Source organism: Embleya hyalina (genome assembly GCF_003967355.1).
GTDB classification, from domain to species: Bacteria; Actinomycetota; Actinomycetes; order Streptomycetales; family Streptomycetaceae; genus Embleya; species Embleya hyalina.
On record NZ_BIFH01000029.1, the window covers coordinates 111827 to 168696 of the forward strand.

At 72.8% G+C, this 56870-nt stretch carries 51 protein-coding genes (2 of these 51 running past the window's edge); 19 read left to right on the plus strand and 32 right to left on the minus strand.

Annotated elements, in window-relative coordinates:
* A protein-coding gene (locus EMA17_RS31785) for a nucleotidyltransferase family protein (RefSeq protein WP_078978742.1) crosses the window boundary here: on the plus strand, positions 1–300 show its end. The gene continues 447 nt to the left of window position 1, outside the view; the window shows 300 of its 747 coding nt (coding positions 448–747); its start codon lies beyond the left edge, outside the window; it ends in the stop codon at positions 298–300.
* Positions 301–494: 194 nt separating this feature from the next.
* Here the strand turns inward: EMA17_RS31785 and EMA17_RS31790 are convergent, their stop codons facing one another.
* Entirely contained in the window at positions 495–929 is a 435-nt protein-coding gene (locus tag EMA17_RS31790) for a MarR family winged helix-turn-helix transcriptional regulator (protein ID WP_126640615.1), read from the minus strand.
* 179 nt (positions 930–1108) lie between these two features.
* Between EMA17_RS31790 and EMA17_RS31795 the strand changes: the two genes are divergently transcribed.
* Positions 1109–1687, plus strand: a complete 579-nt coding sequence (locus EMA17_RS31795; protein WP_126640616.1) for a YceI family protein — start codon at positions 1109–1111, stop codon at positions 1685–1687.
* Between the two features lie 103 nt (positions 1688–1790).
* On the opposite strand, the gene EMA17_RS31800 is transcribed toward EMA17_RS31795, so the two are convergent.
* A complete protein-coding gene (locus tag EMA17_RS31800) occupies positions 1791–2990 on the minus strand; it encodes a DegT/DnrJ/EryC1/StrS family aminotransferase (RefSeq protein WP_126640617.1) in 1200 nt (399 codons plus the stop codon).
* 118 nt (positions 2991–3108) lie between these two features.
* On the opposite strand from EMA17_RS31800, the gene EMA17_RS31805 reads away from it, so the two are divergent.
* Together EMA17_RS31805 and EMA17_RS31810 are read left to right on the plus strand one after the other, a co-directional pair.
* Entirely contained in the window at positions 3109–4044 is a 936-nt protein-coding gene (locus EMA17_RS31805; RefSeq protein ID WP_246127026.1) for an aldo/keto reductase, read from the plus strand.
* Positions 4041–4817, plus strand: a complete 777-nt coding sequence (locus EMA17_RS31810; RefSeq protein ID WP_126640618.1) for a FadR/GntR family transcriptional regulator — start codon at positions 4041–4043, stop codon at positions 4815–4817. Before EMA17_RS31805 ends, EMA17_RS31810 begins: the two co-directional genes overlap by 4 nt.
* A gap of 50 nt (positions 4818–4867) precedes the next feature.
* Here EMA17_RS31810 and EMA17_RS31815 read toward each other — a convergent pair whose 3' ends face one another.
* Positions 4868–5683 carry an SAM-dependent methyltransferase gene (locus EMA17_RS31815; protein WP_170222279.1) on the minus strand — a complete coding sequence of 272 codons (816 nt, stop codon included), beginning with the start codon at positions 5681–5683 and terminating at the stop codon, positions 4868–4870.
* Between the two features lie 177 nt (positions 5684–5860).
* Between EMA17_RS31815 and EMA17_RS31820 the strand changes: the two genes are divergently transcribed.
* Positions 5861–6283 (plus strand): STAS domain-containing protein, encoded by a 423-nt coding sequence (locus tag EMA17_RS31820; RefSeq protein ID WP_126640620.1) that lies wholly within the window; start codon positions 5861–5863, stop codon positions 6281–6283.
* On the opposite strand, the gene EMA17_RS31825 is transcribed toward EMA17_RS31820, so the two are convergent.
* Both EMA17_RS31825 and EMA17_RS31830 read right to left on the minus strand, forming a co-directional pair.
* Positions 6194–7183 (minus strand): sigma-70 family RNA polymerase sigma factor, encoded by a 990-nt coding sequence (locus EMA17_RS31825; protein WP_126640621.1) that lies wholly within the window; start codon positions 7181–7183, stop codon positions 6194–6196. The genes EMA17_RS31820 and EMA17_RS31825 overlap by 90 nt on opposite strands.
* Before the next feature lie 108 nt (positions 7184–7291).
* A complete protein-coding gene (locus EMA17_RS31830; protein ID WP_126640622.1) occupies positions 7292–7615 on the minus strand; it encodes a ubiquitin carboxyl-terminal hydrolase 14 in 324 nt (107 codons plus the stop codon).
* Between the two features lie 339 nt (positions 7616–7954).
* Here EMA17_RS31830 and EMA17_RS31835 point away from each other — a divergent pair, with 339 nt between their 5' ends.
* Both EMA17_RS31835 and EMA17_RS31840 read left to right on the plus strand, forming a co-directional pair.
* Positions 7955–8884 (plus strand): SDR family NAD(P)-dependent oxidoreductase, encoded by a 930-nt coding sequence (locus EMA17_RS31835; RefSeq protein WP_246127027.1) that lies wholly within the window; start codon positions 7955–7957, stop codon positions 8882–8884.
* Between the two features lie 35 nt (positions 8885–8919).
* On the plus strand, positions 8920–9903 hold the full coding sequence (locus EMA17_RS31840) for an alpha/beta fold hydrolase (RefSeq protein WP_126640623.1): 984 nt from the start codon (positions 8920–8922) through the stop codon (positions 9901–9903).
* Positions 9904–9947: 44 nt separating this feature from the next.
* Here EMA17_RS31840 and EMA17_RS31845 read toward each other — a convergent pair whose 3' ends face one another.
* The 7 genes from EMA17_RS31845 to EMA17_RS31870 form a co-directional block, all read right to left on the minus strand.
* Positions 9948–12176 (minus strand): HelD family protein, encoded by a 2229-nt coding sequence (locus tag EMA17_RS31845; RefSeq protein WP_126640624.1) that lies wholly within the window; start codon positions 12174–12176, stop codon positions 9948–9950.
* A 503-nt stretch (positions 12177–12679) separates the two neighbouring features.
* Entirely contained in the window at positions 12680–14248 is a 1569-nt protein-coding gene (locus EMA17_RS31850; protein WP_126640625.1) for a fibronectin type III domain-containing protein, read from the minus strand.
* Between the two features lie 293 nt (positions 14249–14541).
* Positions 14542–14670: a hypothetical protein gene (locus EMA17_RS55485; RefSeq protein ID WP_281290552.1), complete on the minus strand. Its 129-nt coding sequence runs from the start codon at positions 14668–14670 to the stop codon at positions 14542–14544.
* Positions 14671–15025: 355 nt separating this feature from the next.
* The gene (locus tag EMA17_RS31855; RefSeq protein WP_126640626.1) at positions 15026–16048 is read right to left on the minus strand and encodes a TIGR03617 family F420-dependent LLM class oxidoreductase; all 1023 of its coding nucleotides are present in this window, start codon (positions 16046–16048) and stop codon (positions 15026–15028) included.
* Complete coding sequence (locus EMA17_RS31860; protein WP_126640627.1) at positions 16045–16950, minus strand: SDR family NAD(P)-dependent oxidoreductase; 906 nt, start codon at positions 16948–16950, stop codon at positions 16045–16047. Before EMA17_RS31860 ends, EMA17_RS31855 begins: the two co-directional genes overlap by 4 nt.
* Positions 16951–17045: 95 nt before the next feature.
* Positions 17046–17678, minus strand: a complete 633-nt coding sequence (locus tag EMA17_RS31865; protein WP_126640628.1) for a response regulator — start codon at positions 17676–17678, stop codon at positions 17046–17048.
* On the minus strand, positions 17675–18886 hold the full coding sequence (locus tag EMA17_RS31870) for a sensor histidine kinase (protein WP_126640629.1): 1212 nt from the start codon (positions 18884–18886) through the stop codon (positions 17675–17677). Before EMA17_RS31870 ends, EMA17_RS31865 begins: the two co-directional genes overlap by 4 nt.
* 267 nt (positions 18887–19153) lie before the next feature.
* On the opposite strand from EMA17_RS31870, the gene EMA17_RS31875 reads away from it, so the two are divergent.
* Entirely contained in the window at positions 19154–19711 is a 558-nt protein-coding gene (locus EMA17_RS31875) for a GlcG/HbpS family heme-binding protein (protein ID WP_078978721.1), read from the plus strand.
* Positions 19712–19925: 214 nt separating this feature from the next.
* Here EMA17_RS31875 and EMA17_RS31880 read toward each other — a convergent pair whose 3' ends face one another.
* Positions 19926–20129 carry a hypothetical protein gene (locus EMA17_RS31880; RefSeq protein ID WP_126640630.1) on the minus strand — a complete coding sequence of 68 codons (204 nt, stop codon included), beginning with the start codon at positions 20127–20129 and terminating at the stop codon, positions 19926–19928.
* Between the two features lie 264 nt (positions 20130–20393).
* On the minus strand, positions 20394–21734 hold the full coding sequence (locus EMA17_RS31885) for a GH1 family beta-glucosidase (RefSeq protein WP_126640631.1): 1341 nt from the start codon (positions 21732–21734) through the stop codon (positions 20394–20396).
* Positions 21735–21877: 143 nt separating this feature from the next.
* Here EMA17_RS31885 and EMA17_RS31890 point away from each other — a divergent pair, with 143 nt between their 5' ends.
* A complete protein-coding gene (locus EMA17_RS31890) occupies positions 21878–25708 on the plus strand; it encodes an ABC transporter ATP-binding protein (RefSeq protein WP_126640632.1) in 3831 nt (1276 codons plus the stop codon).
* 450 nt (positions 25709–26158) lie between these two features.
* On the opposite strand, the gene EMA17_RS31895 is transcribed toward EMA17_RS31890, so the two are convergent.
* The 3 genes from EMA17_RS31895 to EMA17_RS31905 are packed head-to-tail and all read right to left on the minus strand — an operon-like array spanning position 26159 to position 30171.
* Positions 26159–28699 carry an FtsX-like permease family protein gene (locus EMA17_RS31895; protein WP_126640633.1) on the minus strand — a complete coding sequence of 847 codons (2541 nt, stop codon included), beginning with the start codon at positions 28697–28699 and terminating at the stop codon, positions 26159–26161.
* Positions 28700–28705: 6 nt separating this feature from the next.
* On the minus strand, positions 28706–29485 hold the full coding sequence (locus tag EMA17_RS31900) for an ABC transporter ATP-binding protein (RefSeq protein ID WP_126640634.1): 780 nt from the start codon (positions 29483–29485) through the stop codon (positions 28706–28708).
* 59 nt (positions 29486–29544) lie between these two features.
* Entirely contained in the window at positions 29545–30171 is a 627-nt protein-coding gene (locus EMA17_RS31905) for a DUF2269 family protein (protein ID WP_126640635.1), read from the minus strand.
* 317 nt (positions 30172–30488) lie between these two features.
* On the opposite strand from EMA17_RS31905, the gene EMA17_RS31910 reads away from it, so the two are divergent.
* Positions 30489–31874: a sensor histidine kinase gene (locus tag EMA17_RS31910; RefSeq protein WP_126640636.1), complete on the plus strand. Its 1386-nt coding sequence runs from the start codon at positions 30489–30491 to the stop codon at positions 31872–31874.
* Positions 31871–32545: a response regulator gene (locus tag EMA17_RS31915; protein ID WP_126640637.1), complete on the plus strand. Its 675-nt coding sequence runs from the start codon at positions 31871–31873 to the stop codon at positions 32543–32545. Before EMA17_RS31910 ends, EMA17_RS31915 begins: the two co-directional genes overlap by 4 nt.
* 176 nt (positions 32546–32721) lie before the next feature.
* On the opposite strand, the gene EMA17_RS31920 is transcribed toward EMA17_RS31915, so the two are convergent.
* The 3 genes from EMA17_RS31920 to EMA17_RS31930 all read right to left on the minus strand — a co-directional run bounded on the left by EMA17_RS31920 (position 32722) and on the right by EMA17_RS31930 (position 37782).
* Positions 32722–35268 (minus strand): ABC transporter permease, encoded by a 2547-nt coding sequence (locus EMA17_RS31920; RefSeq protein ID WP_246127028.1) that lies wholly within the window; start codon positions 35266–35268, stop codon positions 32722–32724.
* 2 nt (positions 35269–35270) lie between these two features.
* Positions 35271–36146, minus strand: a complete 876-nt coding sequence (locus EMA17_RS31925; protein ID WP_126640638.1) for an ABC transporter ATP-binding protein — start codon at positions 36144–36146, stop codon at positions 35271–35273.
* A 154-nt stretch (positions 36147–36300) separates the two neighbouring features.
* Positions 36301–37782, minus strand: a complete 1482-nt coding sequence (locus EMA17_RS31930) for an MFS transporter (protein ID WP_246127029.1) — start codon at positions 37780–37782, stop codon at positions 36301–36303.
* Positions 37783–38039: 257 nt separating this feature from the next.
* On the opposite strand from EMA17_RS31930, the gene EMA17_RS31935 reads away from it, so the two are divergent.
* Positions 38040–38534 carry a hypothetical protein gene (locus tag EMA17_RS31935; protein WP_126640639.1) on the plus strand — a complete coding sequence of 165 codons (495 nt, stop codon included), beginning with the start codon at positions 38040–38042 and terminating at the stop codon, positions 38532–38534.
* Positions 38535–38730: 196 nt separating this feature from the next.
* The gene (locus EMA17_RS31940) at positions 38731–39786 is read left to right on the plus strand and encodes an aminotransferase class V-fold PLP-dependent enzyme (protein ID WP_126640640.1); all 1056 of its coding nucleotides are present in this window, start codon (positions 38731–38733) and stop codon (positions 39784–39786) included.
* Positions 39787–39843: 57 nt separating this feature from the next.
* On the opposite strand, the gene EMA17_RS31945 is transcribed toward EMA17_RS31940, so the two are convergent.
* Positions 39844–40776, minus strand: coding sequence for a TIGR03620 family F420-dependent LLM class oxidoreductase (locus tag EMA17_RS31945; RefSeq protein ID WP_246127030.1), 933 nt, complete (start codon positions 40774–40776; stop codon positions 39844–39846).
* A gap of 241 nt (positions 40777–41017) precedes the next feature.
* Here EMA17_RS31945 and EMA17_RS31950 point away from each other — a divergent pair, with 241 nt between their 5' ends.
* Complete coding sequence (locus EMA17_RS31950; protein WP_170222280.1) at positions 41018–41896, plus strand: AIM24 family protein; 879 nt, start codon at positions 41018–41020, stop codon at positions 41894–41896.
* Positions 41897–41920: 24 nt separating this feature from the next.
* Here the strand turns inward: EMA17_RS31950 and EMA17_RS31955 are convergent, their stop codons facing one another.
* The 3 genes from EMA17_RS31955 to EMA17_RS31965 form a co-directional block, all read right to left on the minus strand.
* Positions 41921–42781: a thioesterase family protein gene (locus EMA17_RS31955; RefSeq protein WP_126640641.1), complete on the minus strand. Its 861-nt coding sequence runs from the start codon at positions 42779–42781 to the stop codon at positions 41921–41923.
* Between the two features lie 81 nt (positions 42782–42862).
* The gene (locus EMA17_RS31960; protein ID WP_126640642.1) at positions 42863–43294 is read right to left on the minus strand and encodes a proteasome activator; all 432 of its coding nucleotides are present in this window, start codon (positions 43292–43294) and stop codon (positions 42863–42865) included.
* Positions 43295–43337: 43 nt separating this feature from the next.
* Positions 43338–43676 carry a hypothetical protein gene (locus EMA17_RS31965; protein WP_126640643.1) on the minus strand — a complete coding sequence of 113 codons (339 nt, stop codon included), beginning with the start codon at positions 43674–43676 and terminating at the stop codon, positions 43338–43340.
* A gap of 333 nt (positions 43677–44009) precedes the next feature.
* On the opposite strand from EMA17_RS31965, the gene EMA17_RS31970 reads away from it, so the two are divergent.
* Complete coding sequence (locus tag EMA17_RS31970; protein ID WP_126640644.1) at positions 44010–44618, plus strand: PadR family transcriptional regulator; 609 nt, start codon at positions 44010–44012, stop codon at positions 44616–44618.
* A gap of 150 nt (positions 44619–44768) precedes the next feature.
* On the opposite strand, the gene EMA17_RS31975 is transcribed toward EMA17_RS31970, so the two are convergent.
* The 3 genes from EMA17_RS31975 to EMA17_RS31985 all read right to left on the minus strand — a co-directional run bounded on the left by EMA17_RS31975 (position 44769) and on the right by EMA17_RS31985 (position 48065).
* A complete protein-coding gene (locus tag EMA17_RS31975) occupies positions 44769–46118 on the minus strand; it encodes an SDR family NAD(P)-dependent oxidoreductase (RefSeq protein WP_126640645.1) in 1350 nt (449 codons plus the stop codon).
* Positions 46119–46435: 317 nt separating this feature from the next.
* Entirely contained in the window at positions 46436–47437 is a 1002-nt protein-coding gene (locus tag EMA17_RS31980) for a ketopantoate reductase family protein (RefSeq protein WP_126640646.1), read from the minus strand.
* A 103-nt stretch (positions 47438–47540) separates the two neighbouring features.
* Positions 47541–48065, minus strand: coding sequence for a GNAT family N-acetyltransferase (locus EMA17_RS31985; protein ID WP_126640647.1), 525 nt, complete (start codon positions 48063–48065; stop codon positions 47541–47543).
* Between the two features lie 342 nt (positions 48066–48407).
* Between EMA17_RS31985 and EMA17_RS31990 the strand changes: the two genes are divergently transcribed.
* The gene (locus tag EMA17_RS31990) at positions 48408–49622 is read left to right on the plus strand and encodes a pyridoxal phosphate-dependent aminotransferase (RefSeq protein ID WP_126640648.1); all 1215 of its coding nucleotides are present in this window, start codon (positions 48408–48410) and stop codon (positions 49620–49622) included.
* Positions 49623–49709: 87 nt separating this feature from the next.
* On the opposite strand, the gene EMA17_RS31995 is transcribed toward EMA17_RS31990, so the two are convergent.
* Together EMA17_RS31995 and EMA17_RS32000 are read right to left on the minus strand one after the other, a co-directional pair.
* Positions 49710–50627 (minus strand): LLM class F420-dependent oxidoreductase, encoded by a 918-nt coding sequence (locus tag EMA17_RS31995; RefSeq protein ID WP_078978699.1) that lies wholly within the window; start codon positions 50625–50627, stop codon positions 49710–49712.
* 108 nt (positions 50628–50735) lie between these two features.
* On the minus strand, positions 50736–51686 hold the full coding sequence (locus tag EMA17_RS32000; protein ID WP_160161636.1) for a transporter substrate-binding domain-containing protein: 951 nt from the start codon (positions 51684–51686) through the stop codon (positions 50736–50738).
* Positions 51687–51879: 193 nt separating this feature from the next.
* Between EMA17_RS32000 and gdhA the strand changes: the two genes are divergently transcribed.
* Positions 51880–53241 carry an NADP-specific glutamate dehydrogenase gene (gene gdhA / locus EMA17_RS32005; protein ID WP_126640650.1) on the plus strand — a complete coding sequence of 454 codons (1362 nt, stop codon included), beginning with the start codon at positions 51880–51882 and terminating at the stop codon, positions 53239–53241.
* A 42-nt stretch (positions 53242–53283) separates the two neighbouring features.
* On the opposite strand, the gene EMA17_RS32010 is transcribed toward gdhA, so the two are convergent.
* Positions 53284–53772, minus strand: coding sequence for a GNAT family N-acetyltransferase (locus EMA17_RS32010; RefSeq protein WP_126640651.1), 489 nt, complete (start codon positions 53770–53772; stop codon positions 53284–53286).
* A gap of 408 nt (positions 53773–54180) precedes the next feature.
* On the opposite strand from EMA17_RS32010, the gene EMA17_RS32015 reads away from it, so the two are divergent.
* Both EMA17_RS32015 and EMA17_RS32020 read left to right on the plus strand, forming a co-directional pair.
* On the plus strand, positions 54181–54564 hold the full coding sequence (locus tag EMA17_RS32015; RefSeq protein ID WP_126640652.1) for an RNHCP domain-containing protein: 384 nt from the start codon (positions 54181–54183) through the stop codon (positions 54562–54564).
* Positions 54565–54566: 2 nt separating this feature from the next.
* Entirely contained in the window at positions 54567–54974 is a 408-nt protein-coding gene (locus EMA17_RS32020) for an RNHCP domain-containing protein (RefSeq protein WP_126640653.1), read from the plus strand.
* Between the two features lie 79 nt (positions 54975–55053).
* Here EMA17_RS32020 and EMA17_RS32025 read toward each other — a convergent pair whose 3' ends face one another.
* Complete coding sequence (locus tag EMA17_RS32025) at positions 55054–55824, minus strand: siderophore-interacting protein (RefSeq protein ID WP_126640654.1); 771 nt, start codon at positions 55822–55824, stop codon at positions 55054–55056.
* A protein-coding gene (locus tag EMA17_RS32030) for an MFS transporter (RefSeq protein WP_126640655.1) crosses the window boundary here: on the minus strand, positions 55821–56870 show its 3' portion. It continues 453 nt past the right edge of the window; 1050 of the gene's 1503 nt are visible here — the last part of the coding sequence; its start codon lies beyond the right edge, outside the window; its stop codon occupies positions 55821–55823. Before EMA17_RS32030 ends, EMA17_RS32025 begins: the two co-directional genes overlap by 4 nt.

Below are 56870 nucleotides of genomic sequence, written 5' to 3' on the forward strand. Positions count from 1 at the left end.
GCGCTGGCCCGGCCCAGGATTCCGTGGGGGGTGGTGGAGACCGACAAGTACGGGCACGTCCTGGACTTCATCGAGGCGCCGCCCTCGCCCTACCTGATCAACGCCGGCGTATACGTGTTCGCGCCCGAGTTCACCGCGCTGCTGCCCGACGTGGGCGACCACGAGCGCACCACGTTCCCGGGCCTGGCGCGGGCGCAGAAGCTGGCCGGCTTCCCGATCCCGCAGGGCGCGTACTGGCGGGCGATCGACACCGCCAAGGATCTGTCGGAGGCGGCCCGGGAGTTGCGCGCCGAGGGCTGAGCCGGCTCGCGAGTACCCCGTCGGAACAGGTCCGGCCCCGGTCGCGGTCGCGACCGGGGCCGGAATCTTCTCCCCGGGAATGTCGGCGGATTCCTCCGGTGGTGAGTGTGTCGTTCGGGATCTCGTCCCGCTTCCCGTGACCCCCGCGGCCACGGGTTTGGGCGGTTTCGAGTTACCGCTTCAAGGCCGCGGAATCAGGACGTGATGCCCGCTCGCGCGCCCGGGTTGGCGGTGTCGCGCACCACCCGGAGGCCGTCGAGGAGGCCGTCGAGCTGACCGTCGGCCAGCGGATCCAGCAGCCAGGTCTGGATCAGTTCGACGTGGCCGGGCAGAACCCCGCCTATTCGGTCCGCGCCGTCGCGGGTGAGCACCGCGAACAGGGCCCGGCGGTCGGTGGGACAGTTCTCGCGGGTGACCAGTCCTTCCTTTTCCAGGCGGTCCACCACTCGGGTCACCCCCGAGGTGGACAGCGACGTCTGTGCGGCGAGATCGCTCATCCGCAGGCGCTGCTCCGAGGAGCGGGCCAGGCGGACCAATACGTTGAAGTCCACCGTGGACAGACCGTGCTCGCCCAGCTGCGGGCTGAGGCGATCCATCAGGCCGGTGTAGACCTCCACGAGCAAACCCATCGCGGTGATGCGAGGGTCGTCGAAGGGCGTGGCCGTCGAAGGGGTGGGGGATGCGGCTCTCGGGGGAGTGTGCATCCGTCCATCATAGCAAGTAGTTGACAAGTGGAATATGTCAGTTCAATATGTTGTTGAGGTCGATATCCGCAGGACAACAACTCCGTCCACGAGGAGATAACGACATGACGGCCACCACCCCCCGCCGCGACTGGCAGGGGCTCACGATCCCCACGCCCGGCACCTACGTGCTCGACGCGAACCACACCCGGGTCGGGTTCACCGCGCGACACCTGATGGTGAGCAAGGTGCGGGGACAGTTCGGCGAATTCTCCGGCGAGATCACCATCGCCGAGAACCCGCTGGAGTCCGGGGTCGAGGCGAGCATCGCGACGGCGAGCATGACCACCGGCCAGAAGGACCGCGACGCGCACCTGGCGAGCGCGGACTTCCTGGAGGTGGAGAAGTACCCGACGATGAAGTTCCGGACACTGCGGCTGACCGGCCACAAGGGCGGCGCCTTCACCCTGGTCGGCGAGCTGACCGTCAAGGACGTCACTCGCGAGGTGGAACTCGCCCTCGAACTGGAGGGCCTGGCGACCAGCCCGTGGGGCCAGGAGGTGCTCGCCTTCTCGGCGACCACCACGATCGACCGCGAGGACTTCGGGATCACCTGGAACCAGGCGCTGGAGAGCGGCGGCGTGCTGGTGTCCAAGCGGATCGCGATCGAGATCGAGGGCGAGGCGATCCGTCAGGAGGACTGAGGCCCGGGTTCCGTTCGGCCTCCATCCGGGTTCCGTCGCACGCGAGGGCGGGGCCGGGCGCGACACGCGCCCGGCCCCGCCCTTCGCCGCGTGCGGCGCTCCGTCAGCGGCTCGCCAGGAACGCGTCGACCTGCTCGTGGATGTAGGCCACGTCGCCGGCGTCCATCCGGTGGTTCATCGGCACGATCAGCGCGCGCTCCATCACCCGGTCCGCGTGGGGATAGCCGGCCGGGTCGGCGCGGTGCACGATGTCCTTGAAGCCGGGCTGGCGCAGGATGTTGCCCGACCACACGGTGCGCGTGGACACCCCGCGCCGCTCCAGCCAGGACTGCATCTCGCCCCGGCTGAACGGGACGTCGTCGTTCAGCAGGATCGGGAAGTTGAGCCAGCCCGTCTCCAGGCCCTCGGTCTGCCTCGGCGCGGTGAACTCCGGCCGGGCGTCGAAGTAGGCGTGGTGGGCCGCGAAATGCTCCCGGCGGGTGGCCAGGAAGCGGGGCAGCTTGGCGAGTTGGGCCAGGCCGAACGCGGCACCGAGCTCGGACGGCTCGAAGTTCCAGCCGATCTCGTCGAAGATGAACAGGTTGTCGTACAGGACGCCGTCGATCTCCTCGAAGAAGTCGCGGTTGCCGCGCTTGGAGCCGAACAGCTGCACCTCGCTGCGCCGACCCCAGCGGCGCAGCAGCAGGCCGCGGTCGCGCAGCTCCTCGTCGTCGGTGAGCACCATGCCGCCGTTGCCGGCGCAGGTGATGATGTGCGACATCGCGAAACTGGTCACCGAGATGTCCGAGCGGGTGCCGGTGGGCGTGCCGCGCAGGGTGGCGCCGAGCGCGTCGCAGGAGTCCTCGACCACCTTCAGGCCGTGCCGGTCGGCGATCGCGCGGATCGTGTCCCAGTCGGGGGCGTTGCCCGCGAGGTTGGGGGTCAGGATGGCCCGGGTGCGCGGGCCGATCAGCGCCTCGATCCGGGCCGGGTCGATCTGGTAGGTGTCCGGCTCGACGTCGACGAGCACGGGCACCAGGCCCGCCTTGACCATCGGCGCGATGTCCGTGGAGAAGGTCAGCGTGGAGGTGATGATCTCGTCGCCGGGCGACAGGCGGAGCAGTTCGATCGCCAGATACAGCGCGGAGGAACCCGAGTTGCACATCAGGCCGTTGTGCTTGCCGAACAACTCCGCGACGCGCGACTCCATGGCCGCGACGTTGGCTCCGATGCCCATCGCCGAGGGGGGTCCGTTCAGGACCGCCAGCATGGCGTCGATCTCGGCCTGGTCGTGCACGCTGCCGGCGTACGGGATCTTGCGCATGAGTGTGCCTACCCTCGTGGTGGTGCCGCGATCGCGGGCGTGGCTGACGGTGTGTCAGTTGGCGATGTGTCATAGCTATCATGGCTATGATGGGCGGACAAGACGACGGGAGCAGAGCGTGCGATACACCACGGTGGGCAGGTCGGGCCTGAAGGTCTCCGCGATCGGCCTGGGCTGCAACAACTTCGGCATGCGGATCGACCAGGGCGGCGCCGACAAGGTGGTCGGCGCGGCGATCGACGCGGGCGTGACCCTGTTCGACACCGCCGACGTCTACGGCGGGGGGCAGTCGGAGGTGCTGCTCGGCAAGGCGCTGGGCGGCCGTCGCGAGGACGTGGTGGTGGCCACCAAGTTCGGCGCCAAGGTGGCCGAGGGGCCGTACGGCCGGGGCTCCTCGCGCCGGCACGTGGTACGCCGGTGCGAGGAGAGCCTGCGGCGCCTGGGCACCGACCACATCGACCTGTACTACCAGCACTACGCCGACCCCGACACCCCGATCGAGGAGACGCTGGGCGCGCTCGACGACCTGGTCCGGGCGGGCAAGGTGCGCTACGCGGGTACGTCCAACCTGGCCGCGTGGCAACTCGCCGACGCCGCGCACGTGGCCGGCGGTACCCGGTTCGTCGCCGCGCAGCTGGAGTGGAGCCTGCTCGACCGCACCATCGAGCGGGAACTGGTGCCCGCCGCGCGGCACTTCGGCGTCGGTGTGATCCCCTACTTCCCGCTCGCGTCCGGTCTGCTGACCGGCAAGTACCGGCGCGGCGAGGCGTTCGCCGAGGACACCCGGTTCGGCGCCATCCCGCGCTTCGCTCAGGCGGTGGCCACGGACGAGAACTTCGCCATCGTGGAACGGCTCACCGACTACGCCGAGGGGCAGGGGCTGACCCTGCTCGAACTCGCCCTGTCCTGGCTCGCCGCGCAGCCCGAGGTGGCCTCGGTCCTGGTCGGCGCGACCCGCCCCGAACAGATCGCGGCCAACGCGGCGGCGGTCCGCGAGCTGACCGCGACCCAGGTCGCGGAGACGGCCGAACTGGCCGCGGCGGTACCGGCGTGAACGCCGCGGCGCGGCCGGTCCGCGCCGGCACCGAGCGACCTCTGCACAATTCCGGCATCGCGGACGAGCTGGCCCGCCGGCTGCGCCGCCGGATCCTGGACGGGCCGCTCCGGGACGGCGACATGCTGCCCAAACAGGACGACCTGATCGCCGAGTTCGGCGTCGGGCGCACCACGCTGCGTCAGGCGTTCCGGATCCTGGAGACCGAGGGCCTGATCACCGTCAAGCGCGGCAACACCGGCGGCGCGGTGGTGCACGTCCCGCAACCGGCCGACGCGGCGCACATGTTCGGCATGGTCATGCACGCGCGCCAGGTCCGGCTGGACGACCTGGCGCAGGCCCTGCGGCGGCTGGAGCCGGTGTGCGCGGCGCTGTGCGCGGCACGGCCGGATCGGGCCACCGAGGTGGTGCCGTGGCTGCGCGAGGTGCACACGCGGATGGAGCGGGCCGTGGCGGACGGGCCCGCGTTCATCCGGGCGGCGCGCGACTTCCACGAGGCGCTGGTGCTGCTGTGCGGGAACGAGACGATGAAGATCCTGCTGGGCGCGGTCGAGGTGTTGTGGGCGCAGCAGGAGCAGGAGTGGGCCCGGGACGCGTTGGCCGACACCGGTGAGCGGGTGCGACGCGCGGGACTTCGCGAACACGAGCACCTGATCGCGCTGATCGAGGCCGGCGACGAAACCGAGGTCTACCGCGAATCCGTCCGCCACCTGGAAGCCGCCCAGGACTACCCCCTCAAGTCCCACTCCGCGACCCCGATCACGTCCCCGTGACCGGCCGGCGCGAAGTGGTGCCCCGCGAGCCGGGTCGGCGTGTTCGGCGGTCAGTTCCTGCGGCCGACCGCGGTGTAGATCCAGGACTGGGACAGACGCTCGGGTGAGAGGTCGGCGCCTTCCTCCGGGCGCCACAACGGAGCCTGGACCAGGCCGGGTTCGACCAGATCGACGCCGGTCAGGTAGCCGGCGATCGTGGCGTGCGGGCGCGGCAGCATGAACTCGGCGTCGTCGTTGATCTCCAGCACCCGTTCCGCCGAGATCGGCGGCAGGAAGTCCGACGTGGTGTGCGAGGCGATCAGCAGGCTGCCCGAAGGCACCGCGTCGAGCAGTCGGTTCACGATGCCCGCCGGGTCCTCGGCGTCCGCCACGTAGTGCAGGATCGCCACAAGGAGCAGCCCCACCGGGCGGTCGAAGTCGATCACCTCGCGCACCTCGGGGGCGGCCAGAATCTTCTCCGGCTCGCGCACGTCGCCCATGGTGAACGTGGTCCGACCCCGATCGGTGGCGGGCATCAGCGCGCGGGCGTGCGCGAGCACGATCGGGTCGTTGTCCACGTAGGCCACCCGGGCCGAGGGCACGATCTCCTGGGCCACCTCGTGCGTGTTGCCCGGCGCGGGGATCCCGGTGCCGATGTCGAGGAACTGGTCGATGCCCTGCTCGGTCGCGTAGCGGACCGCGCGCCCGAGGAAGGCCCGGTTGTCGAGGGCGGTCACCGAGGTCTGCGGGGCGACCGCGATGAACCGTTCCGCGAGCTCACGATCGACCGGGTAGTTGGTCTTGCCGCCGATGTGGTAGTCGTACACACGGGCGGGATGGGGACGACTGATGTCGATCCCGGTCGGCGCCCAGTCCTGCTCGGACAACGTGTCATCCCCTCGAAGTCGGTACCGCGTCAGCCTACGACACCCAAACCGACCGCTTCACAAGGGATTTGACCGAACCGTCGCACTCGCCGTGCGGCCCCGGGCCGACGGCCCGTGATGAGTTTTGCCCGGCGGAACGGTCATCACCGGGTACAGCGTCGTCACAGGAGGTCGTCGATGGTCGAACCACCCGAACCACCCCCCGAATCGGTCCTCCCCCGGTCCCCCGCCCTGATCGTGTACGCCCCGCTCACCCGCGCGGATGTGCCCGGTCTGTGTGCGCGCCTGGTCGAACTGCTCCGCCACGAGCGGGCCGACCCCCTGCCGTGCGACGTGAGCGCCCTGGTCTGTCCGGACCTGGCCGTGATCGAGGCGCTGGCCCGCCTTCAGTTGACCGCGCGCGGACTCGGCCGACGCATCCGTCTGCGCGGCGCTTCGGGCGAGTTGCGCGACCTGCTCACGCTGACCGGCCTGGACACGATCGTCCCGGCCGGCCCGAGGGAGGCGGGGTTACGCGTCGAGTGTCGCCGGGAGGCCGAACAGCGGGAACAGGTGCGGCACGTCCAGGAACGAGTTGAGGCCGATGATCCGCCCCTCTGAGATCTCGATGACCTGCAGCGCCCACGGCTCGAAGCCGCCGCCGGGACCGCCGGCGCGGTACTGGCCGAAGCCGGGCGTGCCGTTGGCCACGATCGGGACCAGGCGCGAGCCCCGGCAACCTATGCCGGTGCCCAGGAACCACTCGCGGATGTCGGCGTGCCCGCGCAGCCACAGCTCGTACGGCGGCATCGACAGGGTCGCGTCCTCGCGCAGCAGGGCGGTGAGCGAGTCGAGGTCGTAGCGCTCGAAGGCGTCCACGTAGCGGGCCAGGAGCGACTGCTGCTCCTCGTCCATCGGCCGCACCGGATCGGTCGCGGTGACCTCGCTCTCGGCGAGCGCGGCCCGGGCGCGCTGCAGCGCGCTGTTGACCGAGGCGACCGAGCTGCCGAGCAGTTCGGCCACCTCGCTCGCCTTCCAGGCCAGCACCTCGCGCAGGATCAGCACCGCGCGCTGGCGCGGGGGCAGGTGTTGGAGCGCGGCGACGAAGGCCAGTCGTACGCTCTCGCGCGCGACCGCCAACTCGGCCGGGTCGGCCACGCTCGGCACGACCCGGCCGTCGGGGATCGGCTCGATCCAGGTGGCCTCGGGTCGCGCCGGGGTCAGCGCGGAGGAGGCGGGCACCGGCGAGGACAGGTCCATCGGGCGGGCCCGGCGCTCGCGCCCGTTGAGGCTGTCCAGGCACACGTTGGTGGCGATCCGGTACAACCACGAGCGCACCGACGAGCGGCCCTCGAAGCGGTCGAAGCTCTTCCAGGCGCGGACCATGGTGTCCTGGACCGCGTCCTCCGCCTCGAAGACCGAGCCCAGCATCCGATAGCAGTAGCCGGTGAGCTCGACCCGAAACGGCTCGAACTGCTCCTCGACCACGTCGACGCCGTCCGTCGCGACCAGGTCACTCATCGGAATCTCCCGCGAATTGGGGCTTCATCGACCACGCGGCAGAGTCTAGGCAGCCGCACCGACAATCGCCCGGGCACGGCGCGGCGCGGCGCGCCGGGCGACGGCGGGTCAGTCCACGGGCAGCGCGACCAGTTCGTCGGCGTAGCACCACGCCCACTCCTCGCCGGGCTCGAAGGAGCGCACCAGCGGATGGTCGGCCGCGTGCCAGTGCGCGGTCGCGTGCCGGTTCGGCGAGCTGTCGCAACAGCCGATGTGCCCACACGTCAGGCACTCCCGCAGGTGCACCCACCGCGTGCCGTCGCGCAGGCAGTCCTCGCAGCCCTCGGTCGACCCCGGCCGCACGTTCTCGGGCAGTGTGTCGAGGTGCGCACAGGGCGTGTCCGTGGGCCGCCCGGCACCGTCCTGGACCACCTGGTACTGCGTCCCGGCCATCGTCGTACTCCTCGTCCGGCGCGGCGGGCGACACCCCTTGCGTGCGCCCGATCGTCCCCTGCCTACCACGCGGACCTTCCCCGGCGCGCGGACCGCCGCGCGCGCCGCGATCGTGCGCCTCGATCACGCGCTTCGGTCACGCGCTTCGGTCACGTGCCCCGGATCCGCGCCTCGGTCACGGCGCGCTTACCGCCCGTCCGCTCGTCGGCCGCGCCGTACCCGGTCTTCCGTGCCGCTCGCGGCTCTCAGTAGCCTCCGGATGGCGGCGCCGGTCCTCGCGGACGGCGTCTCGACGGGATGCACAGGCCCGTTATCGGATTATCCGATTATCCCCAGGGAGTGCGTGTGATACGGGACTTCAGCGGCCGGGTGTGCGTCGTCACCGGCGCGGGATCGGGCATCGGTCGGGCGCTGGCGACGGAGCTGGCCGCGCACGACGCGCGCCTCGCGCTGGCCGACGTGGACGCGGAGGGACTGGCCGAGACCGCCGCACGGGCGGCCCGGCTCGGCGCGCGCGAGGTGCACACCGAGGTCCTCGACGTGTCCGATCGGGCCGCCGTACTCGCCTGGGCGGACGCCACCGCCGCGCGCTTCGGCGGGGTGGACCTGGTGGTCAACAACGCGGGCGTGGCGCTGACCGCGGGCGTCGAGGAGATGTCCTGGGACGACTTCGAGTGGCTGATGGGCGTCAACTTCTGGGGCGTGGCGTACGGCACCAAGGCCTTCCTCCCCCACCTGCGCCGCTCGCCCGACGGGCACCTGGTCAACATCTCCTCGGTGTTCGGCCTGTTCGGCGTGCCCTCGCAGAGCGCCTACTGCGCGGCCAAGTACGCGGTGCGCGGGTTCACCGAGTCGGTGCGCCAGGAGCAGCGGGTCTCCGGCTCCGGGGTCGGGGTGACCACCGTGCATCCGGGCGGGATCCGGACCGACATCGTGCGCAACTCGCGCGCCGCCGCCGGGCACGACAAGGACCGGGTGGTGGCCCTGCACGACTCCGTCTCGCGCACCTCGGCGCAGCGCGCGGCGCGGATCATCCTGAGCGGGGTGCGGCGCGGCCGGTCCCGGGTCTTCGTCGGCGCGGACGCCACCGCGATCGACGTCGGCTCGCGGCTGCTCGGCTCGGTCTTCGAACCGCTGGTGCGGATGGTGTCCCGGCGGCCGGGGGCGAACACTTCGGCCCCGACCGGGCCCGCGCTCCCGCCGGACGGGGCGGGCTCGGCGCCGGCTTTGTCGGCGAAGGGGTATTCGGACCCCGTTACCGGTGGGTAGAAAGTAGCGGAGGGGCGCGGGCGCGGGAGGCGGACATGGCGACGGACACCGGGGGCACCGGGACTCTCCTTCGGCACGACACCACGATCCACACCGGCGACGGCGCGGCGCTCGTCGCGCGGGTGGCCGGGCCGCCGGACGCGGCCGTCACGGTGGTCTTCGCGCACGGCTGGACGCTGCACGGCGAGGTGTGGCGGCCCCAGGTCGAGGCGCTGGTGGCGGCGGGTGTCCGGGCGGTCGCCTACGACCACCGCGGACACGGGCGATCCACCGCCGGGCGGGCCTCGCCGTGGACCATCGACCTGCTCGGCGACGATCTCGCCGACGTGATCGACGCGGTGGCGCCCGGCGGCCCGGTCGTGCTGTGCGGGCACTCGATGGGCGGTATGACGATCATGGCCCTGGCCGCCGCCCGGCCGGAGCTGTTCGGGTCGCGGATCACCGGGGTGGTCCTGGTCGGCACGTCGGCGGGCGACCTGGTGCCGACCGGCCGCGGGTTTCCCGCGTCGGTGCGGCTCAGGTCGGTCGCGCAGAGCCGGTTCTTCGCGTTCGGACAGCGGTATCCGCGTGTGTTCACCCGGGGCCGCACGCTCCTCCCCGGCCCGGACCGGCCGGGTCATTTGCGGGTCGTGCGCCGGAGCCTGTTCGGTCCCGACGCCGATCCGATCCTGGTGCGCGAGTGCGCGCGGATGTTGTTCGCGACGCCGATGACCACCGTGTGCGGCTTCTTCCCGGCACTGGCGCGGCACGACAAGGCGGGCGCGCTGGCGGCGCTGGGAACCGTACCCGTGCACATCGTGGTGGGCGCCCACGACCGCCTCACCCCGCTCGCCCACAGCCGAGCGCTGGCGACCGAGTTGCCCGACGCCACCCTGCACATAGCCCCCGACTGCGGTCACATGGTCTTCACCGAACGCCCGGACAGCGTGATCGACCCGCTGCGCGAGATGTGCGTGGGCGGCGTGTCCCGCACCCGAACGCCGGACGGACCGATGCGATCCGGCCCGTCCGGCGTTTGACGACAGCCGGCCGCGGGCCCGGCTTCCGGGCCTGCCCGGGAACCTCAGCTCGGCTCGATGCCCAGCAGCTCCGCGGTCCAATCCGGATCCCCCGTGACCACGGCGAGCAGCCGGGTGGCCCGGGTCAGCGCGACGTAGAGGGTGCGCATGCCGTTGGGGGACTGTTCGACGATCCCGCGCGGGTCGACGATGACCGCGACGTCGAACTCCAGGCCCTTGGCGTCGAGCGCGTCCATCAGCTGCACGCGCGCGTCCAGGCCGGCCAGGTCGGCCGCCAGGTCCTCGGTCGCGCCGACCGGGGTGACCACGCCGATGGTGCCCTCGCCCGCGTCGAGCAGTTCGCGCACCAGCTTGCGCACCACCGGACCGGTCCGCTCCCCCGCCGTGGCGTGCACGGTCGGCGGCTCGCCGCCGCTGCGCACGGCCCGCGAAGGCCGGGCCCCGGGCACCGCGCGCACCAGCACGCGGGCGGCGACGTCGGCCACCTCGACCGGATTGCGGTAGTTGGTGGTCAGCTCGAACTCGTACCGGCGGCGTTCGCGCAGCGCCTCGGCCATCGCCGCGGCCGACGCGCTCGGGTCCTCCCAGGCACTCTGGGCGGGGTCCTCGACGATGGTCCAGGTCGCGTGCCGGCCGCGGCGGCCGAGCATCCGCCACTGCATCGGGGTCAGGTCCTGCGCCTCGTCGACGACGATGTGCGCGTACTCGACCGGCTCGTCCTCGTCCTCGTCGCGGGCGCGGCGCGCGCCGCGCCCGCCGGACATGCGGTCGGCGTAGGTGGTCACCTCGGTGATCTCGTCGGGCACGTCCCGGCCGACCGTCTCGCCGCTGAAGATGTCCCGGCCGTCCACCACGTACGGGTTGTCCTCGTCGGGGCTGCCGTGCACCGGCGTGCGCTTGCGCGGCAGCGGCCCGAGCAGCCCGGTCAGCTCGTCCATCAGCGCCACGTCGTGGAAGGAGACCTCACCGGTGCGCGCGGTCCGTGCCCAGGAGCCGGCCAGCACGGCCACCTGCTCGGGCGTCAGGTTCCGCTCGAAGCGGCGCAGCCGCTCGGGGTCGGCCAGGCCCGCCAGCACGTCCACCGGCCGCTGCAGCGGCCACCACGCGCGCAGGAACGCGGCGAACTCGTCCCGCGCGGCCACGTCCTCGTGGAAGGCGTCCTTCTCGCCGCGGCCGGCGCCGCGCGAGAGCAGCCGGCCCCACAGCTCGGTGAGCAGTTGCCGGGCCACCTGGAGGCGGGCGGTGTTCGGACCGCCGCGGTTCTTGGCCAGCACCTCGCGGCGGATCCGGCGCAGCGCCTTGTGGTCGAGCACGATCCGGGTGCCGCGGTGCGAGACCACGAACTCGGTCGGCGCGCCCGCCGGCACGTCGGCCACGGCGCGGCGGAGCAGCCCGCTCATCACCGCGGCGCCCTTGAGCCGGGCCGCCGCGGCGTCGTCGTGGTAGGCCGCCTCGACCCCGTCGACGAGGTCGCCCAGCGAGCGCAGCACCGCGCCGCCCTCGCCGAGGGACGGCAGGACCCGTTCGATGTAGGCGGTGAAGCGGGGGTTGGGGCCGACCACGAGCACGCCGCGCGAGCCGAACCGGCGGCGGTACTGGAAGAGCAGGTACGCGACGCGGTGCAGCGCGACGGCGGTCTTGCCGGTGCCCGGGCCGCCGCGGACCAGCACCGAGCCGTCGATGGGCGCCCGGATCGCCTCGTCCTGCTCGCGCTGGATGGTGGCCACGATGTCGTGCATCGAGCCGTCGCGGGTGCGGGAGAGCGCGGCCAGGAAGGCGCCGTCGCCGATGATCACCATGTCGCCGGCGGCGTCCGGGTCGAGCAGGTCGTCCTCGATGTCGACGACCGAACGGCCCCGGCAGTGCAGGACCCGGCGGCGGATCACGCCGCGCGGGTCGTCGGGGGTGGCGCGGTAGAAGGCCTCGGCGGCGGGGGCGCGCCAGTCGACGACCAGCACCTCGCTGTCCTCGTCGCGGATGCCGATCCGGCCGATGTGCCGGGTCTCGCCGTCGAGCTGGTCGAGCCGGCCGAAGACGAGTCCGTCGTCGGCGGCGTCGAGTGAGCGGGCCCACAGTTCGGCGCGGTAGACCATGACGTCGCGCTCGACCAGGGCCGCGCGGGTGCCGACCTGCGCCTGCCGGTAGCCCTGCCGCAGCAGTGCCTGGGCTTCGTCGCGCATGTGTTCCAGGCGCGCGTAGGAGCGGTCGACGTGGCCCTGTTCCGCGGCGAGCTCGTGTTCCTTGGCCTGGGGGTCGCCTGCCGGCGCGGGCATAGAGAAGCTCCTTGTGACGTGACACAGGTCGGCGCCCACGGTGGACGAGGCGTCGACGATCGTATGTGTCGCCGGCGCCGTCTTCCCGCGGGCCGATCCGCCCACGGGGGTTGCGGCTGGGGTCGGGGGTGCTCCCCCGGAGGACAGAGGACACAGTATTCGGGACCCGCGCCGCCATCCGCGACGCCCGGGCGGGTCACCCCGAGCCGGCGACCGCCCGGGCACCGGGACCCGTCGACGGGAAGGCCCCGGGCGGGAATCCCCTCAGGCGCGGCCGGCCCGGACGGGAGACCTCGCAAAGGGCGTGCCTCTCGGGACGGGAAGCCCCTCGGGCGTGGCCGACACGGGCCGGAGACCGCTCCGACACGCCCGACCGGGACGGGCAACCCCTCGAAGGCGTCCCCTCGGACGAGCGACCGCTCGGGGGGCCGCCGGACGGGAGGGCTCGCTCGGGGCGTTCCCCGCCGGACGGGTTCGCGCGTCCGGCGTGGGGTGGGGGACGGTCAGGTGCGGCGGGCTCGGAGGAGGCGTATCGCGATCACCACGCCGATCAGGCCGACGCCGCCGAGTGTCGCCCACAGCCACGTCGAGGTCCCCGCGCTGCCGCCACCGCCGCCGTCGCCCGGCGCGAGGGCGGCGCGCGCGGGCCCGGCGGCCTCGACCGCGGCGGTCACGGTGATCCCGAAGCGGGCCTTGGCCTCGTGCTTGGTCGGCGCGTTGTCGGAGACGGTGACGCCGAATCCGGTCTCGCCGGCCGCGATCGGTATGCCGGCGATCACTCCGCTGTCCGGGTCCAGGGTCAGGCCCGGCGGCAGCGGATCGTCGGCGATCCAGTGGTAGGGGGCGGTGCCGCCCTGGGCGGCCAACTTGGCGGTGTAGGCCCGGCCGACGGTCGCGGGCGGCAGCGCGGCGGCCGGCAGCACCAGTGCGGCCGAGGGCACGCCGTCGACGGCGGCGGAGGGGTCGGATTCGCCGACCGCGTTGACCGCGCTCACCGTGTACGAGTAGGTCGTGCCGTTGTCCAGGCCCTGGTCGGTGTAGGTCAGGGTGTCCGCGCCGAGGGTGGCGAGCGGCGCGCCGGCGGCGGCCTCGCCGTTGGTGGAGCGGTGGATCAGGTAGTTGGTGAGCGGGCTGTCGCCGGTGTCGGCGGGCGGCATCCAGGAGAGCACGGCCTGCCCCTGCCCGGCGGTCACCGACAACCCGCCGGGGGCGCCCGGCTTCCCGCTGCCCACCCCGGCCAGGGTCACCGTGCGACTGCCGCCCGGGATGTTGCCGGTCAGGGTGAGTTTGCCGGCGGCGGTGCCGCGCTTGGTCGGGGTGAACACGACGGCGAACGAACACGAGGATCCGCCGGGCACGTTGGTGTCCGGGCCGAAGGCGCAGGTGGTGCCGCCGGGGTCGATGGCGAACGGGCCGTCCGCGGTCGCGGCGGAGATCATGAACGGCACGTCGCCGCTCGTGGTGATCGGCAGGTTGCGGGTGGCCTTCTGCCCGACGGGCGAGGCGCCGAAGTCGATGGCGGGCAGCACGTCGCCCACCTGCGCGGCGGGCACGGTGAAGGACAGCAGCGCGTGCCCGTCGCCGACGCCGCCGGTCGCGGACGTCTGCGCGCCGGGGAAGACGAGCGGATCGGCGTAGGGCACACCGACGGCCGCGGCGGGGGCGTGCAGCCAGGGCAGCGGGGTCGAGGCCGAGAACAGCGTCGTGGCGTCGTCGGCGATCCGTACCACCAGCGTCGCGCCGGCCTGGAGCGGACCGCCCGCCGTCACCGCGGCGGAGCCGGCCACCGACGTGCCCTGGGCGCCGCCGACCGCCCGGCCGTACACGGTGGCGGTCATCGCGGTCGCGCCGGCCGGGACGGTGACCCGATGCTCGCCCGCCCCGGTGACCGGGGTCTGCACCTGCGTGCTGCCGCCCGGCGCGGTCGGGGCGGCGGGTCGGGAGCGGATGCCGGCCGGCGTCGCGGCCGCGGCGACCGCCGGGGCGAGTGCGGCGAGCCCGATCGCCGCCGCGAGCAGTCCCGCGCCGAGGGAACGAGGGCGCGGGCGACGACGGCGAATGACGCTGTGCATGGAGATGGACCCCCGGGTGGGCTGCGGCTCTCGATACCGGACGGCACCGGACGGCCCACCCCGACCCCCGCTTTCCCGGGTTCGGCGAATTCCGCGCGCTCGGCTTTCCGGCAGCTCCTCAGCGCGGATGCTAGCGGTCGCCGCGAAGGACCGGGAGTGCCCCCCGGCGGAAGATCACCCGATGGAATTCGGCGCAGCGGGCCGCCTGTACGGGCGCGGCCCGGCAAATCTGACCATCCGTCAGATATCCCGTCCGCGACGAGCGACCCCACTCGCCCCCACCCGGGCGGCACTCATCCCCGGCGGCGCCCTCCGGGCGGGGACCAGTCGGCGCCGTCGCGCGAATCGACGCCGTATCGGGGTCCGAGCAGGGCGATCGCCGCCGAGAACAGGACGAGGAACCAGGCGACGTACACATTCACGAGACACTCCCGACGACACGATGGAATCGGCTCGCGGAACGACGAGCCACTTTCCATTCTGTGTACGATCGGACCGCCCCGAAAGGTCCAATCATCGTCAGGTGGACTGTGTTTGCCCGGTGCTGCGGACCGGAAATGGCGATCCTCCGGCGCGAAGGGCCGTCGACCGGGCATCGTGGCCTCAAGCTCCCGCCGGGCCCGGGACGGTACCGGCGGGGTGGCCGGCGGCGTGCACCTCCCCCCAGTGCGCCGCCGAGGAAGGCGGGCCCGCGGGCATTCCCCCCGCTCGCGGGTCCGTCGCCCCCGTTCCGGCCGCCCGGGCGGCTCGGCGAACCGCCGCGCCCGGACCGCCGTTTCACGCCCGGCGCAGCGCGAGCACCACGTCCCGGATCCGCCCGTCGTGCGCCGGATCACCCGGCAGCGGCACGGTGACCGCGTCCGCCAGACCGGCCCAGCGCGCCGTGATCAGGTCCGGCAACTCCTCGTAGGTCGCCATCGGGACGAGCGTGTCCAGCACCTCGTCGGTGATCAGCCGGCCCGACTCCGCCCACGCGTCGCGGCGGATCATCGCCCCCAGCCGGTCCTGGAGTTCGCCCCAGCCGTACAGGTCGAGCGTGCCGCGATACGCGGGCGTGGAGTACAGGAACGCGAACAGCCGCCGCTGCCGCTCGCGTTCCGCGTCGAGCGCGGCCCGGTCCGGACCGGCGATCAGCTGCGTGCCCGCGACCAGTTCGAACCGGCGCGGGGCCGACGCGCGGGCGCGGCCCTCGGCCACCGCCGGGCGGGCCAGCGTCTCCAGATAGCGCGGATTCGAGTTGGTGGGGTGGGTGACCAGCCCGTCGGCGAGCTCGCCGGCGAGCGCGCACATCCCCCGGCCGACCCCGCCGAGCAGGATCCTCGGCGGCGTGGTCTCCGGGTCCGGGCCGGGGTTGAAGTAGGGCTGCATCCGGGTGAGTCGGTGGTGCGGGCCGTGGTGGGCGGGCGGCTCGCCGGTCCGAAACGCCTCGAACGCGGCCCGGACCGCGCCCAGGTAGTCCCGCATCCGCTCCACCGGCGCCGACCACGGCATCCCGTACCGGTCCTCGATGTTCTGCCGGACCTGACTGCCCAGGCCGAGTTCGAACCGCCCGCCGGAGAACCGGGCCAGGTCCCACGCGCCGTACGCGCTCAGCAGCGGCGAGCGCACGAATGCCAGGGCCACCGAGGTGCGCACCACGATCCGCTCGGTGTGCTCCAGCGCGAGCAGCGCGACGGCGAACGCGTCGTGCACGGTCTCGGCGACGCCCAGTCCGTCGAACCCGGCCGCCTCGACGCGCCGCGCGTGGGCCGGCACCTCGCGCAGCGGCATCCGGGGGTCCATCCCGGTGTAGACCCTCACCCGGGGAAGTCCTGGCCGACCAGCGCCTCGGACAGCGTCCACAACCGCGCCGCCGCGGCGACGTCGAGCGCCCACGGCGCGTGCTCGGCGCTGATCGCGCAGTCGGCGAGGTACACCCCGCCGACGTCGACCAGTTCGGGCGCGGTCGCCGCCCACACCTGGGTCGCGGCGCCGCTCTCCACCCGCTTGAGCGGCGGCATCTTCGCGGCGGTGACCTTCTTCTGCAGCGCGCGCCCGGCGGTGGGGGTCAGGTATCGGCCGAGGTTGGTCGCGACCATGCCCGGGTGCACCGCGTAGCAGCGCACGCCGCGCTCGCGCAGCCGGCGGTCCAGTTCGACGGTGAACAGGATGTTCGCCGTCTTGGACGCGCCGTACGCCGTCCAGGGGTGGTACTCCTCCGGCGCGCTCTCGTAGTTCGGGTCGGCCCAGCGCACGTCCGACGCGACGTGTCCGGCGGAGCTGAGGTTGACCACGCGCGCGCCCGCGCCCAGGGTCGGCACGAGCAGGTTGGTCCACAGGAAGTGGCCCAGGTGATTGGTGCCGAACTGGAGCTCGAAGCCGTCGGCGGTGCGCTCGAACGGGGTGGCCATCACACCCGCGTTGTTGATCAGCACGTCCACCCGGGGAAACCGCTCGCGCACCTGCGCGGCGCCCGCGCGGACCGAGGCCAGCGAGGTCAGGTCGAGCACCGCGTACTCGACGCCGTCGGGCAGTTCGGCGAGCGCCGCCCGGCCCTTGTCCGCGTCGCGCGCGGTCACCACCACGCGGGCTCCGGCCGCCGCGAGCACCCGCGCGCTCTCCCGGCCCAGACCGGAGGTGCCGCCGGTGATCAGCACGGTGCGACCACTCGGATCGAGGCCGGCCAGGACCTCGTCGGTGGTGGTGTCGGGTCCGAAAGGCATGGCACACTCCGCACACTGGATGCTTGACTGTGTTTAGCACTATGGAGTGTGGAGGTTGCCTTGGCAAGGCCGTCGAGGTTTCGGGTGACGGGCCGTCAGGTCAGCCGGATCAGGCGCCGCTCGGTGGCGACGCTGACCGCGGCGGTACGGGTGTCCACGCCGAGCTTCGCGTAGATGTGGCCCAGGTGGGTCTTCACCGTGGCCTGGGAGATGAACAGCCGGCGGGCGATCTCCGCGTTGCCGACGCCGCGCGCGAGCAGTTGCAGGATCTCCACCTCGCGGGCGGTGAGCGTGCCGTCCGGCTTGCGCATCCGGCTGAACAGGCGGGCGGCCACCTCCGGGGCCAGTACGGTGCGGCCCGCGGCGGCGTCGCGCACGGCCCGGAACAGGTCCTCCGGGCTGCCCGCCTTGAGCAGGTAACCGGCCGCGCCCGCCTCGATCGCGCGCGAGACGTCCGCGTCGGTGTCGTACATGGTCAACACCAGGACGTGTGGCGGCTCGGGCAGCGCGAGCAGTCGCCCGGTGGCCTCGACGCCGTCGATCCCGCCGACCAGTTGCAGGTCCATCAGCACCACGTCGGGGCGCAGCGCGGCGGCGAGCCGGACCGCCTCCTCGCCGCCGGCCGCCTCCCCGATCACCTCGATCCCGTCCTCACCGGCGAACAGGGCGAGCAGCCCGGCCCGCACCACGGCGTGGTCGTCGCAGACGACGAGACGGATCGGCGTCACGGGGCGGCTCCGGGGTCGGGATCGGCGGGTGGGGGTGGCGTGGGGGTCGGGGGGCTCGCGGCGTCGGGGACGGTGGCGGCCAGGGCGGTGCCCTCGTCGGGGGCGCTTTCGACGGTGAGTTCGCCGCCGACCTCGGCCAGGCGGCGGCGCAGCGACGGGAGTCCGTAACCGCGCAGGTCGCCGCTCCGGGGCAGGGTCGGGTCGAAGCCGACGCCGTCGTCGCGGATGTCCAGGGCGACCCGGTCCGGCAGGTAGGTGAGGGTCACGTGCACCGTCCGGGCGCGGGCGTGCTCGCGCACGTTGGCCAGCGCGCCCTGGGCGGTCCGGGTGAGCGCGGCCTCGACCGGCGCGGGCAGCGGGCGGGAACGTCCGTCCACGGCGAGCGCGACGTCGGGCCCGTCGTCGGCGCGGAAGCGGTCGACGACCCGGGCCAGGCCGCCCGCGAGGCCGGGCGCGTCGGCCAGTTCGACGGGGGCCAGGTCCCGGACGAAGCGGCGGGTCTCCTCCACGCCGAGCGCCGCCACCTGCTCGGCCCGGCGTACGTGCGCGCGGGCCGCCGTCGGGTCGGTCTCCCAGGCGCGGTCGGCGGCCTGGAGCAACATCCGCAAGCTGGAGGTGCCCTGGGCGATGGTGTCGTGGATCTCCCGGGACAACCGCTCGCGCTCGGCCAGCATGCCCGCCCGGCGCTCGCTGACCGCCAGTTCGGCGGCGGTGGCGCGCAGCCGTTCCTGGTCGCTGCGCATGCGGGTGAAGACGGCGGTGGCGATCGCGGCGACCGCGGGCGGGCCGAGGAACAGGCTGGGGTCGATCGTGTCGGCGAGCCGATACTGCGCGATCACCACGGCCGTGGTCAGCAGGACCACGGTGCCGATCGCCGCCCGGGTCGGCAGCACCCGCAGGCCGGTGTACAGCAGTGGCACCGCGCACCACGCGAAGCTGGGCGCGGCGGTGACCAGCGCCAGCCACGCGGCGAGCACCGCGGCCAGCCAGGCCAGCCGGGCGGGCGAGCGCTCCGGCGGCAGCGCCAGACCGGCCAGGTAGAGCGCGGCGAGCAGCGCGGCCAGCGCGAAGACCCACGGGGCCCGGCCGTCGGTGCCGTGCCGAACCGTGTAGCGGCCCAGCGACGCGGCGAGCAGCAGCAGGAATCCCGCGTGGATCACCAGCCCGGCGTGCCGGACCGGCCACGGTTCCGTTCGCTGTGGGGGCACGACGTACCTGTTCCCTGTCCCGGTCGGCTCGATCACGCGCGACGCGCGCGGATCGACGGTCGACTCCACCGTGGACCGGCTCGCCCAGGCGCGGATCGGCCGATCGGTTGATCTTCGCACCGCCCGACCGGCGTGCCGGGACCGGCGGCTTTGCCGATGGCGGGCGGGCGCGCGGCCGGGAGGGTGGAGGCATCGGGAAAACCACCCGACGACAACCGCCAGGAGACGACGCGGGACTGTCGCGCAAGACGCGAAAGAGGTAGGACGATGAGCAACTTTTCCACGCGTGGTCGGGTACTGACCGGGGTCTTCTCGCTGGCGGCGGTCGGCGCGGTCACCGCCGGCGTCGCGGCCGCCCAGGTGCCGAGCGCGACCGAGGCCCGGCACGACGCGCGTCCGGCGCCGGCCGTGGTGCAGGTCAAGACGCTGGGTGTGGACGCCGCGAGCAAGGCCGCGCAGGCCGCGCTCGACGCCGCCGAGAAGGACGGTCAGAAGGTCACCGTGGTCGTGGTGGCCCGCGACGGCTCGACGCGCGTGGTGCTCAAGGGCGACGGCGCGGGCCCGCAGTCGGAGGAGTCGGCCCGGCGCAAGGCGTACACCGCCGTGTCCTGGAACGCGCCGACCTCGGCCCTGGCCCAGCGGGTGACCGCGCCGGGCGCCTCGCTCCGGGACATCCCCGGGACGCTGTTCCTGGCCGGCGCGGTGCCGGTGGCGGTGGACGGCGCCCCGATCGTGGGCATCGGGGTGGCCGGTGCCCCCGCCGGCGACCTGGACGAGAAGTACGCCGCCGAGGGCCTGGCCGCCATCGCCGGTCAGCTGAAGTAGCCGACCGCCGCGGGGCGATCCCGGGGTGGAGGGGGAGGTCGCGGCCCGCACCGCCACGACCTCCCCGGCTCCGGGATCGCCCGCCGGGCGTGGATGGCCCGACCGGCGGGGGTCCGTACACCGCCGGCGTCGATCCGTACACCGCCCGTACCGGTCCGTGCATGTCCGGCGTCGGCCCGTACACCGGATCGTGGTCCCCCGCCACCCGGGGCGGTCAGCCGAAGAGCGCCGTCCCCCGGGTGTTGAAGACCGCGCTCTGCAAGGGCAACAGCAGTTGGGCGGGCAGGAAGCTGTCCGGCGTCAGCGGCTCTCGGGGCGTCTGCGCGGCGCGTGCCGCGGGAATGTAGAGCGAGGCCATCGAGCCGAAGATGACCGCGGTCGCGATCACTGCCGCCTTGCGAAATCCGTGCTTGACCATGGAATTGCCCTTCACCGGGGACGTCGGGTAAGCGAATCGGCGTCCCGTCGCACCGGGAATTCCGGGCACGGCTCCGCCGCGCCGCCCGGGGATTTCATGGCGGCGCGGCAACTCTAAGGTTTTGTCGGCAAAGAAAAAGACGCCGTTCGCCCTCCCGGGTGACGTCATCGGTTGGCCCAGGGGCCAGGACACGCAATTTCACTCGGAAGGGTGAGGATTGTGCGCCTGCGCGCTCCCACACGTGTCCATGTCCCGTGCCGGGCGTTATCCCGGCCGCCCGACGCCGATGCGCTCGCGCAGCCAGTGATACGACGCCCTCGGCGTGCGGGTCCCGGTCGCGAAGTCGACATGGATCAGGCCGAAGCGCTGGTGATAGCCCTCGGCCCATTCGAAGTTGTCGAGCAGGGACCACACGTAATAGCCGCGCACGTCGATTCCCGCTTTGCCCGCCGCGGCCACCGCTGCGATATGGCCGTCGAGGAACGCGATGCGTTCCGGATCGTCCCGGCCCTCGGCGGTCGAGCAGCCGTTCTCGGTGATCCAGATCGGCGGCAGCGCGTCCCCGTAGCGCGCGCCGAGTCCGGTCAACAGGGTGGTCAGCCCCTCCGGCACCACGGGCCAGTCGAACGCGGTGCGCGGCACACCGGTGATCTCCACCGTGGTGAAGGGCAGCGCGGCGTCCGGCTCGGCCGCGGCGATCACCGTCGGGTTGTAGTAGTTGACGCCCAGGCCGGTCAGCGAGCCGCCGATCAGGTCGAGGTCGCCGGATTCGACGAACGGCAGCGCGTCGCGGTCGTGGCCGTAGGCGGCCAGGTCCGGGTAGCGGCCGAGCAGCAGCGGATCGGTGAACAGTCGGTTGTGCAGGGTGTCGTAGGCGGCCGCGGCGGCGCGATCGGCCTCGCTCTCGCTCGCGGCCGTCACCGGGGTCAGGTTGTTGGACACCAGGACGCGCTCGGCGCCGGCGCCGCCCAGCACGCGTGCGGCCAGCCCGTGGCCGAGCAGTTGGTGGTGCGCGGCGGGCAGCGCGTCCAGGAGCAGCGCGTGACCGGGTGCGTGCACGCCGAGCGCGTAGCCCCAGGCCATGTGGATGAAGGGCTCGTTGAGGGTGATCCAGGTGCGCACCCGGTCGCCGAGGCGGTCCGCCACGTGCCCGGCGTAGTCGGCGAATCGGGCGGCGGTGTCCCGGGCGAGCCAGCCGCCGTCGTCCTCCAGGGCCTGTGGCAGGTCCCAGTGGAACAGCGTGGGGGTGGGTGTGATGCCGCGGGCGATCAGCGCGTCGACGAGGCGGTCGTAGAAGTCCAGGCCGGCCGGGTTGGGCCGGCCCCGGCCGTCGGGTTGTACGCGGGGCCAGGCGATGGAGAAGCGGTAGGCGTCCACGCCGAGGCCGGCCATCAGGTCGACGTCCTCGGCCCAGCGGTGGTAGTGGTCGCAGGCCACCGCGCCGGTGTGGCCGTCGCGGATCCGGCCGGGTTGGGCGCAGAAGGTGTCCCAGACCGAGGGGCCTCGGCCGTCCTCGTCGACCGCGCCCTCGATCTGGTAGGCGGCGGTGGCGGTACCCCAGGAGAACCCGGCGGGCAGGTCCCAGGGGGTGGCGGGGGACGTCATGGCGGCTCCGTGGGTCGGCGGTGGGCGGGCGCGCCGGCGGCGCCGGGGCGCGGCCCATGATGGCCCGGTGGGTGTACGGGGTCCAGGGCTCGGTGTGCTTGTCCGAACATCGTTTCCTGGGTTAACAATTAGAATGGTTGACTATGACAACCGGACCCGCGCCAGGCCGCCCCGAACACGGCTGGCTTCGCCGACTCATGGCGGCCTCGTGGCGGTATCGGAGCAGCGTGCTGATCGCGTTCGGCGCCTCCCTCGTGGGGATGGCCGTCACCGCGCTCGTACCGCTCGTCCAGCGCCGGGTGGTCGACGACGCGGTCGCGGGTGAGTTGGGCGACCTGGTGCCGCTGTCGATCCTGCTCGTGGGCGCGGCCCTGGTGACCTTCGGGTGCGCCTACGCGCGGCGCTATGTCGGCGGCAAGTTGTCCCTCGACGTGCAGTACGACCTGCGCACCCGGATCTTCGGCGCGCTCTCCCGCCTGGACGGTGCCCGGCAGGACGAGTTGCAGACCGGACAGATCGTCAGTCGGGGCATCTCCGACGTGACCATGGTCCAGGGCTTCATGGCGATGATCCCGATGATGACCGGCAACGTGCTGCTGTTCGTCATCTCGCTCGGCGTGATGTTCTGGCTGTCCCCGCTGCTCACGGTGGTCTCGCTCGCGGTGGGTCCGGGGCTGTTCGCGGTGGCCTACCTGTCCAGGAAGCGGCTGTTCCCGGCCACGTGGCAGGCCCAGCAGGACGCCGCCGCGCTGGCCGGGGTGGTGGAGAGCGCGGTCACCGGGGTGCGGGTGGTCAAGGGTTTCGGGCAGGAGGAGCAGGAGTTGGCCCGGCTCGAGACGGCCGGTCGCACGCTGTTCGCGTCCCGGTTGCGCTCGGTGCGGTTGAACAGCCGGTACACCCCGACGTTGTCCGCGATCCCCGCGCTCGGTCAGGTCGGCGTGCTCGCGCTCGGCGGGTGGCTGGCGGTGCGCGGGGAGATCACCCTCGGTACCTTCCTCGCCTTCTCCGCCTACCTGGGCCAGTTGGTCGGCCCGGTGCGGATGTTGTCCGGTCTGCTGACCTTCGGCCAGCAGGCGCGGGCCAGCGTGGAGCGCATCTTCGAGGTGATCGACTCGCAGCCGATCGTGACCGAGAAGCCGGACGCCGAGGTGTTGCCGGCGGTCGCCGCCTCGGTCGAGTTGGCGGACGTGCGGTTCGGCTACGTGGCCTCGCGTCCGGTGCTGGACGGGCTGTCGTTGCGGGTGGAGCCGGGTGAGACCTTGGCGCTGGTCGGCACGTCGGGATCGGGCAAGTCCACGGTGTCGATGCTGCTCCCCCGGTTCTACGACGTGCAGTCGGGCGCGATCCGGGTGGACGGGCGCGATGTGCGGGACCTGACCTTCGACTCGCTGCGCGCGGCGATCGGGCTGGTGATGGAGGACAGCTTCCTGTTCTCCGACTCGGTGCGCGCCAACATCGCCTACGGGCGGCCGGACGCGACCGACGAGCAGGTGCTCGCGGCGGCGCGGGCGGCCGAGGCGGACGAGTTCATCCGGGAACTGCCCGACGGCTACGACACGGTGGTCGGCGAGCAGGGCTTGACCCTGTCCGGCGGACAGCGGCAGCGGGTGGCGCTGGCCCGGGCGTTGCTCACCGATCCGCGCATCCTGCTGCTCGACGACGCCACCTCGGCGGTGGACCCCAAGATCGAGGCGGAGATCCACGCCACGCTGCACCGGGTGATGGCGGGGCGGACCACGATCCTGGTCGCGCACCGTCGCTCGACGCTGGAACTGGCCGACCGGATCGCGGTGTTGGACCGGGGCCGGCTGGTGGACGTGGGCACCCACGACGAGTTGACCGCGCGGTGTCCGCTGTATCGCCTGCTGCTGTCCGGGCCGGGCGACGACGCCGAGGGGGTGGACGCGCAACTTCCGTCGGCGCTCGCCGAGGCGGGCGCGTCCTCGGCCGGCGGGAACGGGGTGACTCCCGGGTTGTGGGATCGCGCGACGGCGTCGTCCGATGGCCCGGCGCGCAGCGCGAGTGCGGTGGCCCGTACCCGGACCGCGGGCGGTCCGGGGAGTTGGGCGGCGATGCTCCAGGCCACGCCCGAACTGCTGGCGCAGGTGGAGAAGTTGCCTCCGGCGACGGATACGCCCGACGTGGACGACGTGGCGGCGCGGCGCTCGGACGCGGCGTTCGATCTGCGGTCGCTGCTGCGACCGTTCCGCTGGGCGCTGCTGCTCGGGTTCGTACTGGTGATCCTGGACACCGGGGCCCAACTCGCGTTGCCGGCGCTGATCCGGGACGGGATCGACCGGGGCATCGACGACGGGGCCACCGGCGCGATCATGACGGTGTCGCTGATCGCCATCGTGATCGTGATGGCGGACTGGTTCGTCAACGTCGGGCAGGCGATGGTCGCGGGCCGCACCGGCGAGCGGTTGTTGTACACGCTGCGGGTGAAAACGTTCGCGCATCTGCAACGGCTCGGTCTGGACTACTACGAACGCGAGTTGTCCGGGCGGATCATGACCCGGATGACCACCGACGTGGACGCGCTGTCCACGTTCTTGCAGACCGGGCTGATCAGCGCGGTGGTCAGTGTGCTGACCTTCTTCGGGATCATGGTCGCGCTGCTCGTGCTCGACTGGGAGCTCGGGCTGATCGTGATGAGCGTGTTGCCGGTGTTGATCGCGGCGACGGTGGTGTTCCGGTCGCGGTCGTCGAAGGCGTATACGGAGGCACGCGAGAAGGTCAGCGTGGTCAACGCCGATCTCCAGGAGAACGTCGCGGGGTTGCGGGTGTCGCAGGCGTTTCGGCGCGAGGGGCGCAATTCGGAGCGGTTCGCCGAACGCAGCGACGACTACCGCGCGTCCCGGCTTCGGGCGCAGCGCTACATCGCGCTGTACTTCCCGTTCGGGCAGTTCCTGTCCAGCCTCGCGGCGGCGCTCGCGCTGATCGTCGGGGCGCATCGGGTGGGCGGCGGGACGTTGTCGGCCGGTGCGTTGATCGCGTACCTGCTCTACATCGACATGTTCTTCTCGCCGATCCAGCAGCTCTCGCAGGTGTTCGACGGGTATCAGCAGGCGGCGGTGGGGCTGCGCCGGATCCGCGACCTGCTGCGGACGCCCACCACGACGCCGCCGCCGGCCACCGCGGTGCCGGTGCCGATCGGCGGGCTCAAGGGCGCGATCGCCTTCGAGAACGTGCACTTCGCCTACAACGCGCCCGCGTTCGCGGAGGCGGAAGCTGAGGCGGGCGCGGATGTGGGCGCGGCGTCGGTGGCCGCGGGGTCCCCCGAGGTGTTGTCGGGCGTGACGCTGCGGATCGAGCCGGGTGAGACGCTCGCGCTGGTCGGGCAGACGGGCGCGGGCAAGTCGACGCTGGTCAAGCTGGTGGCCCGGTTCTACGACGTGACGTCGGGCGCGGTGACCGTGGACGGGGTGGACGTCCGCGACTACGACCTCGCGGCCTACCGGCACCGGCTCGGCATCGTTCCGCAGGAGGCGTATCTGGCCCCCGGCAGCGTCCGGGACGCCATCGCGTACGGCCGCCCGGACGCGAGCGACGCCGAGGTCGAGGCGGCGGCCCGCGCGGTCGGCGCGCACGCGACGATCGCCGACCTGGCCGGGGGCTACCTCCACGACGTCGGCGAACGCGGCCGCAACCTGTCGGCCGGGCAACGCCAGTTGATCGCGCTCGCCCGGGCCTACCTGGTCGACCCGGACATCCTCCTGCTCGACGAGGCCACCGCCGCCCTCGACCTGGCCACAGAGGCCGCGGTCACCCGAGCCACGGAAACCCTCACCGGCCGCCGCACCACCCTGGTCGTGGCCCACCGCCTCACCACCGCCGCCCGAGCCGACCGCATCGCGGTAATCGACCGCGGCCGCCTGGTCGAACTCGGCACCCACACCGAACTCCTCACCAGACCCGGCCCCTACGCCTCCCTATGGGCAGCCTTCACCACCACCCCCAAACGCGCCGCCTAACCCCTCCGCCCGGCACGTAACCCCGAACACGAGCAAAACCCCAAGCCCACCCAACACCCGAATCCAACACCGGCGCGGCAGGGCGGCCACCGCGCTGCTCGACGCCAAGGCCACAGCGGCCCACACCACCCAAGCCCAGCCCAAACATTTCAGCCCGACCAACGCTTGAGGCCAAACAAAACCCAACCACCAGCCAAAACACACCCAACCCGACCAACACACGACGCCAACCCACCCACCAGCCAAAGCACTTCAGCCCGGTCAGCGCTTGAGGCCAAGCCAAACAAAACCCAACCACCGCCCAAAACACACCCAACCCGACCGGCACATGTGGCCAACCCACCCACCAACCGGAGCACTTCAGCCCGGCCGGCGCTTGAGGCCAAAGCCGAGCAAAACCCAACCGCCGGCCAAAACACACCCAGCCCGGCCGGCGGTTGAGGCCAATGCCTACTCGGCCGAAATCGAGCGCAGCACCGGCAACCGCGCAGCCCGCGCAGCGGGACGCGCTCCGGCCACCAACCCACCGACCGCGCCCACCACGACCAGCACCGCCAACTGCACCGAGGGAATCGCGAACGGCAGCGCCGCCCCCGTGTTCGCGCCGCCGATCGCGCGAATCGCCACCCACCCCAGGAACAGCCCGACCACGAGCCCGGCCGCGGCCCCGATCACCGCCACGAGCGTCGACTCCCAGCGCAGCGCCGACCGCACCTGGGCCCGGGCCGCCCCGATCGCCCGCAACAGGCCCAGTTCACGGGTGCGTTCGTGGGCCGCCAGGGACAGTGTGTTGGCGATCCCGCCCAGCGCGATCAGCAGCGCCAGCGCAAGGAGCACGTAGACCACCGCGACCAGCGTCTGCAACATCTCCGCCCGGGCCGCCACGAACCCCTCCCGATCACGCACCGGGGGCGCGCCGTAGTCCTTGGCGATCCGCTGCACCTCGGCCTTGACCGTCCCCGTGGCCACACCCGGCGCCAGCCGCAGCACCGTCGCCGCGTCCAGGGCCGCGTCCGCGTGCGACTCCCACGCGGTGCGATCGATCAGATAGTCGCCGACGATCGCCGTGCGGTCGTACAGCCCCGTCACCGTGAAGCGCTGCCGCGCGCCGTCGGGGAAGGTGACCTCGGTCGTCGAACCGAGCACCCAGCCACGATCCTTCGCGGCGCTCTTCGACACGGCCATCCCGGCCGGGCCCAGTGCCGTCACCCGCCCGCCGGTCACGTCGAGGTTGAACAGCCGGTCCAACCGAGCCGAGTCGACGGCGAGCATCTGCCGGCTCTGCCCGTCCACGAGCGAGGTCGCGTTGCGCAGCCCGCTCACCGTCTCGACGCCCGGTATCTGCGCCGTCCGGCGCGTGAGTTCGGGGCTGTGTCCGCCACCGGCCCAGCCGGCGGGCGAGGAGCCGCCGATCACCAATTGCCCGGCGACCACCTTGCGGGTCTCCGCCCCGGAGCCCTCCTTGAGCGAGGCCGCGAACACCGCGAACACCGTCACGATCGTGATCCCGAGCAACATCGCCGTCGCCGCACCGGCGGTCCGACGCGGACTGCGCAGCAGGTTGCCCCGCGCCAACGCACCGGGCGCGCCGCGCAGTCGCGGCAGCAAAGCGGTCAGTGGGCCACCCGCGGCCCGGATGCCCGCCGGGGCGACCAGCAGGACCCCCGCGAGCACCGCCGGCGCCGCGACGGCCAGGCCCACCATGCCACCGCCGACGATGCCCATCCCGAGCCCGGCCGCGAGCAGCGCCAGTCCCGCGACGAGTCGACGCCGCGGCAACCGCGCCTGCTCGGCTCCCGCACCGCGCAGCGCCGTCACCGGCGCCACCCGCGACCCGCGCAGGGCCGGCACCAGCGCCGCGAACGCCGTCACCAGGATGCCCACCGGCAATACCGTCAGCGCCGTCGCCGCCTTGAAGACCAGCCCCCGAGCGGGCAGCGTGAAGCCGATCGTGGCGAACAACTCCTTCAGCCCGGCGGCCAGTCCGAGCCCGGCGGCCAGCCCGGCGGCGGACGCCACCACGCCGATCAGCAACGCCTCGATCAGCGCCTGCCGCAGCACCTGCCCACGGCTCGCGCCCAGCGCCCGCATCAGCGCGACCTCGCGGGTGCGCTGCGCGGCCACCACGGAGAAGGTGTGGTTGATCGAGAAGGCCGCGACCACCAGCGCGATCGCCGCGAACACGGTCAGGAAGGTGCGGAAGACCTTCAGGAAGCCGTCCTCGACGGCGTCGACCGCCTCCCCCGTGGCCGCCTTCCCGGGCAGCGCCTGGGTGTCGGCGGGCAGCGCCCGCTGGATCCGCCCGGCCAACTCCTTCTGGTCGGTGCCGGCCGCGGCCCGCACGGCGATCGTGCCGACCTTGCCCGGATCGCGCTGCACGTACCGGCGCGCCCCCTCGAGGTCGAAGGCGGTGTACGAGCCGCCGCCGAAGGCGTCCTCGTCGCCGAAGGTGGCGACGCCGACGATCGTGACCGGGACCGGCCCCGGGGTCAGCACGGTGACCCGGTCGCCGGGGACGAGGTGTCCCTGTTTGGCGGTGGCCCGGTCGATCACCACCTCGTCGGACTTGGCGGGGGCGCGCCCGGTGGCCAGCCGGTAGGGCGTCAGTGCCGGATCCGGCACCCAATTGCCCGCTGTCCTGGGGCCGTTGCCGGTGAGCGCCTTGCCGTCCTTGCCGACCACCTGGCCGTAGCCCTGGATGACCGGCTCGGCGGCGGCGACTCCCGGCACCGCCCGGACCCGGTCCACCAGCGCCGCGTCGATGCCGCCGCGCTGGCTGCCGGGCCGGTCGGTGACCGCGGTCGCGTTGCGCACCACCACGTCGGTGCCGGCTCCGCTGTCACGAATCAGCCCGCCGATGGACGAGCTCATGGTGTCGGCGAGCACGAGCGCGCCGGAGAGGAAGGCGGTGCCGAGCAGCACCGCGAGGGACAGTCCCACGAGCCGGCGTTTGCGGGCCCACAGGTTGGCGAGTGAGAGACGGATCAGCATCGGACGTCACTCCCCTCGGGCGCCGGCACCGGCGGCGACACGATCGAACGCCTTCATCCGGTCCAGCACCCGGTCCGGCGTCGGCGCCTCCATGTAGTCCGCTATGCGACCGTCGGCCAGGAACACCACGCCGTCCGCGTAGCCCGCCGCGACCGGATCGTGGGTGACCATCAGCACGGTCTGCCCGAGTTCGTCCACGGCGTCGCGCAGCAGCGCCAACACCTCGGCGCCGGCCCGCGAGTCGAGGTTGCCGGTCGGCTCGTCCGCCATCACGATCTCCGGCCGGCCGACCAGCGCCCGGGCCACCGCGACGCGCTGCTGCTGGCCGCCCGACAGCTCGCCGGGTCGGTGCTGCAACCGCTGCTCCAATCCGACCGCGGCCACCACCCGATCCAGCCAGGCCGGGTCGGACCTGCGCCCGGCGAGCGACGCGGGCAGCACGATGTTCTCCAGGGCGGTCATGGTCGGCAGCAGGTTGAACGCCTGGAAGACGAAGCCGATCCGGTCCCGGCGCAGCCGGGTGAGCTGTCGGTCGCTCAACGAGCCGAGTTCGGTGTCGCCCAGGTAGACCGCGCCGTCGGTGACGGCGTCGAGGCCCGCCAGGCAGTGCAGCAGCGTGGACTTCCCGGATCCCGAGGGACCCATCACGGCGGTGAATCTGCCGCGCGGGAAGCCGATGGTGACATCGTCCAGGGCGCGCACGGTGGTGTCCCCCTCGCCGTGTACGCGGGACACGCGCACGGCGCGGGCCGCGTCCGGGACGGTGGGGTCGATGTTCGTGGTCATGACGATCCTCGCGAGGAGTTGCGGGTGGACGGAAGGGAACGGGTGGCGCGCGGCGCGGATCAGCCGGCGCCGGCGCGCTGGTGCGTGGGGTTGGCGGCGGACGTCGGGCCGGATCGGTCCGCGGCGCCGGTCGTGTCCTCGGCGCCGCCGGGGCGTCGACGCGGCCCGGACCGGCCGCGGGATCGATCGCCGGACGGTTTGAAGACGGACAGCGCCGTGGCGACGATCAGCGCGACCACCTGGAAGACCACCAGGACGATGTGCCAGGTCTGCAGCGGCGGCAGCGCGTCCGCGTTTCCGTCCGGGGCGCTGTGCGCGATCATCCGGTGCGCGAACTGGCTGATCACGCCCGCTCCGGCCACGATCACCGCGATGAGCAGCACGATCTTGACCTTGATCCACAGGTACCGCCACAGCCCCCACGGCGTGTTCAGGCACAACAGCACGCCGGTGACCAGCGCGAGCACGGCGAACGGTATGCCGCCGGTGAAGACGAAGACGCGCATGAGCCGATAGGCGCTGTGTTGCAGGGCGCGGTCGTCGGTCGTACGGCCCACGACCGCGATCGCCAGCATCACCCACTCGATGCCCAGGAGCCCGACGGCGAAGACGACGTGCGCGGAGTTGACGCCTCGGCGGACGGACTTCGAGTAGCGCCTGGTCCCGGTTGTCGGGGACGCGTTCACGGTGTGCCTCCTGGCATGCTGACGGTCGGGGACGCGCAGTCGGGCGGGTAGGCCCGGGCAGTGCCGGCGAGGGGTGGGATCCGGTGGGATTCGCGGCCTCGTCGACGGGTTCAACTCTTCCGATTCGCGGGCCGGCCGGCGTCCGGCCGGGGGATGCACCGGGCCTGCTGCGCCGGCAGGTCGAAGGGCGGGTCGACCGGTGCTTTCCTGCTCCCTGGGAAGCAGTCCACGGGGCTTGATCTGCTCCCTCGGGAGCATCCGACAAGCCCACGCTCAGCCGACGCGCGGCGCCCCCGACTCCCCCTACCGTTGATCACATGACGAGCCCCTCGAACCTCTCGCCCCGGCACCCGGGCTCCCGCCCCGGGCCGCCGTGGCTGCGCGCTTCCGGTCCCGGGGCGCGCTGGCTCGCACACGCCCTGCGCCCGATCCCCCGCGCGGTGCGCGACGTCGCGCTCGCGCTGCTGGTCTGTGCGATCCAGGTGGTCACGATGGTGTTCGCGGCCCGGCACCAGTCGGACGCTCCCCGGGGCCTGGACGTGTGGGGCGTGCTGTTGATCGCGCTCGGTCCGTTGGCGCTGATCGTGCGCCGGCGGTATCCGGCCGGTGTACTCCTGGTGGCGGTCGGCGCGGGGCTGCTCTACACGATGCTCGACTATCCGCGCGGGCCGCTCTTCCTCGCGATGATCATCGCGCTGTGGAGCGCCTTCGCCGCCGGCCTGCGCCTGTTGGCGTATGTGGTGCTCGCGGTGGGCTACACGAGCTTCGTCTGGATCTCCCCGCTGGTGACCGCCGAGTCGATACCCGCCCCGGGCCTCGCGCTGGGTCTCGCCGCGTGGATGCTGGTGCTCGCGGGCATCGGCGAGGTGGTGCGACTGCGCCGCGCCTACCTCGCCGCCGAGGAACAGCGGGCCCGGGTGCAGTCGCTCGGGTTGGCCGAGGCCGAGCGCCGCCGGGCGGGTGACGAACGGCTGCGGATCGCCCGTGAGTTGCACGACGTGCTGGCCCACCACATCTCGTTGATGAACGTACAGGCGTCGGTGGGCCTGGAGTTGATGGACTCGTCCCCGGAGCAGGCGCGCGAGGCGCTGACGGCGGTCAAGTACGCCAGCCGCGAGGCGCTGGGCGAACTGCGCTCGGTGCTGGAGATCCTCAAGGGCGACGCGGTGGACCGTTCGGGCCCCGACGGCGCCCCGCGCGCGCCCACCGCGGGGCTGGACCTGCTCGACGAGCTGGTCGCGCGCACCTCGGCCGGCGGCCTGACCGTGCGGGTCGAGCGCGCCGGCACCGCCCGGCCGTTGATCGCGGCGGTGGATCTCGCCGCGTACCGGATCGTCCAGGAGGCGCTGACCAACACGTTGCGGCACGCCGCGGCGAGCGAGGCGGTGGTGCGGGTCGCCTATGGGAAGTCCGGCCTGGATCTGACCATCCGGGACAACGGCCGGGGCGCCGCCGGAGCGCCGCGGCCGGCCGACGACGACGCGCTGACCTCCGGTGGCAACGGTCTGCACGGCATGCGCCAGCGGGCCGCCGCGCTCGGCGGGCGCTGTGTGGCCGGGCCGGTGCCGGGGCGCGGCTTCCACGTGCAGGCGCACCTCCCCTACGGTGAGCGCGCCGACGGGCATGATGGCGACGCGGATTCGCCGGTCGAGTCGGCGGCGACCGCCGGCGATCCGGCGCAGCCCGACGAGGGGGACGCATGATCAGGTTGGTGCTGGCCGACGACCAGGCGCTGGTGCGCGCGGGCTTTCGGGCCCTGCTGTCCGCACAGCCCGACATGGAGGTCGTCGGTGAGGCGGGCGAGGGCGGCGAGGCGCTGCGGCTCACGCGCGAACTGCGCCCCGACGTGGTGCTGATGGACATCCGCATGCCGGGCATGGACGGCTTGGAGGCGGCCCGGCTGATCGCGGCGGATCCGGCGCTCACCGCCGTGCGGGTGGTCATCCTGACCACGTTCGACCTCGACGAGTACGTCTTCGAGGCGCTGCGCAACGGCGCGAGCGGCTTCCTGGTCAAGGACACCGAACCGGCCGAACTGCTGCGCGGGGTCCGGGTGGTCTCGGCGGGCGACGCGCTGCTGTCGCCGAACGTGACCCGCCGGCTGATCGAGGAGTACGCGGCCGGCGCGCTGCGTCCGACCGCCGCACCGGTGGCCGAACTCGCCCTGCTGACCGATCGGGAGCGGGAGATCGTCACCCTGGTCGGCCGCGGCCTGTCCAACGACGAGATCGCCGAACACCTGGTCCTCAGTCCCCTCACCGCGAAAACCCACGTGAGCCGGGCCATGACCAAACTGTCCGTCCGCGACAGGGCCCAACTCGTGGTCTTCGCCTACGAAACCGCCCTGGTGACCCCGGGCCACACCACCCCCTGAACCCCGGCCCGCCCACCCGCCCGCGCCGGCGTCGCGCGCCTGTGGCGCCCTGCCTGCCGGCCGTCGGTCCGGTCGGCGGGTGTCGCCGGGTGTCGGGTGGGTGGGGTGGGGACACGCCCGAAGGGCGAGGTGGGGGCTCGTGGCCGCCGCCTCGCCCTTTCGGGGCTTCGGGTGGGTTATTCCTTTGCGCCCACCGCGTCGATCGGGGTGACTCGGAGCAGTCGGCGCGTGACCGGGGCCACGGTCAGGGGGGCCAGGAGCAGGGCCGCCGCGCTGATCGCCAGGCACAGCGGGAGCGGGACGTAGGGGGTCGCGGTGTCGAACGCGCCCTTGTTGAACGGCACCAGGCTGGCCAGTGCCACCGACAGGCCCAGGCCCAGGCCGATCACCCCGACCAGGATCGCCTCACGCCGGATCACCGCACGGACCTGCCCGTGGGTGCTGCCGATCATCCGCATCAGGCCCAGTTCCCGGCTCCGGGCCACCGTGGTGACCACCATCGTGTTGATCGCGGCGATCGTCGCGAACCCCGCGAGAATGACCAACATGATGTAGTTCAGCCACTTGTTCGCCTCGCGGTCCTTGTCCACCCGGGCCGCGTAGCCCGCCCGGTCGTCGACCGACGTCCCCGGGTGTTGCCGGACCAGCCCGGTCAGCGCCGCGTCCGCGGCCCGCACGTCGGCGCCGGGGGCGAACCGCACCAGGAGCCGCGCGTCCCACGGCGTCTCCACGTGCCGCTCCACCGCGGCGCGCGGCAGGGTCGCCGCGGCGGTGCCCATGCCCCGGTCGTAGATCGCCACCAGGACCGGCTTGATCGGCGTACCGTCGCCGAGCCACAACGACACCGGCCTGCCCACCTTGCCGTGCAGCGCCGACGCCAACTGCCGGTCCAACGCGATGGCCCCGCCCTCGGGTTGCGGCGCACCGGCCCGGAGCGCGTCGGTGCTGCCCTCGCGTACCCCGAGGTCCAGGGTGGTCGCCAGGTCCCGCGTGGTGCCGCCGACGCCCTGGGCGCTCTCCTTCTGGAGGCCGCCGTCGCGCACGACCACCACGGAGGTGTTCAGCACCGACGTCACCGACGCGACTCCGGGAGCGGCGGCCACCCGCTGGGTGGTCTGCGGCACGAAGCCCGGCCCGGCCAGGACCCGATCGGCGGTGACCGCGTCCCGGGACTGCACGCTCGCGTGGTGGTCCTCCGCCGCGAACATGAAGGTGAGCGTGGCCGCGAAGGCGACGGCCAGCGCGATCGGGGTGATCGCCGACGCCAGACGCCGCGAGTTGGCCCGGGCGTTGTCGAACGCGAGTTGCCCCATGGTGCCGAACCGGCTGCCGATCCAGCCGATCATCGAGACCAGTACGTGCGCCAGGATCGGCCCGAGCAGCCCGATCGCGATCATGAACAGCATGATCACGCCGCCCGACGCGCCGACCGCCTGCTCACCGGTCGCGTGCAGCGCGAACCGGGTCACCGCGATCGCGCCGCCGAGCGTGCCGAGTCCGAGCAGCAGCCGGAACCAGCCGACGAACACCCGCTCCGAGGCCGCGTCGCCCAGCGCCTCGGTCGGCTTGATCTTCGCGCTGCGTCGGGCCGCGAGCAGTCCCGCGCCCAGCGCGGTCACCGCGCCCGCCCCGATCGCCACCACCATCGGGATCCAGCCCACCGACACCGTGACGCCGTGCGCGATCAGGCCCCGGCCGTCCATCGCGCCGAACCACCAGCGGGCGAGGAGCGCGCCGGGCAGCACCCCGACCGCGCCCGCCACGAGTGCCACCAGGCCGGTCTCGGTGGCGATCATCCGGCGGATCTGCCACGGCGTGGCCCCGACCGCGCGCAGCAGCGCGATGTCGCGCCGCCGCTGACCCACCGACAGCGCGGTGGCCCCGGCGACCACGAAGACCGCCACCAGGAGCACGATGCCGCCGAGGGTGCCGCCGATCGAGGTCAGCATCTCCTGGGTGTCGCCGAACTCGATGTACTCGGCCGCGCCGCGGCCGTCCCCCGTGGACACCTTGACGTCGGTGCCGGCCATCGCGGCACGGACGTCGCGGGCCACCGTGCCCGGGTCCGCGCCGGCGGCCGTCAGTACGCCGATCGCGGTGACCGAGCCGGGATGCCCGGCCAGCCGCTGTGCGTCCGCGTCGGACACGTACAGGTGCGCGCCCCGACCCGGCACCACCGCGCTCACCCGCAGCGCGACCTCGCCGCCGGGCGTGGTCAGCGACACGGTGTCGCCGACCTTGGGGGCGCCACCGGCCACGCCGGCCGCCGCGTTCGTCAGCACGACCTGCCCGGCCCCCGGCGCGGTGCCCGCGCGGGTCCCGGCCAGCGCCGCCGAGGACCAGCCGTGCCCGTCCACCACGGCGCGCCCCGTCTGCGCCGGGAAGGTCACGTCGGGGATCACCGCGCGCACCCCCGGCACCGCGGCGATCCGACCGGCGAGCCCGGCGTCGATCCGGGTGCGCTCGGGCAGCGGCGCGGACTCGGTGTACTTGCCCTCGCCCTTGCCGAGTTGTTTGTGCACCTTGGCGGGACCGGTGACCAGGACCGGCGTGTCGGCGTACCGCTCGGGTGTGGAGTGCGCGCGGACCCCGCTCTCCAGGAGCACGCCGCACATGGTGACCAGCATCGCGGCGAAGACCAGCGCCACGAAGGAGCCCGCGAAGGACGCGGGCCGAAAACGCACGGAGGTGCGGGCGAGACCGTTGGGGCGAAGCAGCGACATGATCAGGCCGCCTGTCGCTGCCGCGTGTTGCCCTGGGACAGGTCGACCATCCGGGCCGCGATCGCCTCGGGGGTGGGCCGGTACAGCTCTCCGGCGAGGTTGCCCTCGGCCAGGAAGACCACCCGGTCCGCGTAGGAGGCGGCGACCGGGTCGTGGGTGACCATCACGACGGTGGCGCCGGTGTCGTCGACGGCCCGACGCAGCAGCGCCAGCACCTCGGCGGCGGTGGTGGTGTCCAGCGCGCCGGTCGGCTCGTCGGCGAACAGCACGTCGGGCCGGGTGACCAGCGCCCGGGCGATCGCGACGCGCTGCTGCTGGCCGCCGGACAACTGCGCGGGCCGCCGCCGGGTGTGCCGGTCCAGGCCGACCATCGCCAACACCTCGGCGGCCCGACCGCGTTCCGGCCGCTGCCCCGCGAGCCGCAGCGGGAGCAGTACGTTCTTCTCCACGGTCAGCGACGGCAGCAGGTTGAACGCCTGGAACACGAAGCCGAGCCGGGTCCGGCGCAGCCGGGTGAGCTGGTTCTCCTTCATCGCGGTCAGGTCGTCGGCGCCGAGCAGCACCCGCCCGGCGTCCGGCCGGTCCAGGCCGGCGGCGCAGTGCAGAAAGGTGCTCTTCCCGGATCCGGACGGACCCATGACCGCGGTGAAGGTGGCTCGGGGGATGACCAGATCGATGCCGCGCAGTGCGTGGACGGCGGAACTGCCGCGCCCGTAGGCCTTGGCCACCGCCTCCAGCCGCACCGCGCAATCCGCCGGCACGGGCGGCCCCACCGGCATGGGCGACCCGCCGCCCGTCGACACGGGCGACCCGTGCTGCGGGGGGTACTCGGCGTCCCGCTTCGTCCGCCGAGTCCCACGACCGCCTCGCCCGAACATGCTGCCTCCCGTGTCCTGTACCGCTGCCCGATACCGCTGTCGAAACCAACGTGTTCGAAGCTACGGATCGTGGGGGGTCGGGCACGATGGGGCGGCCACGCGAATCGGGGGTGGGGTCAGCACCACCTCCGAGGTTCGGTACGAGGCGTGTCGGTCAGGCGACGGGGCGGGCGCCCGGCTTGGCCCGGCGGGGCACCACGAAGGTGACGCCGAGTGCGATGATCGCCGCGACGGCGGCGCAGACGAAGGTCAGCACGAAGCCGCGTTCGGCGGGCAGCCCGCCCGGGCCGGGGTTGGCGGTGAGCAGCGTGGTGGAGATCGCGCTGGCGCAGGACATGCCGACGGTGCGGGCGATGGTGTTGATGCCGGTGGCGATGCCGGTCTGCTCGACCGGCACGGCACCGACGATCAGGTTGGCCATCGCCGACATGGCGAGCCCGATGCCGATGCCGAACACGAACATCGCCACCAGGATGTGCCACCCGCGGGTGTGCAGCGTCGCCAGGAAGACGAACCCGGCGGCCATCAGCACACACCCGGCGACCATCGCGAGCCTCGACCCGAAGCGCTTGTCGATCACGCCCGCCATCGGCCCGATCAGCAACATCGCGAACGCCTGCGGCAGCACGTACAGCCCGGACACGGTCACGGTCGTGCCGAAGCCGTATCCGGTGCTCTCCGGCATCTGCAGGAAGCGCGGTACCAGGAGCATCCCCGCCATCATCGAGAAGCCGACGAGCAGTCCGCCGAGGTTGGTCGCCCACACCCCGCGCAGCCGCATCACCCGCATGTCCACGAGCGGTTCCGCGGCGCGCGACTCGGCGAACACCCACAGCGCGAGGAAGACGAATCCGGCCACGAACAGCCCGACCGTGTTCACCGAACCCCAGCCCCACGACTCGCCCTTGCTCAGCGCGAGCATCACGCCGACCAGACCGAGCGACATCAGCGCGCCGCCGAGCCAGTGGATTCTCGCCTTGACCCGGATCGGCGATTCGGGGATCAGGAACCACGACGCGACCGCGGTGACCAGGCAGGTGACCATCGGGATCCAGAACAGCCAGTGGTAGGACAGGTGGTCCATGATCGGCCCGGTCACCACGATGCCTATGCCGCCGCCGATGCCCATGATCGCCGACATCAGCCCGATCGCACCGGCCCGGCGCTCCGGCGGGAACTCGTCGCGCACGATGCCGAAGGACAGCGGGAAGACCGCGCCGCCGAAGCCCTGGATCACCCGACCGATGATCATCAGCCCGACGGAGTCGGCGAGCGCACAGACCAGCGAGCCGACCGCGAGCATCCCGATGGTGAACACGAACAGGCGCTTCTTGCCGTACATGTCGCCGAGCCGCCCGAGGATGGGCGTGGTCACCGACGCACACAGCAGGTAGCCGGTCATCAGCCACGAGGTCGCGTCCGCGCTCGCGCCGATCTCGGTCTGGATCTGCGGCAGGGCCGGCGCCAGCATCGACTGGAGCAGCGAGTAGGTGAGCGCGCCCATGATCAGGACGAGCAGGACGAACCCGGTCCGGTTCATCCCCCCTCGGTCGGCGCCGGGGGCGTCGGAGGCGGTCGGGGTTCCGGGGGCGGTGGGCGGGACAGTGGCGGTCGGCGCCTGCTGCGCGCTCTTCAAGGCTGGTTCCTTACATGTACGGGACACCGACTGGATCGCACGGCGGCTCGCGACGGGGATTCTTGGTTGGGTGTATCAACCGACTGTATGCGGCCGACCCGACATGGAGTCACCGGGAAAAGGGGCCAGGGGGTAAATTCCCCGTAAGTATTTACCGCTCGAAGCGCCGAAATCAGCCAAATAATGGGCAAAACTCAGCACGGGGTCGTATGCCAAGATCGATCTGACGCATCGTCACCTTCTGGGAGGGCAACCCCGTGACGGATCGAGAACCGGAACTGCGCATCACCCACATCTCCGAGACCCCGTGGCACGAGGTCAAGGCCCAGTCGCACGGCGGACGGCGCACGTCGGTCTGGGAGAAATTCCTGGAGTGGTCCCCCGAGCGCCTGGTCATCTACGCCCGCTACGACGCCGGCGTCGTGGTCGAACGCCACGGCCACATGTCCGAGCACTACGTCTTCGTACTGGCGGGCGAGGTCCTGATCGGCGACCGCCCCTGCCCGACCGGCACCCACATCACGCTCGAACAGGGCGCCGCGTTCGGCCCGTTGATCGCCGGCCCCGAGGGCGCGACGTTGTACGAGATCATGTGCGGCGACCCGAGGGCGGTCCCCGACGACCGCGAGGGCTTCGAACGCCTGTGCGCCGAACGCGACATCACCCCCCTGCCCAATCCCCCGGTCCCGTGGCCCGACTGGCTCGCCGCCCGGACGGACGGCAACCCGGCGGCGGAGGGCACGGCGACGTAGGCGCCACCATCCGGCACGCGCCTCGGTGGGCCGGACGGCGGGCCGCACGGCCCACACTTCGACAGGCCACACGGCGATCCACCTCGCCGAGTGGCCCGCCCACACGCCATCCGGTCGGGCGGGTCGGGCAAAAATCAGGCCACTCGACTCTCATTGGCCCTGTCCCGACGATCCGCTCGCCGCCTAGCCTCGACACATGGACTCGAACCCGGACCAGAATCCGATCCGCGGGCACGCACGGTGGAGTGCGGAGCCCGGTTGGCTCAACACCGCGAGTCACGGTCTACCGCCGGACGTCGCGTACGAGGCGATGACCCTGGCCCAGGAGTCGTGGCGCCTGGGTCGCACCGACATGGACGAGTTCCACGCGGCCGGCGAGCGCGCCCGGGCGACCTTCGGGCGCCTCGTGGGCGCGCCGGCCGAGACGATCATGGCGAGCGGCACCACCTCGGCCCTGCTCGCCCCGTTCGCCGCCGGGCTGCCCGCCGGCGGGCGGCTGGTGGTGCCCGAGGTGGAGTTCACCTCCAACCTCTTCCCGTGGCTGGTCCAGGAGGCGCGGGGCGTCGAGGTGGTCACCGTGCCGGTGTCCAAGCTGGTCGAGTCGATCGACGAGCGCACCACGGCGGTCGCGTTCAGCCTGGTCCAGTCGGCCGACGGATCGATCGCCCCCGAGGCGGACATCGTCGCGGCGGCCCGCGCGTACGGCGCGCGCGTCTACGTGGACGGCACGCAGGGGTGCGGCTGGCTGCCGGTGGACGTGACCCGCTACGACCTGTTCGTGGTCAGCGCGTACAAGTGGCTGATGACCCCGCGCGGCGCGGCGTACGGCTACGTGGACCCGGACCTGACCGAGCGCACCCTCGCGCACGCCGCCAACTGGTACGCGGGCTCACCCGACGGGGATCCCTACTACGGCCCGCCGCTGCGCCTGGCCGCCGGCGCCCGCCGCTTCGACACCTCGCCGGCCTGGTTCTGCCAGGTGGGCGCCGCGCCCGCGCTCGAGGTGGTCGAGCGGATCGGCGTCGAGCACATCCGGGCCCACGACGTCGCCCTGGCCAACCGTTTCCTGACCGGTCTCGGCCTGCCCCGCGGCGACAGCGCGATCGTGGCCATCGAGCAGCCCGACGCACAGGCCCGGCTGACCGCCGCCGGCATCCGGTTCTCCGCCCGCGCGGGCCGTACCCGGCTGGCGTTCCACGTGTACAACACCGAGGCCGAGGTGGACGACGCGATTCGCGCGCTCACCGAGTGACCGGCGGGTGGGCCGGGCACCGCCCGCGGACCCCGGTCCCGGCCCACCCTCCCGCGTTCAGATCAGCGCCGCCGCCAGCCGCCGCCAGTCCGCCGTCGGGGCCTCTCCCAGGGTGTCGCCGAGTACCTGCAGGCACACGTGGTCGGCGCCGGCCGCGACGTGGGCCCGGACCCCCTCCTCGACGGCCGATTCCGACCCGGACAGGATCAGGCGGTCGATCAGCCGCGCGCTGCCGCCGGCCTCGAAGTCGGCCTCGGTCAGGCCCAGGCGCAGCAGGTTGCGGCGGTAGTTCGGCAGGGCCAGGTACATGCCCAGGTGGGTGCGGGCGCGGCGCAGCACGGTTTCCCGATCGTCGGAGAGCACCACCGCCTGTTCCACCGCGAGCATCCGGTCCGGGCCCAGGGCCGCGCGCGCCTCGGCGGTGTGCTCGGGGGTGACCAGATACGTGTGCGCGCCCTCCGCCCGCTCGCGCGCGAGGTCGAGCATGCGCGGACCGAGCGCGGCGAGGACCCGCGCCGGACGCGGGGTGTCGGCGCCGGCGGCCAGGTACAGGGCGGAGTCCATCGCGTCCAGGTACCCGCGCAGGTGCGCCAGCGGCTTCTCGTACCGGCGTCCGCCCGGCCGCAGGCCCTCGACCAGTCCGTCGTGGCTGATCCCGAGCCCGGTCAGGAACCGCCCCGGGTACGCGTCGTCGACGGTCCGCGCCGCCGCGTTGGCCGCCATCGCGTCCCGCGCCCAGACGTTCGCGATCCCCGTCGCGGCGGCGATCCGAGGCGCGGCGCCGAGCACGAGCAGCGCCTGCGTGAACGCCTCGCGACCCACCGCCTCGCCCCACCACAGCGTGCCGTAGCCGAGTTCGTCGAGTTCGGCCACCGTCTCGCGCAGCCGCGACACCGGCATGTGGTCGAGCGCGGCGGTCCACAGGCCGATCCGGCCCAACTCCGGAACGGGTCGATGCGCGGCCGGCGCACCGGGCGATGGTGTGGTCATGGGAACCCCCGAGAAGTCGTGGAACCGTATCCCCGCACTGTAACGCCGTAACAGAGCCTGCCCGCGCACCCCGTCACCCGACATGGGCACCCCTTGGTTCCGCCGGAACCGCCGACGGGGAATCATGAGTCCTGTGCTGTGACCGGGCGTTCACCGGTTCGGCCGCCCGCCCGCACCGTCGACCCACCACGCCCGCCACACCCACCACGCCAACGCCGTTGCCGGATCCGTCGGAGACCTCGTGCAGAGTCCGCTGTTCAACCACACGGTGAGCCAGTCCGCAGAGCGCTACAGCCTGCAGAGCGCGCACATGCTCCGGGTCCTGCTGGCCCCCGAGGTCGGCACGGAGGTACTGGCCCGCAAGGGCGCGATGGTGGCCTACCAGGGCAACGTGCAGTTCGAGGGCGCCTTCCAGACCGCCGCCGAACTGCGCACCGGCGCGCTCACCGGCGACATGCTCGACCTGATGCGCTGCCACGGACACGGCACGGTCTACCTCGCCAACCAGGCGCAGAGCATCCACATCCTGAACCTGAACAACGAGGCGCTGATCGTCGAGGACGAGAACGTGCTGGCCCTGGACGGCACGCTCAACTGGAGCGTGATCCAGATCGACGCCGCCTACAACGTCGGCGGCATGGGCGCGTACTCGATGCAGATCGGCGGCACCGGCAAGATCGTGATCACCACCTCCGGCGCACCGCTCGTGCTGCGCGCCTCGCACGATCGCGAGGTGTTCGCGGACGCCGACGCGGTGATCGCCTGGACCGCCGGCCTGCAGACCAGCCTCCAGGCGCAGACCACGTCCCAGCGCATCTGGCGGCGCCGGCGGCAGACCGGCGAGGGCTGGACGATGGCCTTCATCGGCGAGGGCTACGTGGTCGTGCAGCCCAGCGAGATCCTGCCCGCGAACCTGACCGCGACGGAGGGCAACCGCTACTTCGGCATGGGGCGGGACGGCTTCCGGCACAACGGCTGGGCCGGCCCCGGCGGCCCGCACGGCACCGCGCCCCCGCCGCCGCAACAGCCGGGCCCGTACGGCCCCCCGCCCGGGCACTACGGTCCGCCCGGGCCGCAGGGCCCCTACGGCCCGCCGGGACCGTACGGACCGCCGCGCTGACAGGGGGGCGTCCGGACCGCCGCGCTACGCCTGCCGCTGCCGCGGCGCCCGGGCCAACTGCCGGGACTGGGCGACCAGGCGCCCCGCCGCGTCCCACACCTCGCCGTCCTCCTCCAGGAAGCCGCCGGCCGCGTTGCGCGTCCGCAACGACACCCGCAACCACCCCGGCACCGGCCTGGCCCGCACATGCACCGTCAACTCCACCGTGGGCACCCAGCCCCGCATGCCCAGGTCGAACGCGGTCGGCGCGAGCGAGTCCACCGCGAGCAACAGCGCGAGCGGATCCGGGTCGCGCCCGTCGGCCAGGCGCCACCAGGCCCGGATCTCGCCGCGTCCGGACGGCTCCCCGACCGCCCAGCGCACCGTCGCGGGGTCGAGCAACTGCTCGCTGCGGTGCATGAACGCGTTGCGGCGGAACGCGGCCGGGAGGGCGCCGTTCGCCGCGCACTCCGCCAACGAGGGGAACTCCGGCGGCCGGGCGCTGGTGCGCACCTCGGGATCGAGCGCGTCGAGGTCGCCGTAGGTGCCGGTGACGTGCACCCGGGTCTCGCCGTCCTGGACGATCCGCGCGGTGCCGGTGGCCAGCGTGCGTCCGGCGCGCAGCACCTCGGTGCGCACCTCCGCCGGTCCGGGGCGCGAGGCGGTCGGGTAGTGCGCGGTGATCGTGAACGGATCCGGTTGCGCCAGGCTCGTGCCGAGCGCGCGGGCGGCGAGAGCGAGCAGGTAGCCGCCGTTGACGCCCATGCCGAACGCCCAGTCCGCGGAGAGGGTGGTGTCGAGGACGCCCGGGGCGTCCGGGCGGGCCACGCACGTGGTGTCCCGGTCGAGTTCGTAACGCGTCCCGTCCGGGGTCGGCGCGGTCTCGGCGGCTGTGCGCTCGGTCATGGTGGCCACTCCACGGTGCTCGGCTGACGTGTCGTCAGCACTGGGCTGACCCGGCATCAGCTTGACACAGTCAGGCACCTGTCACAGGTACGAGCCGTCGTCGCCGTCGTCGGAAACCGGCCGCGGCGGGCCGATCTCGGCACCCCCGGGCCGGGCCGTCAGGGTCAACCGGATGCCGCCCCACAACCCTTCCAGCCAGCCGACCAACTGCGCGTGCACGATCCGCAGTTCGGCCATGCTCGGGGCGTCCGGGCCGGCGAACGGCGCGGCGAGGCGTTCCAGTTCGGCGTACAGGTCGGGCGCGAGCGAACGGCGCAACTCGGGCAACGAGCGCTCGTAGACCGCCCGGACCCGGCCGCGCCCGGGTTCGTCCAGTGGCGCGTCGCGCAGCTCCTCCATGAGTCGGCGAACCATCTCGGCGATGCGCATCACCCGATCGGGTGCGGGCACCAGTTCGCCCAGCGGGCGTCGGTCCTCCCCATCGGGCGCGGCGGCGGGCATCGGGTCGGCCATGCGCCGCCCCTACCCCGAGCCGGTCGGGGGAAACGGCTCGACCTCAGCCCCACATCCGCGACGTGGGCGAATTCGGCGGCGCCATCGGCCCGGGCACCCGTCCCCGCACCGGCTCGCCGGACCCGCCCGGCTCCGGGTGCGCCCGCGCCGCCTCGTCCTCGACGGAAGCCTCCATCGGCCGTGCGTCCGTCGTCGACCCGGCGGCCGAACCCGGATCCGACCCCGCCCGCTCCTCCGCCGCCGGCGGGGCCGGCGGCCCGAACTCCCGTGCGTCCAGCGACCGTTCCGCCCGCGCGCGGGCCTTGGCGGCGCGCAGTACCACGATCACGCACGCGAGGAACGCGAGGTACGCCGCCGACCCCACCGCCAACCAGGTCCACACAGCCCTCTCCCCACGTCAGTCGCTCACCAAGAGCAATCAACCGAAATCTACCCGTAAGCGAGGCTCGCCCAACACGTCTGGTGCGCCCGCCTCGTGCGGATTCCGTGGAGAAACTGCGAAGGCCCGCCGCGCGAATCGACCGCGACGAATCCCATGCCCCCGAAGGACGCCCCACACCCGGACGAAGTTCCCCTCTCGCGGGACCGGCCCACATTCCATGCTTGCGCAACGAGCAGTACCGATATATCGTTGAGCCATCGCGAACGATCGCGATACGTTCACAAGATCGCGGAGGCCCATCGGACCATCCGCGTCGAATCAAGGAGAAAACTCATGCACCGCAACAAAGGACGCTCCCGTTGGGGCGACGAAGAGCACAACCGCCCGGCCTTCGGATCGTGGGGCCCGCCGCCCCAGGGCCCGTGGGGGCGCGGGCACGGTCACGGCGGGCGTGGCGGACCGGAGGGGCGCGGGCGGGGCCGCGGGCGCGGCGGTCGTGCCCGGCGCGGCGACGTGCGGGCCTCGATCCTGGCCCTGCTCACCGAACGGCCGATGCACGGCTACGAAATGATCCAGGAGATCGGCGAACGCACCGGCGGCGTGTGGAAGCCCAGCCCCGGCTCGGTCTACCCGACCCTGCAACTCCTCGAGGACGAGGGCGTGATCGAGGGCGTCGAGGGCAGCGGCCGCAAGCTGTTCACGCTGACCGACGCCGGCCGCGAGGAGGCCGCCGCCCTGCCCGAGGACACCAAGCCGTGGGACGAGGCAAGCCAGGGCGTCGACTTCGAGGCCGTCCACGACATGCGCTCGGCCATGCACGGCATCGGCGACGCGCTGCGCCAGCTGATGTCCAACGGCACCGAGGCCCAGCGGGCCAAGGCCCTCGAAGTGGTCACCGACACCCGCAAGCGGCTCTACCTGATCCTGGCCGAAGCCGACTGATGTCGGCCGCCCGAACCACCGGGCGCCGCCCCCCGGCGCCCGGCCCCCGATCGCCGATCCCGGCGATCCCCCCGCGGCGCGTCCCGGCGGTCACGATCGACCGCCGCGGCGCGCCGCGGGCCCGGTGAACGATCACCGGGGCGACCCGAATCACCAGGGCGCGACCCGATAATCCTTGAGGAAGCAGCCGTACGGCGCCTCCCCCCGCTCCCCGCGCACGATCGGGTCGTACACCCGGGCCGCGCCGTCCACGATGTCCAGCGGCGTGCGGAACCCGGCCGCGGCGACCCGCTCCTTGTCCGGGGCCGGCTTCTCGTCGGTGATCCACCCCGTGTCGACGCTCGTCATGTACACGCCCCGCGCGGCCAGTTCCTCGGCGCTGGTGCGGGTGAGCATGTTCAGCGCGGCCTTGGCCATGTTGGTGTGCGGGTGGCCGGGCGACTTGTACGCGCGCCCGAACTGGCCCTCCACCGCCGACACGTTGACGATGTAGCGCCGCTCGGCCGGGGCCGAGCGCAGCAGCGGCAGCAGCCGACCGACCAGGACGAACGGGGCGGTCACGTTGACGAGTTGCACCTCGAGCAGTTCCACCGGATCCACCTCGTCCACCAGCTTGGACCAGGAGTTGGCCGAGGCGCGGTCCGGGATCAGCCCGGCCGGGTCCACCGGGACGGGATCGGCCCCCGGCTCGTACCCGGTCACCGGCGCCCCCGGCGCCGCGCCGAGCTCGAATCGGGGGACGAACGCGCCCGCGCCCAACGCCGCCCGCTCGGCCGCGAGCAGCGGCCCGTACGCCGACGCGGGTCGACGGATCGTCTGCGCCGCGTTGTTGACCAGGATGTCCAGGGGGCGTCCCTCGGCCACCAGTCGGTCGCACCACGCGACGAGCCCGCCCAGATCGCGCAGGTCGATCGGGTGCACCCGCAGCCGGTGCGCCCAGCGGTCGTGGTCCGGCGCGGCGGCGAATCGGCGGCGCGTGTCGTGCGGGAACCGGGAGGTGACGATCACCTCCGCGCCGTCGCGCAGCAGTTTGAGCACCAGTTCGTGGCCGACCTTCACCCGCCCGCCGGTGACCAGCGCCAGACGGCCGCTCAGGTCGGTGCGCGCGTGCCGGCGCTCGCGGTTCTCCGCGGCGCACGACGGGCACAGTCGGTGGTAGAAGCCGTCGACGCGGCGATAGGGCCGCTTGCAGATGTAGCAGCGCAGGCCCATCTCGACCACGCCGACGCAGGAGGGCAGCCCGGTGTCGTCCAGGGCGACGTCCTCGACCCGGTCGGCGGCGCCGAGCGCGGTCCGCTCGGTCACCGCGGTCCGCTCCCGGGCACGCAGTTCGCGCTGCTCGGCGCGACGACGATGGCGGCCCGAGCGGTTGAAGGAGGCCAGGGCCCGCTCGATCTCGCGCCGCTCCGGGGCGTCCGGCGCGAGGTCGGACAGCGCGCCGAGCACGGCGAGGCAATCCTCGAGGGACGGGGTGGTGGGCAGTGTGTCCGAATCGGTCATCGTGGGGTCCCCCCGAGGGCATTGCGGCGGCTCCGGCGACCGGCCCTACGGCTCGGAGCCGGCCGCCGGGGCGACGGCAGGCGACTGCGTCGGCTGCTCTCCCATGGGCTCACTCCTTCGCGCACGCGTCGTGGGCACGGCGCCGTCCGAGACACCGGCCGGCACGTCGGCACACCGCCGACGGACCGTCAGGCTAGCGAGCCCGCGTGCCGGGGGTCACCGGCTTTTCCGCGCCGGACCCGCCACGGGGCGCACCGGGCGAGCCGGCCGTTCGCGACCCCGCCGGGCACATCGTGCGACGCCGCGGGCGGCCCCGCTCAGTCCGCCTCCCGATGCCCCGGTACCGGGCCCCGTCCGTCCACCACCGCGCGCAGCAGTTCCAGTTCGGACACCGAGCCGGGCTCGCCCCCCGACGCGACCAGTCGATTGGCCGCCCGCTGGAGTTCGGCGTTGACCGGCGTCGGCACCCCGTGCAGTCGGCCGAGGCGCACGATCTCGCCGTTGAGGTAGTCGGTCTCGATGCCGCCGGTGCGGCGGTACACGCTCTGCCAGGAGGAGCCGCCGGGCCGCCGCTCGCCGCCCACCGGGCGGACCTGGACGAGCGGGCCGACCGGGGCGAACTCGGCGTGGATCTCGGCCGAGAAAAGGACCGTGCGGGCCTCGTCCATGGCCAGCCGGTCCAGATTCCCGCCGCGCGCGTTCGGGCCGCACAGCGCCTCGACCGCGTTGCCCAGGTTGGTGACGAGCTTGCCGTACTTGTACGCGGTGATGTCCGCGTACACCTCGGAGCCGTATCCGGCGCCGGACAGGACACGTGACACCTGGGCCGCGAAGGCGTCCCGACCGTGCGGGTACCGGCCGATGTCCAGCACACCGGTCACCGGCGCGGAGTAGGCGTGCACCACGCCCGGTTCCAGGTACGCGGTCGGGCAGGCGACCAGCACGCCGTACACGTTGGCGAACATGCGCAGCGCGGTGTCCTCGTTGGCCACGCCGTTCTGGGCGCACAGGATCGGCAGCTCCGGCTCGGCGTGCCGGGCCAGCTCGCGCAGCGCCTCGGCGGTGTCCTGCGACTTGACGCACAACACGACCGCGTCCACCTCCGACCAGATCGGCCGCGCCGCGAGGGCCGCGATCGTGGTCACCGCGTCGAGACGGATCACTTCCTCGCCGTCGGGCGTGCGGACCCGCAGGCCGTGGGCGCGAATCGCGTCGACGTGCGCCCGCCGACCGACCAGGTGCACGTCGTGCCCTGCCCGGGCGAGACGGGCGCCGAGGACGCTGCCGACGGCCCCGGCCCCCAGAACCACAAATCGCATGGCCGATCCCTCCCCGACGCGAGGATCCATCCAAACACGTCGAGGCCGCGCCGTGGGGCCGCCGAGGCCGCCGGTTTTCCGGTCTCCCGGCACCGGCCTCGGCTCAGGTCGACGCCCAGGCCGGCACGTACCCGCCGCCGCGCTGCCCGGACCCGCTCCCGCCCGCCTGTACCGCCGCCGCGCGCCGGGCCGCCGGCACGTGCTGAATCGAGGTGTGCGCCTCGCCCTCCACCACCGTGCGCCCGCCGCGCGGCTCGAAGCCGCGACGGGTGAACCAGTCGGCGCTGCGCGCGTACACGTCGGCGATCACCGGCCGCGGACCGGCCAGGACCAGGGCGTGCCGAACCAATACCGTCGCGTGCCCCTGGCGTCGATGGGACAGGAGCGTACAGACGCGGCCCATGCGCAACAGGCCGTCCCCCTCCTCGGTGAGTCGCAGCGTGGACACCACCACGCCGTCCGCTTCCGCCCACAGGTGCGCGGTCCCGGGCTCGATGTCACGGCCGTCGGGATCGAGCCAGGGCTGCCGGCGTGCGACCACGAAGACCCGGCTGCGCAGCGTCAGCAGCCGGTACAGACTCGCGGCGTCGATTTCGCCCGCTGTTCCGTAGAAGTACGACACGTCCATGTGCGGCAGGGTGGCACCACGAGGGCGCCGCGGGGTGATTTGGATCTGCCACGCGGGCAACGCTCGGATGAACACTTGGCGGCCGATCGACGGCGTCACGAGGGGACACCGGACCGGTCGCGAAGGAGTGCCGGACCGATCACGAGGGGGTACCGGACCGGTCACGAGCGGCCTCCGCGCCGTCCACGTGGCAGATATCCCACTGCGTTGGGCGCCGCCGGCGTGGAAGACTCGCAGGATCGCCCGCTCGCCGTGTGTTCGAGGATCGCGCGGGCGACAGCCCTGCGAGGAGGAGATATCCAGGTGAGCGTCGAAGAGTTGTCGCAGCCACAGAATCGTCCGATGCCCGAGTTGCGCCAGTCGGGCAAGCTCGCGGACGTCTGTTACGACATCCGGGGCCCGGTTCTCGACGAGGCGAAACGCCTCGAGGACGAGGGACACCGGATTCTCAAGCTGAACATCGGCAACCCCGCGCCGTTCGGTTTCGAGGCACCCGACGAGATCCTGCACGACATGATCCGCAGCCTGCCGGCCGCGCAGGGCTACTCGGACTCCAAGGGTGTGCTCTCCGCCCGCCGGGCCGTGGTCCAGCACTACCAGACGCGCGGCATCGAGGGTGTCGACGTCGACGACGTCTACCTGGGCAACGGCGTCTCCGAGCTGATCGTGATGGCACTCCAGGCGCTGTTGAACAACGGCGACGAGGTACTGGTGCCGATGCCGGACTACCCGCTGTGGACGGCGGCGGTGAGCCTGTCCGGCGGCACTCCGGTGCACTACCTGTGCGACGAGGGCGCCGACTGGTATCCCGACCTCGACGACATCGCGGCCAAGATCACCGACCGCACCCGGGCGATCGTGGTGATCAATCCGAACAACCCGACCGGCTCGGTCTACCCGAAGCCGATCCTCGAGGGCATCGTCGACCTGGCCCGCCGGCACGGACTCCTCCTCCTCGCCGACGAGATCTACGACAAGATCCTCTACGACGACGCCGTGCACATCCCGCTCGCCTCGCTCGCGCCCGACCTGCTGTGCCTGACCTTCAACGGCCTGTCCAAGGCGTACCGGGTGGCCGGCTTCCGGTCGGGCTGGCTGATGTTGTCCGGCCCCAAGCGGCACGCGACCAGCTACATCGAGGGTCTGAACATCCTGGCCAACATGCGCCTGTGCGCGAACGTGCCCTCGCAGCACGCGATCGCCACCGCGCTCGGCGGCTACCAGAGCATCAACGACCTGATCCTGCCGGGCGGCCGGCTGCACGCCCAGCGCGACGCCGCGTACGAGGCGCTGACCTCGATTCCCGGCGTGACCTGCGTCAAGCCGAAGGGCGCGCTCTACGCGTTCCCCCGGATCGACCCGGACGTGTGCAAGATCGTCGACGACGAGAAGTTCGTCTTCGACCTGCTGCAGAGCCAGCGGATCCTGGTCGTCCAGGGCACCGGGTTCAACTGGCACCAGCCGGACCACTTCCGCGTGGTGACCCTCCCCCAGGTCGAAGACCTGACCGACGCGATCACCCGGATCGGCGAGTTCATCGGGTCCTACCGCCAGTAATCGGCGCCGGCGGCCGGTCGGCCGATCCCGCGGGCCCGGCGTCGTCGCGACGCCCGGCCCGCGTCCGGTGGGGTTCGGGTGCTTCGCTCAGCCGAGCAGCGGGCGCACCGCCAGCGCCTTCACCCTCGGCACCACCGACTCGCCGAGCGCCGCGGTCTGCTCCAGATATCGCGCCCGCGTCGTGGCCGGCAGGGTCAGCGTCACCCCGGTGACCCCGGCCTCGGCCTGCTCGGTCAGGTCGGCCACGATCGCCTCGGGATCGAAACCGTCGCCGTCGAACATGCTCATCCCGCGCGGCATGAAGGTGATGTCGATCGGGTCGGTGCGGCCGACCGAGGCGGCGTACTCCCGGGCGTAGTCGAGCCGGGCGGCCAGATCGGCCAGCGTCTCCAGGCCGGGGGTCTTCAGGTGCCGGGACGCGCCGGCCGGGGCGGGCATCGGCAGCCAGCCGTCGCCCAGGTCCACCACCCGGCGGATCGCCCGCTTGCTGTTGCCGCCCACCCACACCGGGATGCGGTCCTGCGCGGGCCGCGGCCGCATCGTGTTCCCCCCGACGCTCTCCCCCGTCCAGGCCGCGCGCATCGCCCGCAGCGCGTCGTCGAGCACGTCGTTGCGATTCGCGTAGTCGGCGCCGAGCGCGGCGAACTCGGGCTCCAGGTAGCCCGCGCCCACGCCCAGGATCAACCGGCCCCCGGAGAGCGCGTCCAGCGAGGAGATCATCTTCGCGGACAGGTACGGGTTGCGGTACGCCGGGACGAACAGGTTGGTGTGCAGGCGCAGCCGGGTGGTGGCCGCCGCCGCGAAGGACAGCGTGACCATCGGGTCCAGCGTGTGGTGGCCGCCGTGGGCCAGCCAGCGGTCGCCGGGGAACGGGTGGTCGGTGGTGAAGACCGCGTCGAACCCGGCGGACTCGGCCGCGCGGGACATCTCCATCACGGCCTCGGCGCCGATCAGATCGGCGCCGGCCTCGACCAGGTGCGTGGGCAGTCCGAGGGAAAGGAACATGGGCGGCAACGTAGCAGCGACCTGACGCATCGTCAGTAACCACTGCCACAGCGGCCGACGGCCCTTATCACCGCACCACGATCGACGCCTGCCCCGCCCCCGCCGCGGTCAGTCGCGATAGGTGGTCGCCGGCGGGTCGGCCGGGCCCAGCGACGGAGCGAGCCACCTCTTGTAGAGATCCCGCCAGGTGCCGTCGGTCTTCATACGTTCCAACACCGCGTTGAGAAAACGCACGAAATCGTCCTGGCCCTTGGGTATCGCGATGCCCTTGACCTCCTCCACGGTTGTCGGTCCCGTCACTTCCAGCTTCGGATCCTGCTCACGCAGACTCTCCAGGAGCGACGCGTTGGTGTAGGCCGCCGCGACCCGGCCCTCCTGGAGCGCGACCAGGCAGTCGGTCCGGTCGGACACCGCGTAGACCTTGGCCTTGGACTCGGCCACTCGGCGCTCCGGCGTGGTGTTCGAGGACACGCACACGTACTTCCCGGCCAGGTCGTCCAGGCTCTGCACGTTCGCGTGCTTGGGCGCCAGGAAACGCAGCGCGTCCTCGAGGTAGACCGCGGAGAAGTCCACCTGTTGCCGGCGCTCGCACGTTATGGTCATCGCGTCCACCACCATGTCCACCTCGTTCTTGAGCAGCACGTCGATCCGTCGACCGGGCGGGATGGTCTTGAACTGGACGCGGTCCGCGTCGCCGAAGATCGCCTTGGCCACCTCCCGGGCCAGGTCGATGTCGAAGCCCTCCAGTTTTCCGGTCTCCTCGGCGGGCGCGGCGAACATCCGGGTGTTCTGGTCGACGCCGACCACCAGCCGACCCCGGTCCTGGATCGTGCGCATCGTCGAGCCGGCCGGCATCGCGCCCGCACGGGGCGGCCCGGCGGGGGTCAGGCTCCGACTCGGGTCGCACGGCGGCGCCGGGACAGGGGGCGCGAGCTTGGGATCCGACACCCCCACCTCGATCGGTACATATCGGGCGGACGGCGTGGGCGACGCACCGGAGTCGTCCCCGCCGCCGGATCCGCATCCGGACGCGAGGAGCACCGTCGCCAGGGCCGCCACGGGAAGTGACGCTGCATCAAGTCTTTTGGGCCACACGGGATGCAGCATCCCAGGTCGCGGTTCGCGATCACTGAGGGCGTTCCCTCGGACCGGCGCCACGGTCCGGCGAGGTCCGGTTCGGGCCGCACGGCGGATAGCGTAACCGCACCCGATCGCGCGCGACGGGCCCGTTCGACGGAAGGACAACCCACCCATGAGCCACCAGGCATTCGCCGAGCTGACCGGACCGGCCGCGGCGACCTTCGACGAAGTGCTGCGCCGCAACCCCGGCGAGCCCGAGTTCCACCAGGCCGCGCACGAGGTGCTGGAAAGCCTCGGCGCCGTGCTGGCCAGGCGTCCCGAGCTCGCCGACGCGGCGCTCCTGGAGCGATTGGTCGAGCCGGAGCGGCAGCTGATGTTCCGGGTCCCGTGGACCGACGACTCCGGTCGGGTCCGGGTCAACCGGGGTTTCCGCGTCGAGTTCAACGGCGCGCTCGGCCCGTACAAGGGCGGGTTGCGCTTCCACCCGTCGGTGAACCTGAGCGTGGTCAAGTTCCTCGGCTTCGAGCAGATCTTCAAGAACGCGCTCACCGGTCTGGGCATCGGCGGCGGCAAGGGCGGCTCGGACTTCGACCCGAAGGGGCGTTCCGACGCCGAGGTGATGCGCTTTTGCCAGTCGTTCATGACCGAGCTGTACCGGCACCTGGGCGAGCACACCGACGTGCCGGCCGGTGACATCGGGGTCGGCGGTCGGGAGATCGGCTACCTGTTCGGCCAGTACCGGCGGATCACCAACCGCTACGAGGCCGGGGTGCTCACCGGCAAGGGGCTGGGCTGGGGCGGGTCGCAGGTGCGTACCGAGGCGACCGGCTACGGCTGCGTCTACTTCCTGGCCGAGATGTTGCGGGTGCGCGGCGACGATCTGATGGACCGGCGGGCGGTGGTCTCCGGATCCGGCAACGTGTCCGTCTTCGCGATCGAGAAGGCCCGCGAACTCGGCGCTCGGGTGGTGGCCGCCTCCGACTCGGCGGGCTACATCGTCGACGACAAGGGCATCGACCTGGACCTGCTCAAGGAGATCAAGCTGACCCGGCGCGGCCGGATCGCCGAGTACGCCGACCGGGTGTCGCACGCGCGCTACGTCGACGGCGGCTCCGTCTGGGAGGTCCCGTGCGACGTGGCGCTGCCCTGCGCGACGCAGAACGAACTGGACGGGGCGGCCGCGGCGCACCTGGTCAAACACGGTCTGATGGCGGTCGCGGAGGGTGCCAACATGCCGTGCACGCCGGACGCGGTGCACGTGTTCAAGGCGGCGGGCGTGTCGTTCGCGCCGGGCAAGGCGGCGAACGCCGGCGGGGTGGCCACCTCGGCGCTGGAGATGGCGCAGAACGCGGCCCGTACCTCGTGGAGCTTCGCCGACACCGACGCCCGGCTCGGCGCGATCATGCGCGACATCCACGCCACGTGCCTGGCGACGGCCGCCGAGCACGACCGCGAGGGCGACTACGTCCTGGGCGCCAACGTGGCCGGCTTCCTGCGGGTCGCCGAGGCGATGACGGCCTTCGGCGTGGTGTGACCCACCGGGCCCGCCGCCCGTACGCGGGCGGCGGGCCCGACTCTAGGGGCGTGCCGACGCGTCCCGCTCGACGGTGCGCCGGAACACCTGTCGGGAGCCGCCCTCGGGGCCCGGTGCGGCGGGTTCGGCGGGGCTGAAGCCCAGGGACGTGTAGAAGCCGCGGGAGCCGCCCTCGACCGCGCCCGGGTGGTCCGCCCCGAAGGTGACCAGTTCGACGGTGCCGGGGCCGAATCGGCGCATCGCCTCGGCCATCAGCGCACGGCCCACCCCGCGTCCCCGGGCGAGTTCCGACACCACCAGCCAGTGCACCCGGTACACCGGCGCCTCGGTGCCGAACAGCAGGCCGCCCAGGAGCCCGCCGCCGAAATCCCGGTCGTCGGGCACCACCAGCGCCCGATCGTCCCGCACGTGCTCGTCCAGGGCCGCGTGGAAGCCGGGTTCCGCGACCATCGGCCCGAACCAGTGCTCCACCTCGGCGGCCAGGGTCAGGAATCCGGGCCGATCGGCCTGCTGCGCGAGTCTGACGATCATCCGCCGAGTCTGCCAGGAGCGATCGCCCACCCGGCCGACCCCGTCGCGCGACCCGCGGCCCGGGCGCGCCCGCCGCACCCCACCGCACCCCGCCGCGCGGAAAATCGTTGGCCCCGGCTCCGGGCCCGCTGTTACCTTCGCCGCATCGTGCCCGCGCCGACCCGCGCGGCTCCCCTCCTCCGAAATCAGGTGTTGATGCCCGTGCCCGCGCCGAGCGCGCCTCGTACGACCGCGGTCGGATCCGGCACCGGGAAACCTCCCGGACCGCACTGATCCCCCGGTGGGCTCGCCGGTCCCCGCACGCAGCGCGCGGCGCATCGTGTGACGGACCGCGGCGACGACCCCTCCGAGACCGCTCGGCGCTTCCTTGCTGTCAGTGATCCCACCTCCCGGCAAGGAGATTTCCGAGTGTCCACCGGTACCACCGATTCCGGCCGGAATCACCCCGCTTCACCGCGCGTCGACACCTTCGGGTGCGTCCGCTGCGGATTGACCGTGACCACCGTCGACCCCGCCGGCGACCGGCGCAACCACTGCCCGAGCTGCCTGCACTCGCGGCACGTGGTGGACCACGTCGAGGGCGGCCCGTCCGAGTGCGGCGCGCGCATGTCGCCGATCTCGATCGCGGTGCTGCGCAACGGCGACTGGATGCTCGTGCATCGGTGCATCCGCTGCGACGAGCTGACCTCCAGTGCCATCGCACCGGACGACAACCAGCTGATCCTGATCCGGATGGCCGTGCGACCGCTGGCCCAACCACCGTTCCCGCTCGAAGTGTTCGGGGAGCTGTGAGCATGGGCCGACACAGGTCGAGCGGCCGGCGCCCCCAGCGGTACAAGGACGTCACCCACGGCCGGACCGGGCGCGGCGACGCCTTCCGGTGCGTGGCGTGCCGGCTCGACGTACCACTGGTCGCGCCCGGCACGGCCCACCGCAACCACTGTCCGCACTGTCTGACCAGCCTGCACCTCGACCGCCGCGTCCCGGGCGACCGCGCGGCCGAGTGCCGGGGACGGATGACCGTGCTGAGCATGTCCGTTCGGGCGGACGGGGAGTGGCAGCTGATCCATCAGTGCCGGTCCTGCGGCAAGCTGGGCGCGAACCGGATCGCGGGCGACGACAATCCGCTCGCCCTCCTGCGGCTCGCGCTGCGCCCGCTGACCGACTCGACCCGACCGATCCGGGCGTTGCTCACGCTGTAGGGCGACGACGCCCGGCGCGGTGGGCGGGCGCCGGACGAGCCGACGACGGCTCGCCCGGCGCCCGATCGCGGCCGGTTCGCTACTCCATGCCGGTGCGTCCCGGCGACCAGAAGGGCTTGGTGAGCACCGATCTGCGGTCCCAGCCGTGCTCGGCGACCAGGCGGTCCCGAACCAGCTTGACCGTCCTCGCCTCGCCCGCCACATACGCCACACCGGGCGTCGCGGGCAGCGCCAGTCGGCCCACCGCCTCGGCCAGGGTCGTCGAGGAGGCCGCCGACGCGTCGCCGCGTTCGAGCCAGGTGAGCCGTTCGGCGTGCGGCGTCGGCAGCCGATCGGCCGCGCTCGCGGTCTCGATCACCCCGTACACGTCCGCACCGGAGCCCACCGACGCGAGCATCGAGCCGAGGGCCACCGACGCGGTCTCCTCACCGACGAACACGTGGTAGGGCGCGTCGGCACGCAGCACGAAGCCGCCCTCGGGCCGGCCGAACCGGACCCGGTCGCCGCACCGCGCCGCCCGACCCCACGCGGCTCCCGGACCCGGGCCGCCGTCGTGGTCCAGTACGCACAGGTCCAGCGTCCCGGCCGTCGGGTCGTTGGCCCAGACCGAGTAGGTGCGCAGCAGGTTGCCCACCCCCTTGCGCCAACCCGCCATCGAGAGCACGTCGTTCACATGCACCCGGACCTGTTGGCCGGGCCGGCAGGACACCCCGCGCAACCCCGCGTCCTCGATCCGGATCCGGCGCATCCGGGCCGCGATCGGCTCCGTCTCGACGATCGTGCCGGACAGGAACACCCGGTCGAGGAGTCGGTTCATCGGCCCCCGGCGCCGGTTCGTCCCGGGGCTCATCCGGCGCTCCCGGAGGACACGCGCACGGCCGAGTCGCCGGCCCGGTCGCGATAGCCCACCGCGACCGCGACGGTGGCCACCAGGACCAGGACGCCGACCGCCAGGAAGCCCATCGACATCGCGTCGGTGAACGAGTCCACCACGCGGGCGTGTTCCGCGCCGCGGGCCCGGGACAGTTCCACCGCCGGTTGGCCGTCGAACCGCACGGCCAGGATGGTGCCGAACACCGCGACCCCGAGCGCGGCGCCGACCTCGCGCGCGGCGGTGTTCAGACCGGAGCCCAACCCGGCCTGGTGCCTGGGCAGTTCGGAGACCACACCGAAGGACAGCGCGGGCGCGCACAGCCCCATGCCCGCGGACAGGATCAGCAGGTAGGCGGCGTAGACCGCGTACGGGGTGCGTGCGTCCACCGACGCCATGCACAACAGTCCGGCCCCGATCAGACCCAGGCCAAGCACCACCAACGGCCGGGCGCCGAAGCGTTGTTGCGCCTTGACCGCGACCTTGGGCGCGAGCGCCATGCCGACCGTGAGCGGGATGATCGCGAAGCCGGTGCGCATGGCCGAGTAGCCCTTGACGTATTGCAGGTACTGGGCGTTGACGAAGAACAGCGCGAACAGCCCGAAGAAGCTCGCGCCGATCCCGAGCACGCCGGCCCGCAACTTGGCGGACTTGAACACGCGAGGGTCGAGCAGCGGATTCCTCGCGCGCAGCGCGTACAGCACGAAGCCGAGCAGAAGCACGCCGCCCAGTACGAAGCCGCCGATCACGTGCGTCGAGCCCCAGCCGAACTCCGGGCCCTCGATGATCCCGTACAACAGCGCGACCAGTCCGGCGATCAGCAACGCGGCGCCGATCGGGTCGAGCGCGGCCGGATGCGTCTCGGTGCGGGGGGTGACCCACCGCACGATCGCGGCGAGCACCAGGGCGAGCGGGACCATGATCCAGAACAGGCCCTGCCAGGGCAGGTACTCCTGGACCAGGCCGCCGCCGACGTTGCCGAGCAGTCCGCCCAGGCCGACCGCGAGCGTCCAGGACGCCATCGC

Bases quoted from the DNA above. Each gene is read 5' to 3' on its own strand.
- EMA17_RS31790 (WP_126640615.1), bottom strand. From the start codon at position 929: ATGGGTTTGCTCGTGGAGGTCTACACCGGCCTGATGGATCGCCTCAGC.
- EMA17_RS31795 (WP_126640616.1), top strand. From the start codon at position 1,109: ATGACGGCCACCACCCCCCGCCGCGACTGGCAGGGGCTCACGATCCCC.
- EMA17_RS31800 (WP_126640617.1), bottom strand. From the start codon at position 2,990: ATGCGCAAGATCCCGTACGCCGGCAGCGTGCACGACCAGGCCGAGATC.
- EMA17_RS31820 (WP_126640620.1), top strand. From the start codon at position 5,861: ATGGTCGAACCACCCGAACCACCCCCCGAATCGGTCCTCCCCCGGTCC.
- EMA17_RS31825 (WP_126640621.1), bottom strand. From the start codon at position 7,183: ATGAGTGACCTGGTCGCGACGGACGGCGTCGACGTGGTCGAGGAGCAG.
- EMA17_RS31830 (WP_126640622.1), bottom strand. From the start codon at position 7,615: ATGGCCGGGACGCAGTACCAGGTGGTCCAGGACGGTGCCGGGCGGCCC.
- EMA17_RS31840 (WP_126640623.1), top strand. From the start codon at position 8,920: ATGGCGACGGACACCGGGGGCACCGGGACTCTCCTTCGGCACGACACC.
- EMA17_RS31845 (WP_126640624.1), bottom strand. From the start codon at position 12,176: ATGCCCGCGCCGGCAGGCGACCCCCAGGCCAAGGAACACGAGCTCGCC.
- EMA17_RS31850 (WP_126640625.1), bottom strand. From the start codon at position 14,248: ATGCACAGCGTCATTCGCCGTCGTCGCCCGCGCCCTCGTTCCCTCGGC.
- EMA17_RS31860 (WP_126640627.1), bottom strand. From the start codon at position 16,950: ATGCCTTTCGGACCCGACACCACCACCGACGAGGTCCTGGCCGGCCTC.
- EMA17_RS31875 (WP_078978721.1), top strand. From the start codon at position 19,154: ATGAGCAACTTTTCCACGCGTGGTCGGGTACTGACCGGGGTCTTCTCG.
- EMA17_RS31880 (WP_126640630.1), bottom strand. From the start codon at position 20,129: ATGGTCAAGCACGGATTTCGCAAGGCGGCAGTGATCGCGACCGCGGTC.
- EMA17_RS31885 (WP_126640631.1), bottom strand. From the start codon at position 21,734: ATGACGTCCCCCGCCACCCCCTGGGACCTGCCCGCCGGGTTCTCCTGG.
- EMA17_RS31890 (WP_126640632.1), top strand. From the start codon at position 21,878: ATGACAACCGGACCCGCGCCAGGCCGCCCCGAACACGGCTGGCTTCGC.
- EMA17_RS31895 (WP_126640633.1), bottom strand. From the start codon at position 28,699: ATGCTGATCCGTCTCTCACTCGCCAACCTGTGGGCCCGCAAACGCCGG.
- EMA17_RS31900 (WP_126640634.1), bottom strand. From the start codon at position 29,485: ATGACCACGAACATCGACCCCACCGTCCCGGACGCGGCCCGCGCCGTG.
- EMA17_RS31910 (WP_126640636.1), top strand. From the start codon at position 30,489: ATGACGAGCCCCTCGAACCTCTCGCCCCGGCACCCGGGCTCCCGCCCC.
- EMA17_RS31915 (WP_126640637.1), top strand. From the start codon at position 31,871: ATGATCAGGTTGGTGCTGGCCGACGACCAGGCGCTGGTGCGCGCGGGC.
- EMA17_RS31920 (WP_246127028.1), bottom strand. From the start codon at position 35,268: ATGTCGCTGCTTCGCCCCAACGGTCTCGCCCGCACCTCCGTGCGTTTT.
- EMA17_RS31925 (WP_126640638.1), bottom strand. From the start codon at position 36,146: ATGTTCGGGCGAGGCGGTCGTGGGACTCGGCGGACGAAGCGGGACGCC.
- EMA17_RS31940 (WP_126640640.1), top strand. From the start codon at position 38,731: ATGGACTCGAACCCGGACCAGAATCCGATCCGCGGGCACGCACGGTGG.
- EMA17_RS31945 (WP_246127030.1), bottom strand. From the start codon at position 40,776: ATGACCACACCATCGCCCGGTGCGCCGGCCGCGCATCGACCCGTTCCG.
- EMA17_RS31955 (WP_126640641.1), bottom strand. From the start codon at position 42,781: ATGACCGAGCGCACAGCCGCCGAGACCGCGCCGACCCCGGACGGGACG.
- EMA17_RS31960 (WP_126640642.1), bottom strand. From the start codon at position 43,294: ATGGCCGACCCGATGCCCGCCGCCGCGCCCGATGGGGAGGACCGACGC.
- EMA17_RS31970 (WP_126640644.1), top strand. From the start codon at position 44,010: ATGCACCGCAACAAAGGACGCTCCCGTTGGGGCGACGAAGAGCACAAC.
- EMA17_RS31975 (WP_126640645.1), bottom strand. From the start codon at position 46,118: ATGACCGATTCGGACACACTGCCCACCACCCCGTCCCTCGAGGATTGC.
- EMA17_RS31980 (WP_126640646.1), bottom strand. From the start codon at position 47,437: ATGCGATTTGTGGTTCTGGGGGCCGGGGCCGTCGGCAGCGTCCTCGGC.
- EMA17_RS31985 (WP_126640647.1), bottom strand. From the start codon at position 48,065: ATGGACGTGTCGTACTTCTACGGAACAGCGGGCGAAATCGACGCCGCG.
- EMA17_RS31990 (WP_126640648.1), top strand. From the start codon at position 48,408: ATGCCCGAGTTGCGCCAGTCGGGCAAGCTCGCGGACGTCTGTTACGAC.
- EMA17_RS31995 (WP_078978699.1), bottom strand. From the start codon at position 50,627: ATGTTCCTTTCCCTCGGACTGCCCACGCACCTGGTCGAGGCCGGCGCC.
- gdhA (WP_126640650.1), top strand. From the start codon at position 51,880: ATGAGCCACCAGGCATTCGCCGAGCTGACCGGACCGGCCGCGGCGACC.
- EMA17_RS32010 (WP_126640651.1), bottom strand. From the start codon at position 53,772: ATGATCGTCAGACTCGCGCAGCAGGCCGATCGGCCCGGATTCCTGACC.
- EMA17_RS32020 (WP_126640653.1), top strand. From the start codon at position 54,567: ATGGGCCGACACAGGTCGAGCGGCCGGCGCCCCCAGCGGTACAAGGAC.
- EMA17_RS32025 (WP_126640654.1), bottom strand. From the start codon at position 55,824: ATGAGCCCCGGGACGAACCGGCGCCGGGGGCCGATGAACCGACTCCTC.